Origin of the sequence: Amycolatopsis sp. FBCC-B4732 (genome assembly GCF_023008405.1) — a bacterium.
GTDB classification, from domain to species: Bacteria; Actinomycetota; Actinomycetes; order Mycobacteriales; family Pseudonocardiaceae; genus Amycolatopsis; species Amycolatopsis pretoriensis_A.
In genome coordinates, this window is the sequence record NZ_CP095376.1 from 9369376 (window position 1) to 9426547 (window position 57172).

At 71.0% G+C, this 57172-nt stretch carries 53 protein-coding genes, 1 tRNA gene and 1 pseudogene (1 of these 55 cut by a window edge); 38 read left to right on the forward strand and 17 right to left on the reverse strand.

All coding sequences use genetic code 11. The annotated features are described in order from the left end of the window. A protein-coding gene (locus MUY14_RS42700) for an LLM class flavin-dependent oxidoreductase (RefSeq protein ID WP_247018332.1) crosses the window boundary here: on the forward strand, nt 1-749 show its 3' portion. 175 nt of this gene lie to the left of the window's left edge; only the last 749 of its 924 coding nucleotides appear in the window; its start codon lies beyond the left edge, outside the window; it ends in the stop codon at nt 747-749. Nucleotides 750-801: 52 nt separating this feature from the next. Then, nucleotides 802-4356, forward strand: a complete 3555-nt coding sequence (gene mfd / locus MUY14_RS42705) for a transcription-repair coupling factor (RefSeq protein ID WP_247025507.1) — start codon at nt 802-804, stop codon at nt 4354-4356. A 533-nt stretch (nt 4357-4889) separates the two neighbouring features. Here mfd and MUY14_RS42710 read toward each other — a convergent pair. Further along, nucleotides 4890-5297, reverse strand: coding sequence for a hypothetical protein (locus tag MUY14_RS42710; RefSeq protein ID WP_247018334.1), 408 nt, complete (start codon nt 5295-5297; stop codon nt 4890-4892). A 76-nt stretch (nt 5298-5373) separates the two neighbouring features. Between MUY14_RS42710 and MUY14_RS42715 the strand changes: the two genes are divergently transcribed. The 10 genes from MUY14_RS42715 to helR all read left to right on the forward strand — a co-directional run bounded on the left by MUY14_RS42715 (nt 5374) and on the right by helR (nt 16510). Beyond that, nucleotides 5374-6420 carry a hypothetical protein gene (locus MUY14_RS42715; protein WP_247018336.1) on the forward strand — a complete coding sequence of 349 codons (1047 nt, stop codon included), beginning with the start codon at nt 5374-5376 and terminating at the stop codon, nt 6418-6420. Then, entirely contained in the window at nt 6417-7349 is a 933-nt protein-coding gene (locus tag MUY14_RS42720; protein WP_247018338.1) for a MazG family protein, read from the forward strand. The genes MUY14_RS42715 and MUY14_RS42720 overlap by 4 nt, the downstream gene beginning before the upstream one ends. 54 nt (nt 7350-7403) lie before the next feature. Next, nucleotides 7404-7961 (forward strand): RNA polymerase sigma factor, encoded by a 558-nt coding sequence (locus MUY14_RS42725; protein ID WP_247018340.1) that lies wholly within the window; start codon nt 7404-7406, stop codon nt 7959-7961. Next, nucleotides 7958-8746, forward strand: a complete 789-nt coding sequence (locus MUY14_RS42730; protein ID WP_247018342.1) for a zf-HC2 domain-containing protein — start codon at nt 7958-7960, stop codon at nt 8744-8746. The genes MUY14_RS42725 and MUY14_RS42730 overlap by 4 nt, the downstream gene beginning before the upstream one ends. A gap of 10 nt (nt 8747-8756) precedes the next feature. Next, the gene (locus MUY14_RS42735) at nt 8757-9560 is read left to right on the forward strand and encodes an ABC transporter ATP-binding protein (protein WP_247018343.1); all 804 of its coding nucleotides are present in this window, start codon (nt 8757-8759) and stop codon (nt 9558-9560) included. After that, a complete protein-coding gene (locus MUY14_RS42740) occupies nt 9560-10918 on the forward strand; it encodes a hypothetical protein (protein ID WP_247018344.1) in 1359 nt (452 codons plus the stop codon). The genes MUY14_RS42735 and MUY14_RS42740 overlap by 1 nt, the downstream gene beginning before the upstream one ends. Next, nucleotides 10915-11478, forward strand: a complete 564-nt coding sequence (locus MUY14_RS42745) for a hypothetical protein (protein WP_247018345.1) — start codon at nt 10915-10917, stop codon at nt 11476-11478. The genes MUY14_RS42740 and MUY14_RS42745 overlap by 4 nt, the downstream gene beginning before the upstream one ends. A 153-nt stretch (nt 11479-11631) precedes the next feature. After that, entirely contained in the window at nt 11632-12855 is a 1224-nt protein-coding gene (locus MUY14_RS42750) for a glycosyltransferase (RefSeq protein ID WP_247018346.1), read from the forward strand. 29 nt (nt 12856-12884) lie between these two features. Further along, nucleotides 12885-14318 carry a rifampin monooxygenase gene (gene rox, locus MUY14_RS42755; RefSeq protein WP_247018347.1) on the forward strand — a complete coding sequence of 478 codons (1434 nt, stop codon included), beginning with the start codon at nt 12885-12887 and terminating at the stop codon, nt 14316-14318. Between the two features lie 8 nt (nt 14319-14326). After that, nucleotides 14327-16510: an RNA polymerase recycling motor ATPase HelR gene (helR, locus tag MUY14_RS42760; protein WP_247018348.1), complete on the forward strand. Its 2184-nt coding sequence runs from the start codon at nt 14327-14329 to the stop codon at nt 16508-16510. Between the two features lie 3 nt (nt 16511-16513). On the opposite strand, the gene MUY14_RS42765 is transcribed toward helR, so the two are convergent. Genes MUY14_RS42765 through efeU form a run of 6 tightly spaced genes read right to left on the reverse strand, consistent with a single transcriptional unit; the run spans nt 16514 to nt 21943 of the window. Next, entirely contained in the window at nt 16514-16924 is a 411-nt protein-coding gene (locus MUY14_RS42765; RefSeq protein ID WP_247018350.1) for a PPOX class F420-dependent oxidoreductase, read from the reverse strand. A gap of 18 nt (nt 16925-16942) precedes the next feature. Beyond that, on the reverse strand, nt 16943-18085 hold the full coding sequence (locus MUY14_RS42770; RefSeq protein WP_247018352.1) for a GDSL-type esterase/lipase family protein: 1143 nt from the start codon (nt 18083-18085) through the stop codon (nt 16943-16945). Further along, nucleotides 18082-18651, reverse strand: a complete 570-nt coding sequence (locus MUY14_RS42775) for a TetR/AcrR family transcriptional regulator (protein WP_247018354.1) — start codon at nt 18649-18651, stop codon at nt 18082-18084. The genes MUY14_RS42770 and MUY14_RS42775 overlap by 4 nt, the downstream gene beginning before the upstream one ends. A 48-nt stretch (nt 18652-18699) precedes the next feature. Further along, complete coding sequence (efeB, locus tag MUY14_RS42780) at nt 18700-19959, reverse strand: iron uptake transporter deferrochelatase/peroxidase subunit (RefSeq protein WP_247018356.1); 1260 nt, start codon at nt 19957-19959, stop codon at nt 18700-18702. Then, the gene (efeO, locus tag MUY14_RS42785; RefSeq protein WP_247018358.1) at nt 19956-21101 is read right to left on the reverse strand and encodes an iron uptake system protein EfeO; all 1146 of its coding nucleotides are present in this window, start codon (nt 21099-21101) and stop codon (nt 19956-19958) included. The genes efeB and efeO overlap by 4 nt, the downstream gene beginning before the upstream one ends. Beyond that, nucleotides 21098-21943: an iron uptake transporter permease EfeU gene (efeU, locus tag MUY14_RS42790; RefSeq protein ID WP_247018360.1), complete on the reverse strand. Its 846-nt coding sequence runs from the start codon at nt 21941-21943 to the stop codon at nt 21098-21100. The genes efeO and efeU overlap by 4 nt, the downstream gene beginning before the upstream one ends. Nucleotides 21944-22313: 370 nt before the next feature. On the opposite strand from efeU, the gene MUY14_RS42795 reads away from it, so the two are divergent. Next, nucleotides 22314-23060: a murein transglycosylase gene (locus MUY14_RS42795; RefSeq protein WP_247025508.1), complete on the forward strand. Its 747-nt coding sequence runs from the start codon at nt 22314-22316 to the stop codon at nt 23058-23060. A 213-nt stretch (nt 23061-23273) separates the two neighbouring features. Here MUY14_RS42795 and MUY14_RS42800 read toward each other — a convergent pair whose 3' ends face one another. Further along, the gene (locus MUY14_RS42800; protein WP_247018362.1) at nt 23274-23678 is read right to left on the reverse strand and encodes a tetratricopeptide repeat protein; all 405 of its coding nucleotides are present in this window, start codon (nt 23676-23678) and stop codon (nt 23274-23276) included. A gap of 72 nt (nt 23679-23750) precedes the next feature. Between MUY14_RS42800 and MUY14_RS42805 the strand changes: the two genes are divergently transcribed. From MUY14_RS42805 to MUY14_RS42885, 17 genes are all read left to right on the forward strand, one after another. Continuing rightward, nucleotides 23751-24197, forward strand: coding sequence for a glyoxalase/bleomycin resistance/extradiol dioxygenase family protein (locus MUY14_RS42805; protein ID WP_247018363.1), 447 nt, complete (start codon nt 23751-23753; stop codon nt 24195-24197). Nucleotides 24198-24284: 87 nt separating this feature from the next. After that, the gene (gene eno / locus MUY14_RS42810) at nt 24285-25571 is read left to right on the forward strand and encodes a phosphopyruvate hydratase (RefSeq protein ID WP_247018364.1); all 1287 of its coding nucleotides are present in this window, start codon (nt 24285-24287) and stop codon (nt 25569-25571) included. Between the two features lie 196 nt (nt 25572-25767). Continuing rightward, on the forward strand, nt 25768-26130 hold the full coding sequence (locus MUY14_RS42815) for a septum formation initiator family protein (RefSeq protein WP_247025509.1): 363 nt from the start codon (nt 25768-25770) through the stop codon (nt 26128-26130). Nucleotides 26131-26154: 24 nt separating this feature from the next. After that, nucleotides 26155-26664 (forward strand): DUF501 domain-containing protein, encoded by a 510-nt coding sequence (locus MUY14_RS42820; protein ID WP_247018365.1) that lies wholly within the window; start codon nt 26155-26157, stop codon nt 26662-26664. A 140-nt stretch (nt 26665-26804) separates the two neighbouring features. Then, a complete protein-coding gene (locus MUY14_RS42825) occupies nt 26805-27980 on the forward strand; it encodes a lytic transglycosylase domain-containing protein (RefSeq protein ID WP_247018366.1) in 1176 nt (391 codons plus the stop codon). A gap of 9 nt (nt 27981-27989) precedes the next feature. Continuing rightward, entirely contained in the window at nt 27990-28943 is a 954-nt protein-coding gene (locus tag MUY14_RS42830) for a Ppx/GppA phosphatase family protein (RefSeq protein WP_247018367.1), read from the forward strand. Nucleotides 28944-29347: 404 nt separating this feature from the next. Then, complete coding sequence (locus tag MUY14_RS42835; RefSeq protein ID WP_247018368.1) at nt 29348-30973, forward strand: ABC transporter substrate-binding protein; 1626 nt, start codon at nt 29348-29350, stop codon at nt 30971-30973. 105 nt (nt 30974-31078) lie between these two features. After that, nucleotides 31079-32008: an ABC transporter permease gene (locus MUY14_RS42840; RefSeq protein WP_247018370.1), complete on the forward strand. Its 930-nt coding sequence runs from the start codon at nt 31079-31081 to the stop codon at nt 32006-32008. After that, nucleotides 32001-32954 carry an ABC transporter permease gene (locus MUY14_RS42845; protein ID WP_247018371.1) on the forward strand — a complete coding sequence of 318 codons (954 nt, stop codon included), beginning with the start codon at nt 32001-32003 and terminating at the stop codon, nt 32952-32954. Before MUY14_RS42840 ends, MUY14_RS42845 begins: the two co-directional genes overlap by 8 nt. 6 nt (nt 32955-32960) lie before the next feature. Beyond that, on the forward strand, nt 32961-33956 hold the full coding sequence (locus MUY14_RS42850) for an ABC transporter ATP-binding protein (protein WP_247018373.1): 996 nt from the start codon (nt 32961-32963) through the stop codon (nt 33954-33956). After that, nucleotides 33949-34947: an ABC transporter ATP-binding protein gene (locus MUY14_RS42855; RefSeq protein WP_247018375.1), complete on the forward strand. Its 999-nt coding sequence runs from the start codon at nt 33949-33951 to the stop codon at nt 34945-34947. Before MUY14_RS42850 ends, MUY14_RS42855 begins: the two co-directional genes overlap by 8 nt. A gap of 103 nt (nt 34948-35050) precedes the next feature. Then, nucleotides 35051-36742 carry a S8 family serine peptidase gene (locus tag MUY14_RS42860; protein ID WP_247025510.1) on the forward strand — a complete coding sequence of 564 codons (1692 nt, stop codon included), beginning with the start codon at nt 35051-35053 and terminating at the stop codon, nt 36740-36742. 80 nt (nt 36743-36822) lie between these two features. Beyond that, nucleotides 36823-37659, forward strand: a complete 837-nt coding sequence (locus MUY14_RS42865) for a hypothetical protein (protein WP_247018378.1) — start codon at nt 36823-36825, stop codon at nt 37657-37659. A gap of 457 nt (nt 37660-38116) precedes the next feature. Next, complete coding sequence (locus MUY14_RS42870; protein ID WP_247018380.1) at nt 38117-38446, forward strand: hypothetical protein; 330 nt, start codon at nt 38117-38119, stop codon at nt 38444-38446. Between the two features lie 166 nt (nt 38447-38612). Beyond that, nucleotides 38613-39407, forward strand: a complete 795-nt coding sequence (locus tag MUY14_RS42875) for a hypothetical protein (RefSeq protein WP_247018382.1) — start codon at nt 38613-38615, stop codon at nt 39405-39407. Continuing rightward, entirely contained in the window at nt 39404-40231 is an 828-nt protein-coding gene (locus tag MUY14_RS42880; protein WP_247018384.1) for a hypothetical protein, read from the forward strand. The genes MUY14_RS42875 and MUY14_RS42880 overlap by 4 nt, the downstream gene beginning before the upstream one ends. Then, entirely contained in the window at nt 40228-41019 is a 792-nt protein-coding gene (locus MUY14_RS42885) for a hypothetical protein (protein ID WP_247018386.1), read from the forward strand. The genes MUY14_RS42880 and MUY14_RS42885 overlap by 4 nt, the downstream gene beginning before the upstream one ends. On the opposite strand, the gene MUY14_RS42890 is transcribed toward MUY14_RS42885, so the two are convergent. Beyond that, on the reverse strand, nt 40997-42490 hold the full coding sequence (locus MUY14_RS42890) for a S10 family peptidase (protein ID WP_247018388.1): 1494 nt from the start codon (nt 42488-42490) through the stop codon (nt 40997-40999). The two genes, MUY14_RS42885 and MUY14_RS42890, sit on opposite strands and share 23 nt — an antisense overlap. A gap of 31 nt (nt 42491-42521) precedes the next feature. On the opposite strand from MUY14_RS42890, the gene MUY14_RS42895 reads away from it, so the two are divergent. From MUY14_RS42895 to MUY14_RS42905, 3 genes are all read left to right on the forward strand, one after another. Continuing rightward, entirely contained in the window at nt 42522-43181 is a 660-nt protein-coding gene (locus tag MUY14_RS42895) for an endonuclease V (RefSeq protein WP_247018389.1), read from the forward strand. Further along, entirely contained in the window at nt 43178-43861 is a 684-nt protein-coding gene (locus tag MUY14_RS42900) for a uracil-DNA glycosylase (RefSeq protein ID WP_247018391.1), read from the forward strand. Before MUY14_RS42895 ends, MUY14_RS42900 begins: the two co-directional genes overlap by 4 nt. 84 nt (nt 43862-43945) lie before the next feature. Beyond that, a complete protein-coding gene (locus MUY14_RS42905) occupies nt 43946-45280 on the forward strand; it encodes an NAD(P)/FAD-dependent oxidoreductase (protein ID WP_247018393.1) in 1335 nt (444 codons plus the stop codon). 51 nt (nt 45281-45331) lie between these two features. Here MUY14_RS42905 and MUY14_RS42910 read toward each other — a convergent pair whose 3' ends face one another. The 3 genes from MUY14_RS42910 to MUY14_RS42920 all read right to left on the reverse strand — a co-directional run bounded on the left by MUY14_RS42910 (nt 45332) and on the right by MUY14_RS42920 (nt 47091). After that, nucleotides 45332-45976 carry a hypothetical protein gene (locus MUY14_RS42910; protein WP_247018395.1) on the reverse strand — a complete coding sequence of 215 codons (645 nt, stop codon included), beginning with the start codon at nt 45974-45976 and terminating at the stop codon, nt 45332-45334. A gap of 133 nt (nt 45977-46109) precedes the next feature. Beyond that, nucleotides 46110-46301: a hypothetical protein gene (locus MUY14_RS42915; RefSeq protein WP_247018397.1), complete on the reverse strand. Its 192-nt coding sequence runs from the start codon at nt 46299-46301 to the stop codon at nt 46110-46112. Between the two features lie 79 nt (nt 46302-46380). Next, entirely contained in the window at nt 46381-47091 is a 711-nt protein-coding gene (locus tag MUY14_RS42920) for an NrtR DNA-binding winged helix domain-containing protein (protein ID WP_247018399.1), read from the reverse strand. A 169-nt stretch (nt 47092-47260) separates the two neighbouring features. On the opposite strand from MUY14_RS42920, the gene MUY14_RS42925 reads away from it, so the two are divergent. The 4 genes from MUY14_RS42925 to MUY14_RS42940 all read left to right on the forward strand — a co-directional run bounded on the left by MUY14_RS42925 (nt 47261) and on the right by MUY14_RS42940 (nt 51883). Further along, the gene (locus tag MUY14_RS42925) at nt 47261-48133 is read left to right on the forward strand and encodes a 5'-methylthioadenosine/S-adenosylhomocysteine nucleosidase (RefSeq protein ID WP_247018401.1); all 873 of its coding nucleotides are present in this window, start codon (nt 47261-47263) and stop codon (nt 48131-48133) included. Beyond that, nucleotides 48130-50268, forward strand: coding sequence for a hypothetical protein (locus MUY14_RS42930; protein WP_247018402.1), 2139 nt, complete (start codon nt 48130-48132; stop codon nt 50266-50268). Before MUY14_RS42925 ends, MUY14_RS42930 begins: the two co-directional genes overlap by 4 nt. A gap of 186 nt (nt 50269-50454) precedes the next feature. Next, nucleotides 50455-51783, forward strand: coding sequence for a ricin-type beta-trefoil lectin domain protein (locus tag MUY14_RS42935; RefSeq protein ID WP_247018403.1), 1329 nt, complete (start codon nt 50455-50457; stop codon nt 51781-51783). Between the two features lie 23 nt (nt 51784-51806). Continuing rightward, nucleotides 51807-51883: transfer RNA gene (locus MUY14_RS42940), tRNA-Leu, on the forward strand. A 590-nt stretch (nt 51884-52473) separates the two neighbouring features. Here MUY14_RS42940 and MUY14_RS47420 read toward each other — a convergent pair. Continuing rightward, nucleotides 52474-52953 (reverse strand): annotated as a pseudogene (locus MUY14_RS47420) (recombinase family protein); the annotation flags it as partial. Here MUY14_RS47420 and MUY14_RS42950 point away from each other — a divergent pair. Further along, complete coding sequence (locus tag MUY14_RS42950; protein ID WP_247018407.1) at nt 52936-53604, forward strand: hypothetical protein; 669 nt, start codon at nt 52936-52938, stop codon at nt 53602-53604. The pseudogene MUY14_RS47420 and the gene MUY14_RS42950 sit on opposite strands and share 18 nt — an antisense overlap. A 720-nt stretch (nt 53605-54324) precedes the next feature. Here the strand turns inward: MUY14_RS42950 and MUY14_RS42955 are convergent. The 4 genes from MUY14_RS42955 to MUY14_RS42970 form a co-directional block, all read right to left on the reverse strand. Next, the gene (locus tag MUY14_RS42955; RefSeq protein WP_247018409.1) at nt 54325-54666 is read right to left on the reverse strand and encodes a methyltransferase domain-containing protein; all 342 of its coding nucleotides are present in this window, start codon (nt 54664-54666) and stop codon (nt 54325-54327) included. 372 nt (nt 54667-55038) lie between these two features. After that, the gene (locus tag MUY14_RS42960) at nt 55039-55275 is read right to left on the reverse strand and encodes a hypothetical protein (protein ID WP_247018411.1); all 237 of its coding nucleotides are present in this window, start codon (nt 55273-55275) and stop codon (nt 55039-55041) included. A 154-nt stretch (nt 55276-55429) separates the two neighbouring features. Beyond that, complete coding sequence (locus MUY14_RS42965) at nt 55430-55591, reverse strand: hypothetical protein (RefSeq protein ID WP_247018413.1); 162 nt, start codon at nt 55589-55591, stop codon at nt 55430-55432. 71 nt (nt 55592-55662) lie between these two features. Further along, nucleotides 55663-56901, reverse strand: coding sequence for a hypothetical protein (locus tag MUY14_RS42970; protein WP_247018415.1), 1239 nt, complete (start codon nt 56899-56901; stop codon nt 55663-55665). Between the last annotated feature and the right edge of the window lie 271 nt (nt 56902-57172).

The window sequence follows — 57172 nt, forward strand, 5'->3', positions numbered from 1 at the left end:
TCGCCGCCCGGACTTCCCGGGTGACACTGGGGACGTCCGCGCTGCTCCCGGCGTTGCGGGACCCGGTGCTCTCGGCGAACCAGCTGCTGTCGCTCGACCTGCTCAGCGGCGGCCGGCTCACGGTGGCGGCCGGCGCGGGGTTCGCCGGGCGCAGCGAGCCGGAGTTCGCGTTCGTGGGGGTGCCGTGGGAGCGGCGGCGGGCCCGGCTGGACGACATCGTGGGCCTGTGGCGGGCGGCGTGGCGCGGCGAATCGTCGTTCCACGGCGAGGTCCTGCACTACGACTCCCTGCCCGCGTTCCCCTCGCCGGCGCGGGACGGCGGCCCGCCGGTGTGGCTGGCCGCGTACACGCCGGGGGCGCTGGAGCGGGTCGGCCGGCTCTACGACGGCTGGCTGCCGTACCCGCCCGATCCCGCGGACTACGTGTCCGGCCTGGCCCGGATCCGCGCGCGGGCGGCACGCGCGGTGACGCCCGCGTTGTTCGCGACGGTCCTGGTCGAGGACGATCCCGTGCGGGGCGGCGAGCTGCTCGAGGAGTACTGCCTGCGCAACTACGGGATGCCCGCCGACTTCGTCCAGGGCATCCAGATGCAGGTGACCGGAAGCGCCGCGGAGGTCGCTTCGCGGCTGCGGGAGTACGAAGGCGCGGAGCACGTTCTGCTGCGGATCGCGAGCACCGACCCGAAGGTGTTCGACGAACAGCTGAGCAGGGTCGCGGAGGTGGCGGAACTGCTGCGCGACCAGCGGTGACCGGAAACTTGTCGGGGGTGGCACGTAGGCTGGGATCGTGACCGAAGCTCCATTGTCCGGACTCCTCACCGCCATCCTTCCCGACCCGGCACTGCGCGGCGTGGTCGAGCGCGCCGGCGCGCCGCTGCTCGAACTGCAGGGCCCGATCGCCGCCCGGCAGCTCGTCGCGGCCGCCCTCGCGGCGGACGACGGCGCGGGCAAACCCGTGCTCGCCGTGACCGCCACCGGCCGCGAGGCCGACGAGCTGACCGCGTCCCTCGGCGCGCTGCTGGGCAAGCACCGCGTCACCGACTTCCCGAGCTGGGAGACCCTTCCGCACGAGCGGCTCTCGCCCCGCGCGGACACCGTCGGGCGCCGCCTGGAGGTGCTGCACCGGCTCAAGAAGGGGGACGACTCCCTGCGCGTGGTCGTCGCGACCGTCCGCAGCCTGATCCAGCCGATGGCGCCCGGCCTCGGCTCGCTCGAGCCGATCGACCTCGTCGTCGGCGAAGAGGAGCCGTTCGAGGAGCTCCTCGAACGGCTCGTCGAACTGGCGTACACCCGCGTCGACATGGTCGAGAAGCGCGGCGAGTTCGCCGTCCGCGGCGGCATCCTCGACCTGTTCGGCCCGACCGCGCAGCACCCCGTCCGCGTCGAGTTCTGGGGCGACGAGGTCAGCGAGATCCGCGCGTTCGCCGTCTCCGACCAGCGGTCGCTGCCCGGCGAGATCCCGCGCGTCACCGCGCCCCCGTGCCGCGAGCTGCTGCTCACCGCGCCGGTCCGGGAGAAGGCCGCGGAGCTGGCGAAGACGTACGAAGCGGACGCGCACCTGGCCGAAATGCTCACCAAGCTGGCCGACGGCATCCCGGTCGAGGGCATGGAGGCGCTGATCCCGGTCCTCTGCGAAGGCGAGCTCGAGCTGCTCACCGACGCGATGCCGGTCGGCGCGCACGTGCTGCTCACCGACCCGGAGAAGATCCGCGCCCGCGCCGCCGACCTCGTCCGCACCGGCCAGGAGTTCCTCGAAGCGTCCTGGACGACGGCCGCGGCGGGCGGCCAGGCCCCGATCGACCTCGGCGCGTCCGCCTACCGCGGGCTCGGCGAGATCGCGTCCCACGCGCAGGACACCAAACGCGCCTGGTGGACGCTGACCCAGCTGACCACCGAAGACCCGGACGTCCTGCGGGTGTCCGTCGAAGCCGCGCCGGCGTACCGCGGCGAGCTCGAGCGTGCGATGACGGACCTGCGCGCCCACACGGCGGCGGGCGGCACGGCGGTGCTCGTCGTCGCCGGCCAGGGCACCGCGGCGCGCGCGGTCGAGCAGCTCTCGGGCGCGGACGTCCCGGCGACGCTGGCCGGCGACGGCCTCACCGGGATGCCCGCGGCGGGCCTGGTCACGGTCACCTGCGGCGGCCTGACGGACGGCTTCGTCTCGCCGGAGCGCGCACTGGTCGTGCTCACCGAGGCGGACCTGACCGGCCGCGGGTCCGGCGCCGGAACGTCCACAAAGGACCTCACCAGCAAGATGCCGTCCCGGCGGCGCAACGCGGTGGACCCGCTGGCGCTCAAGAACGGCGACTACGTCGTGCACGAGCAGCACGGCATCGGCCGGTTCGTCGAGATGGTGCAGCGCACGGTCGCCGGTGCGACCCGCGAGTACCTGCTGCTGGAGTACGGGTCGTCCAAGCGCGGGCACCCGGGCGACCGGCTGTTCGTGCCGACCGACCAGCTCGACGAGGTGTCCAAGTACGTCGGCGGCGAGCTGCCCACGCTGAACAAGCTCGGCGGCTCCGACTGGAAGAACACCAAGGCCCGGGCCAAGAAGGCGGTCAAGGAGATCGCCGCCGAGCTGGTCCAGCTCTACGCCGCGCGCCAGGCCGCGCCCGGGCACGCGTTCGGCCCGGACACGCCGTGGCAGGGCGAGCTCGAGGACGCCTTCCCGTTCACCGAAACCAACGACCAGCTCGCCGCGATCGACGAGGTCAAGTCGGACATGGAACGCGGCGTCCCGATGGACCGCGTCATCTGCGGCGACGTCGGCTACGGCAAGACGGAGATCGCCGTGCGCGCGGCGTTCAAGGCGGTGCAGGACGGCAAGCAGGTCGCCGTGCTCGTGCCGACGACCCTGCTCGCGCAGCAGCACCTGAACACCTTCCACGAGCGCATGCGCTCGTTCCCGGTGACGATCAAGGGCCTGTCCCGGTTCACGAACAAGACCGAGTCGGACCTCATCCTGGAGCAGCTCGCCGCCGGCGAGGTCGACATCGTGATCGGCACGCACCGCCTGCTGCAGACGGGCATCCGGTACAAGGACCTCGGCCTCGTGATCGTCGACGAGGAGCAGCGCTTCGGTGTCGAGCACAAGGAACACATCAAGGCGCTGCGCACGCACGTCGACGTGCTGACGATGTCCGCGACCCCGATCCCGAGGACGCTGGAGATGTCGCTGGCCGGCATCCGCGAGATGTCGACGATCCTCACCCCGCCCGAGGACCGGCACCCGATCCTGACGTACGTCGGCGCGTACGACGACAAGCAGGTCGGCGCGGCCATCCGCCGCGAACTGCTGCGAGACGGCCAGGTCTTCTACGTCCACAACCGCGTCTCCTCGATCGAGAAGGCGGCGCGGCACATCCGGGAGCTGGTGCCGGAGGCGCGCGTCGTCACCGCGCACGGCCAGATGAACGAGGACAAGCTCGAAAAGATCATCCAGGGCTTCTGGGAAAACGAGTACGACGTCCTGGTGTGCACCACGATCGTCGAAACCGGGCTCGACATCTCGAACGCGAACACGCTGCTCGTCGAACGCGGCGATCTGCTCGGGCTGGCGCAGCTGCACCAGTTGCGCGGGCGCGTCGGGCGCGGGCGCGAGCGCGGGTACGCGTACTTCCTGTACCCGCCGGAGGCCCCGCTGACGGAGACCGCGCACGACCGGCTGGCGACGATCGCGCAGAACACCGAGCTGGGCGCGGGCATGGCGGTCGCGATGAAGGACCTCGAGATCCGCGGCGCGGGCAACATCCTCGGCGCGGAGCAGTCCGGGCACATCGCGGGGGTCGGGTTCGACCTGTACGTGCGGTTGGTCGGCGAAGCGGTCGACGCGTTCCGGCGCCACGCGGGCGCGGAGCCGGCGGAGGACGAGGAACTCGCGGAGGTCCGCGTCGACCTCCCGATCGACGCGCACATCCCGCACGACTACGTCCCGGGCGAGCGCCTGCGGCTGGAGGCGTACCGCAAGATCGCGGCGGCGCCGGACACCGAGGGCCTCGACGCGGTGCGCGAAGAGCTGATCGACCGCTACGGCCAGCCGCCCGCCCCGGTGAACCGGCTGCTGTCGGTGGCGCGCTTCCGCCACACGTGCCGCGAGGCGGGCGTGACGGAGGTGGCGGTCCAGGGGAACACGGTCCGGTTCGCGCCGTTGCCGCTGGCCGATTCGCAGATGGTCCGCCTGAAGCGGCTGTACCCGAAGGCGGTGTACAAGGCGGTGACGAACACGGTGTCGGTGCCGAAGCCGACCGAGGGCCCGGCGGGCGGCCGGATCGGCGCGCCGACGCTGCGGGACGAGGAACTGCTGGACTGGTGCGCGAAGCTGCTGGGACAGCTGACGAAGAAGCCGGCGACGGTCTAGGGAGGCGCGGCTTTCGGGGGATTGCGGTGCGGTGCCCGGGGTCGCTGCTTGCTCGGGTGGCCGGCGGCGCCCGGGCGCTTGCGCTCCCGGACCGCGCGCGGCGGTGTGCGGGCGCCCGCGGGTTGCGGGCGACGGCGGGACCGCGGGTTGCGGACGGCGGCGGGGCTGCGGATAGCGCACGGCGGCGGGGCTACGGGTTGCGGGCGGCGGCGGTGCCGCGGGTTGCGGACGGCGGCGGGGCTGCGGATAGCGCACGGCGGTGGTGCCGCGGGTTGCGCACGGCGGCGGCGGGGGCTGCAGGTTGCGCACGGCGGCGGTGTGCGGGCGGCCGCGGGTTGCGCACGGCGGCGGTGCCGCGGATTGCGCACGGCAGCGGGGCCGGCAGTTGCGCGCGGCGGCGATCGGGCGGTCGAGCCCACCCCTCTCCGCCCGCATGCGGTGGTGTGCCGGCGCGCGTGCGGACGGCGGCGCTCCGACTCAAGCCGTGATGGCCACCTCGAGGAAACACGAGATGGCCATCACGGCTTCAAAGCTCAGCCGACTTCGCTGAACATCGGCGGGCGTGCCTCGGCCAGTCCCATCCGCACCTGTTCCACCGGTACCGGCACCGCGCCGGCTCCCGCCATCGGCAGTGGCCTCGGTTTCCTCGGCATTCGCGAGCCCGAACCCCCACCGCGTCCCGGGTACACCAGCAGGCCCCGGGTCGGATCCGGCACCGCGTCGAGCGCCGCCGTCACCACCGGCAGGGCGCGGAACGCGTCCCGCCGTTCTTCGTTCCCGAACTCGATTTCGAGCACCACACCCCACCGGTGCTCGTGCCACACCCACTGCTCGGCGCCGTTCGTCAGCGCCGCTTCGGCGAGTGCGTCACCGTAGGCGAGCCGCCACTTCGTGGCCGTGTGCTCACCGTCGAAGACTTCGATGGTCAGCCAATGGTCCATAAGTCGACATTACGGCCGTCCTCACCCCATGGGTGTTGCGGTTCGGCACCGATGGTGTGAGAGGGTATGCGTTGTGATGCGGATCATGGGGCGCCCTCGCGCGCTGGTCGCGGTCGTTGCCGGTGCACTTCTGCTCGCCGGGTGCGGTTCGGGCCCCAGCCAGGTCGGCAGCGCCGTCATCGTCGGCGACCGGTCGGTGTCGATCGACAGCGTCCAGTCGATGATCGACCAGGCCGTCCGCGAACACCCGTACGCGAAGAAGCTCGCCGGTGAGCACAAGCTCGACGTGCTGGGCCGCGAGATCGTCCGGCAGACCGTGCTCCACGAGCTGACCCTGCGCGCCACCAAGCAGGAAAACCTCGTCGCCGACCAGGCGAAGATCGCCGGGCTGGCCGCGCAGGTGACGCCCGCGCCGGTCACCGACACCGGGCAGGGCGACCAGGTCGCCGTCACGCAGATCGTCTCGAAGCTGCGCGACGCGAACGAGGTCGCGAGCGACGTCGTCCTGGAGCAGCAGCTCGCGCAGAAGTCGCTGGCGAAGCTGTCCGTCGGCGCGGACTACGTCGGCATCAGCGCCTCCTCGGACACCGACCAGGCCGCCCGCACCCGCGCCTTCGACCTCGCGAAGGAGTTCGCCGCCGACCCGGGCAAGGTGGCGGCCACCGTGCAGCAGGCGCAGCAGGACGCCCAGCAGGCGCAGCAGGCCCAGCAGACCGGGATGCCGGCCCCGCCGAGCGTCTACTCCGCCGGCCAGACCGCCGAACTCTTCGGTGCCGCGCAGTACCTCGGTCTCGCGCAGACCGCGCTCTTCGGCTCCGAAAAGAACAGCGTCGTCGTCTTCCAGGCGCAGAAGCCGCAGAGCGCGGACTGGTTCGTCTTCGTCATCCGCGCCCGCGGCACCGACAAGGCCGTGCCCGCCGACCAGGAAGCGCAGAAGCCGACCGACGCGCAGCTGACCTCGATCGGCACCCGGCTGCTGCAGCCCTACCTCGGGCAGAGCGGCCTGCGCGTCAACCCGCGCTACGGCGTGTGGGATGTTGTGGGCATGAACCTCGTGCCGAACTCCGACGCCACCCAGGGCATCGTGCTGCCCGTGCGCGGTGCCGCACCCGCGCAGCAGTGACCACGGGTGTCGTCGTGGTCGTCCGCGGGACGACACTTCCCGGCGCGGCACTGAAGATCCTGCGTGAATCGAACGCCGTCTACGCGGCCACGGACGTCGACCCCGCGGCGTTCGGGGTCCCGCCCGTCACCGAAGCGCCTTCGCTGCGGGACGTCGTGCTGCTCGCCGGGTCCCGGGACGAGCCCGCCGCGTCGCTGCTGATCGCGACGGGCGCGACCGTCATCGAGACGCCGGTGCCGCCACTGGTCGAGGCCGCCGAAGTGATGGACCGGCTCCGTTCGCCGGGCGGCTGCCCGTGGGACGCGGTCCAGACGCACGAATCGCTGCGGCAGTACCTGGTCGAGGAGACCTACGAACTGCTCGACGCCATCGAGGACGGCGACCGCGAAGCGCTGCGCGAGGAACTCGGCGACGTCCTCCTGCAGGTGCTGTTCCACGCGCGCGTCGCGGCCGAGGACCCGGCCGACCCGTTCGGCATCGACGACGTCGCCGCCGCGCTGGTCGCGAAGCTCGTCGGGCGGCACCCGCACGTGTTCGCCGACGCGGACAAGGTGCACACGGTCGAGCACCAGAACCTCAAGTGGGAAGAGCTGAAGCAGCGCGAGAAGCAGCGCAAGTCCATTGTGGACGGCGTGGCGCTCGGCCAGCCCGCGGTCGCGCTGGCGGGCAAGCTGGGGCAGCGCTCCGGGCGGGCGGGCATCCCGCTCGACCTCTTCCCCGAAGGCTCGGCCACGGCCGCCCAGCTGTTCCGCATCGCGGCCACCGCGCGCCGCGCGGGTGTCGACCCCGAAGGCGAGTTGCGGGCGCTGGCGAAGCAGTTCGCGCTGGACGTCCGGGGCGCCGAGCAGGCCGCCCGCGACGCCGGGCTGGAGCCGACGACCCTCGAAGCCGACGGCTGGCGGAAGTTCTGGCCCGCCCGTCCGATGTGACGCAGCACACATTCGGGTGAGAACCGTTTCCGAGCACCGGGCGTCTTGCCCGGTGTGAGACACCTGCCACTGGACAGCGCGGACGAGGAGCACCTCGTCCGGCGCACGGCCAAGGGCGACCGCGCGGCGTTCGAGGAGCTCTACCGCCGCACGTCGCCCTGGCTCGCCGTGCGCCTGCGCCGCCGGTGCGCCGACGACCAGATCGTCGCCGAGGTCATGCAGGAGACGTATCTGGCGGTCTGGCGCGCGGCGGGTTCGTTCGCCGGGGCCGTCACCGGCGGGAGCGCGGTCGGCTGGGTGTGGACGATCGCGGCGCGCCGGCTGGTCGACGCCTTCCGCCGGCGCGCGCACCACGCGCAGCCACCGCCGGAGGTGGCGTTCGACTGCGCGCCGGTGGCGGCGGCCGAGGACGAGGCACTGGCGGTGGCGCTCGGCGACGAGATCGGCGACGCGCTGCGCGACCTCGCGCCCGAGCTGCGGGCGGTCCTGCAGGCGATGGTGCTCGACGGGCTGACCGTCCGCGAGACCGCCGTCCTGCTGGGACTGCCGGAAGGAACCGTCAAGACCCGGGCCCGGCGGGCGCGGATCGCGATGCGGGAGGCACTGTCATGAACCACGCGCCGGACCGGCTCATCGCCGCGTACGCGACGGGCGGCGACCTCCCGGGTGACCTGCGGTGGGGCGTCGAAGCCCACCTCGAGGACTGCCGGGTGTGCCGGGCGCGGCTCGCCGAGGTGGCGCCCGTGCGGCCGGTGGTGGACGTCGTCTGGAACCGGCTCGCGCCCCAGCTCGAGGTCCGGCCGCCGGCCGAGCCGCGGCGGTGGCGGTGGCTCGACACCTGGATCACGCCGGCGATGGCGCCGTGGCTGGCGATGATCGCGGCGGTCTGCCTGGTCGCGGTACTGCTCGACGGCGTCTGGCACGCGGTGCTCGACGTGACGGCGGTGCAGCTCTTCGCGCCGGTGCTGCCCGTGCTCGGGGTTGCGGCGTCGTGGGCGCGGGGGCTCGACCCGGCGTACGAGGTCGTCACCGCGACGCCGCGGGCGGGGCTGTACCTGATCGTCCGGCGGACGGTGGCGGTGCTCGCCGTCGTGCTGCCGGTGCTCGGCGTCGCCGGCCGGCTGACCGGCACCGGGCCGGCGTTCTGGTTGCTGCCGAGCCTGGCGTTCACCACCGGCACGCTCGCGCTCGGCGGCGTGATCGGCGTCAGCCGGGCGGCGTACGCGCTGATCGCGGTGTGGGTGGCGATCGTCGTGCTGCCCGCGTTCGTCCAGCGGGGACAGGCGTTTGCGCTCACCACCGGCGCGCTGCCGGTGTGGGCGGGGATCTTCGCGCTGACCACGGTGGCCGTCGTCCTGCACAGGGCGGCGTACACCCGGCTCGGCGCGCACCACTAGGGAGGAAGACATGCGGGCAGTGGGGGCCGCCGAGGTCGCACCGGCGACCTACGCCTGGGAAATCCGGGCGCAGGGGCTGAAGGTGCGGGTGGGGCGGCGGAAGATGGCCGTGGACGGGCTGGACCTGTCCCTCGGCAAGGGCGTGCACGGCTTGCTCGGGCCCAACGGCGCGGGCAAGACGACGTTGATCAGGGCACTGGCGACGGTGCTGCGGCCGGCGGCGGGCAGCCTGACGCTGCTCGGCACGCAAGCCGGCGGCCACACCGGCCAGCGCGACCTGCGCCGCCGGATCGGTTACCTGCCGCAGAACTTCGGCTACTACAAGCGGTTCACGGTCCGGGAGTTCGTCGAATACCTGGCCTGGCTCAAGGAGATGTCCAAAGAGGACATCCCGGGCGCGGTCCAGCGCGCGATCGAGCGCGTCGGCCTGGCCGACCGCGCCGACGACCGCATGAAAACCCTGTCCGGCGGCATGGTCCGGCGGGTGGGGATCGCGCAGGCGATCGTCAACGACCCGGACATCCTCCTGCTCGACGAGCCGACCGCGGGCCTCGACCCGGCGCAGCGCGTGCGGTTCCGGGAGCTGGTGCAGGAACTCGGCCGGGATTCGTGCGTGCTGATCTCGACGCACCTGGTGGAAGACGTCGCGACGGCGTGCACCGACGTCGTGCTGTTCGCCGAGGGGAAGCTGGTGTTCCAGGGCACCCCGGGCGAGCTGGCCGAAGCGGGGACGCCGGAGCACGTCGGCGACAGCCCGATCGAGCGCGGCTATTCGGCGCTGCTGAACCACGAACCGGGCAAGGGTGCGTGGTGATGATCCTCCGCACCGAACTCCGGCGCTCCATCGCGCCCTGGGCCGGGCTGGCGCTCGTCGTCGTCGCGCTCGGGTTCCTCTTCCTGCTCTCCGGTCCGTGGTGGAAAGCGCCCGCGTCGTGGACCGCGCACAGCACCACCGCCGCGTTGTGGCTGCGGTTCCTGCTGGTCTTCCTCTGGCCCATCGTCGTCGGGGCCGGAGCCATCCAAGGCATGCGCGACAGCCGTTCCGGCGTGGTCGAGCTGCTCGCCACGACGTCGCGTCCCGGGTGGCAGCGGGCGGCCCGGCCGGCCGGGGCCGTCGGCGGGCTGAGCGTGGCCGGTTACCTGGTCGTGTTCGCCGTGGGGGCCGTCGAAATCCTCGCGCACGGCGGGTTCTTCTCCCTCGGCTTCCTGCCGGTGCTGCTCGTCGGGTCGCTCGGGGTCCTCGCGGGCAGCTGGCTCGGGCTGGCGGTCGGGCGGCTGCTGCCGCACCCGCTGGCCGCGCCCGGGGCGGCCGTGCTGGCGTTCGTCCTGACGGTCCTCTGCTGGATGTCGCTCGAGAGCGGGCTGGAGCCGGTGCTCCCCACCCGGGTGGGACCGCTGGCGCCGTCGCTCGCGGAGCCGCGCGGGGAGATGGTGACGACCACCGTGGCGCTCGACCTCGGGCAGGGCGGGTGGTTCCTCGGGCTGGCCGTGACTTCGTTCCTGCTGCTGTCCGCGCGCTCCGTGCGGGCGCGGCTGCTCGGCCTGCTGCCGCTGGTCGCCGGGGCCGCCGTCGCGTTGCCGTTGTTCCCGGCGGTGCCCGCCGACGCGCTCACCACCGACAGCGTTGCCGGCCGGAAGGTCTGCGACGGGCCGATCTGCGTGTCCGAACTGCACCGGGATCGGCTGGCCGCGTTGCGGGGACCGGGTCGCGAAGCGCTCGCGATGCTGGCGAAACTGCCCGATCCGCCGACCCGGATCGAAGAGCAGGTCCGGCCGCCCTCGGTCACCGGGCCGGCTCCGCGCGATCCCCACGTCGTCTCCCTGGACTTCCAGCGCAACGACCTCCTGCTCACGGCGGGCGCGGACGACCTGCGGCTGGCCGTGCTGACCGGCGCCGGCGTGCCCAGCTGCGAGCCGCCGAGCCACAGCAGCGTGCCGGACCAGGCCGCCCGTGCGATCGGCGCGGCGTACTTCACCGGAAAGCTGGAACCGCTGCCCGAATTCACGCGGAACTGGTTCAAGCGGGAATTCGGGGCGATCGAACAGGTGTGGAACCAGTTCCGCGCCCTGCCACCGGACGTCCAGGCCACCCGGATCGTCGCGCTGCGGCAGGCGCTGCTGACCTGCCGGGGCGAACCGCTCGACGTGCTCGTCCCCGGTGCCCTCCGATGAGGTGGGCGGTGCTGTACGCCCGCTCGCGCCGGCTTCCGGCGGCGACGGCCGCCCTGCTGGTGGTGACGTCGGGGGTGTGGTTCCTGGGGCGGGGCTCCTGGAACCCGATCCTGGTGGTCCTGGCGCTGACGGCGGGCATCGCGGTGGCGGCGATCGGCCTGAGCGGGCAGGACGCCGACCTCGACCGGGCGGCGGCACTGCCGTGGCCGCGGCGGCGGTTCGCGCACCTCGCGCTGATCGGCGTGGCCGCCGGGGCGCTGGTGCTCGGCGTGCAGGAGCTGGGCCCGTCGGCGATCGACGCGGCGATCGTCACCCGGGACGCGGCGGGCCTGGCCGGCCTGACGGGGCTGGCCGCCACGGTCGCGGGCGGGCAGTTCGGCTGGACGCTCCCACTGCTCTGGTGCGCGATCAGCCCGTTCGTCCCGCCGGCGGACTCCACGGCGATCCGCGTCACGGCCTGGCTGCTGCAACCCGCCGGGACACCCGCGGCCACCTGGACGGCGGTAGTGCTCGCGGTCACCGGTGCGGTGGCATACACGGGCTGGGGAGGGCGTCACTGAAGGACCCCGGAAGAGTGAATGAGGGAAAACCAACTCCCTCCATGTTAAACGTATATCGCATTGGGGGGCTTGCCGCAAGACCCCCGTCGTGCCGCAAAATCGTCGCCCTGAGCCGGAAAATCCCGGCTCAGGGATCCAACGGGGGTTTTGCGAGTGCGTGTTTTGCTGTCGACGTACGGGTCGCGCGGGGACGTCGAGCCGATGGCGGGGTTCGGGGCGGAGCTGCGGGCCCAGGGCGCCGAAGTGCGGGTGTGCGCCCCGCCTGACGAGGACTTCGCCCGGCGGCTGGCCGACGCCGGGGTCGAGTTCGTGCCGTACGGGCCGTCGGCCAAGGCGCTGACCAAGGCGGCGCCCGCGCCGTCGTCCCTGCCCGAGCGGGCCGCCCAGCTGATCGCGGCCCAGTTCGACGTCGTGGCCGCGGCGGCCGAGGGCTGCGACGTCGTGGTGGCGACCGGCATGCTGCCGACCATGGCCGGCGCGCTGTCGATCGCGGAAAAACTGGGCATCCGGCCGGTGGTCGTGACCTTCCAGAAGGTCGTGCTGCCGTCCCCGCACCACGCGCCGCTGGCGTACCCGGGCAAGCCGTTCCCGGCGGGGGTGACCGACAACCGGGTGCTGTGGGAGCACGACGCCGAGAACGTGAACGCGCTGTTCCGCGAAGCACTCAACACCCACCGGGTCGCGAACGGGCTGGCGCCGGTCGGCGACGTCCGCGGGTACGTCTTCGGAGACCGGACGTGGCTGGCCACGGACCCGGTGCTGGACCCGTGGGAGCCGGTGCCGGGCCTGGACGTCGTGCAGACCGGCGCGTGGATCGTGCCGGACGTACGGCCGCTGCCGGCCGCGCTGGAGGAGTTCCTGGCCGCGGGTGAGCCGCCGGTGTACGCGGGCTTCGGCAGCATGCCGATGGCCGCGGCGGCGAACGTCGCCCAGGTCGTCGTCGAGGCGGTGCGGGCGCGGGGGCGCCGCGTGGTCGTCTCGCGCGGCTGGGCCGACCTGGACCTGCTCGACGACCGCGACGACTGCTTCGCCGTCGGGGAGGTCAACCACCAGGAGCTCTTCGGCCGGGTCGCGGCCGTCGTGCACCACGGGGGCGCGGGCACCACGATGACCGCGACGCGGGCGGGCGCGGCCCAGGTCGTGGTGCCGCAGGCGACGGACCAGCCGTACTGGGCGGGCCGGGTGGCCGAGCTGGGCATCGGCGTCGCCCACGACGGCCCGGTGCCGACCGTCGCCTCGTTGTCCGCGGCGCTCGAGACGGCCTTGGCGACCTCGACCCGGGCCCGGGCGGCCGCGGTGGCCGCCACGATCCGCGCCGACGGCGCCGAAGTGGCCGCGAAGCTGCTGCTCGGCAGCCGTGAGACCCAGCCCGCCTGAACCAGCATCGAACGAACAAGGGGAGATTCATGATCGACGTGATCGTGGCCGGTGGCGGCCCGACGGGGACGATGCTGGCCGCCGAACTGCGGCTGCACGGCGTGCGGGTGCTCGTGCTGGAGCGGGAAGCCGAGCCGGTCAAGGAGGTCCGGTCGCTCGGCCTGCACGTGCGCAGCATCGAGGTGATGGCCCAGCGCGGCCTGCTGGACCGCTTCCTCGAAGAGGGCAAGCAGTTCAAGATGGCCGGGTACTTCGCCGGCATCGACAAGCCGTGGCCGGAACGGCTGGACAGCGCGCACGCCTACGTCCTCGGTATCCCGCAGCCGGTCACCCAGCGGCTGCTGACCGAACACGCCGTCAAGGCGGGCGTCGAGATCCGGCCCGGCGCCGAGGTGACCGGGCTGAGCCAGGACGACGAGGGCGTCACCGTCGAGCTGGCCGGCGGTGAGCGGCTGCGGGCGCGCTACCTCGTCGGCTGCGACGGCGGGCGCAGCACGGTCCGGAAGCTGCTCGGGATCGGCTTCCCCGGGGAGCCGGCCCGGCACGAGACGCTGCTCGGCGAGATGGAGGTGACCGCGCCGGCCGAAGAGGTGGCCGCCATCGTGACCGAGATCCGCAAGACGGAGAAGTTCTTCGGGCTCGGGCCGCTCGGGAAAACCGGGCGGTACCGGGTGCTCGTGCCCGCCGAGCAGGTGCGCGAAGACCGGTCGGTCCCGCCGACGCTGGAGGAGTTCAAGGAGCGGCTGCGCGTGTACGCGGGCACCGACTTCGGCGTGCACTCGCCGCTGTGGCTGTCCCGCTTCGGCGACGCGACGAGGCTCGCCGAGCGCTACCGGGACGGCCGGGTCTTCCTCGCGGGCGACGCGGCGCACATCCACCCGCCGCTGGGCGGGCAGGGCCTCAACCTCGGCCTCCAGGACGCGGTGAACCTCGGCTGGAAACTGGCCGCCGAACTCGGCGGGTGGGCGCCGGCGGGCCTGCTGGACACCTACCAGGCCGAACGGCACCCGGTGGCCGCCGACGTGCTGGACAACACCCGGGCCCAGGGCGAGCTGATGCGCCCCGACGCCGGACCGCAGGCCCTGCGCCGGCTGCTGGCGAAGCTGATGGACTTCGAAGAGGTGAACCGGTACCTGATCGGGCGCATCGTCGGCATCGAGATCCGCTACGACTTCGGCGACGACCACGACCTCGTCGGACGGCGGCTGCGGGACGTCGAGCTGAAGGGCGGCCGGCTGTACGACCTGATGCACGGCGGCCGCGGGGTGCTGCTCGACCAGACCGGGCGCCTCTCGGTGGCCGGCTGGGCGGACCGGGTCGACCACGTCGTGGACGTCAGCGAAGAGCTGGACGTGCCCGCCGTGCTGGTGCGGCCGGACGGCCACGTGGCCTGGGCCGGCGAAGACCAGGGACAACTGCAGGACCGGCTGGCGCGGTGGTTCGGCGCGCCGGCCGAGGCGTGAGGGGACGCATGACGGAACACGAAACAGAACTGAAGGCCGAACGCGCCCACGTCGCCGGGCTCTACGACCGGCTCGACGCCGAACGCGAGCGCGTGCGCGACGCCTACCGGGCGGCGCTCGGCGGCAACGACCTCGGCGCCATGGAACGGGACGTCCGGGTGCGGGCGCTCGGCCGGGAGGTGCGGCGGCTGGACGTCGTCGACAACGGGCTGTGCTTCGGGCGGCTCGACGCCGTTTCGGGGGAGCGCTCCTACATCGGCCGGATCGGGCTCTTCGACGAGGAAAACGACCACGAACCGGTGCTGCTCGACTGGCGGGCGCCGGCCGCGCGGCCGTTCTACACCGCCACCGGCGCGCACCCGGAGGACATGCGCCGCCGCCGTCAGTTCCACACCCATCGGCGGGACGTGGTCGACTTCACCGACGAGGACCTCGGCCGCCCGGGCGGGGACGCGTCGGGGGACGCGGCGCTGCTCGCCGCCGTCAACGCCCCACGCGGCGAGGGCATGCGGGACATCGTCGCGACGATCCAGGCCGAGCAGGACGAGATCATCCGGCTCGACCACCCGGGCGTGCTGGTGATCGAAGGCGGGCCGGGCACCGGGAAGACGGTGGTGGCGCTGCACCGCGTCGCCTACCTGCTCTACACCCAGCGGGAACGGATGGAACGCCACGGCGCGCTCGTGGTCGGGCCCAACCCGGCGTTCCTGAACCACATCGGGCGCGTGCTGCCGTCGCTCGGGGAAACCGACGTCGTCTTCACGACCACCGGCGACCTCGTGCCCGGCCTGCACGTCACGGCCGAGGACGCGCCGGAAGCCGCGCGGGTCAAGGGTTCCCGGAAGATCCTGGACGTGCTCGCGGCCGCCATCGCCGACCGGCAGCGGCTTCCCGCGGAGCCGGTGGAGATCCAGCTGCGGGACGCGACCGTGCGGATCGACGCCGCGACCGCGGAGTGGGCCCGGCAGGAGGCGCGCGACAGCGGGCAGCCGCACAACGAAGCCCGCGCGGTGTTCGCCGACATCGTCACCTACGTGCTCACCGAACGGGCGATGAAGCGGATCGGCCAGGGCTGGCTGAGCCGCGACGACCGCGAGGACTGGGAACGGTTCCGGGCCGAACTGGTCAAGGATCTCAACGCCGACGAGGTGTTCACCCGCACGCTCGACGAGCTGTGGCCGATCCTGACCCCGGAAACCCTGCTGGCGCAGCTGTATTCGTCGCCGGAACGGCTGCGCGCGGCGGGCGGTGACCCCGTGCTGGCGCGGGCCGAGGGCGACGCCTGGACGGTGTCGGACGTGCCGCTGCTCGACGAGCTCGTCGACCTGCTGGGCCGGGACCTCGCGGCCGAGAAGGCGGTGGAGCGGGCAGCCGAGCGGGAGCGGAAGGCGAAGGCCGCCTACGCCGCCGACGTCCTGGACAACCTCATCGAGCGCGAGGACGTCGACGAGGACGTCGGCCTGGTCGCCAAGGACCTGCTCTACGGTGAGGACCTGGCGGACCGGTTCGTCGAAACCGACACGCGGACGCTCGTCGAGCGCGCCTCGGCGGACCGGGATTGGACCTACCGGCACGTCGTGGTCGACGAGGCCCAGGAACTGTCCGAAATGGACTGGCGGGTGCTGATGCGGCGGTGTCCCGGGCGGTCGTTCACGGTGGTGGGCGACCTCGCCCAGCGCCGGTCGGCGGCCGGGGCGCGGTCGTGGGGCGCGATGCTCGACCCGTACGTGCCCGGCCGCTGGGTCTACCGCTCGCTGACGGTGAACTACCGCACGCCGGCGGAGATCATGAGCGTTGCCGCCGCCGTGCTGGCCGGGTTCGCGCCCGACGTGCGGCCGCCGGAGTCGGTGCGCGCGTGCGGGGTCGCGCCGTGGGCGCGGCGGGTCGGCGACGGCGAACTCGCCGCGGCCGTCGAGGAGTTCACCGGCGCGGAAGCCGGGCGCGAAGGCACCAGCGTCGTGATCGGGCCGCCCGGGGTGCCGGGCGCGGTACCTCCGTCCGAGACGAAGGGCCTGGAGTTCGACGCCGTGCTGGTCGTGGACCCGGACCGGATCCTCGACGGCGGGCCCCGCGGCGCGGCCGAGCTCTACGTGGCGCTCACCCGCGCCACGCAGCGCCTCGGCGTCCTGCACCGGGGTCCGCTGCCGCGGGAGCTGGCCGGGCTCGCCGAGGCCCCGGTGCCGGTGCCGTGACGCTCAGACGTCGCGGATGTTCGTCTCCAGCTCGAGCGGCTCGCGGTCCCAGTCCTCGACGCCGAAGGCGAGGATGCGCTCGGGGTGGATGCGGATCACGGCGTCGTCGAAGTGGTTGTCCGGGAGGTTGACGCCGGTCAGCGCTTCGGCGCGGCCGCGGATCTCCAGGCAGCGCACGCGCCACGGGTTCGTCGAGGGGAGGTCGTCGACGACGAAGGCGACCTGGTCGTCGGTCGCGATGTTGCGGAACTTCTTGCTGTTCCGCAGGTTGTGCCCGGTGACGTCGACGGTCTTCTCGTCCGGGTTGTAGCGGAAGCCGACCGGGTTGGCCTGCAGGGTCCCGTTCGGCTGCCGGGTGGCGAGGCGGCCCAGCGGCTGGGCGGCGAGGTATTCGAGCTCTGCTTCGGTGAACATGCCGCCCAGCCTCCGACTTCAAGCTCCCTTGAAGTCAAGCACCAGCTCGGCGAACCGCGTGGCGATCCGGCGGTGGGCCGCGGGGTCCGGGTGGAGGGCGTCCGGCAGCGGGAACTCGGCGAAGTCGGCTTCGCCGTAGAGGGCGAGACCGTCGAGGTAGCGCAGGTTCGGGTCCTCGGCCTGCCGCTGCGCGACGATCCGGGCCAGCTCGTCCCGGACGACTTCCAGGGTCAGCTTGCCCGCGGCCCGCTCGGCGGGGTCCCCGGTCGCCCGGAACCGGACCTCGCCGGCGGCCAGCGCTTCGTGGTCGAAGTCGCCCGGCCCCGGCGTCTGCTCGTGGATCGGGCAGTACAGCGGGGAGACGACGACCAGCGGCGTGTCCGGGTGTCCTTCGCGGATGGTGTCGAGGAAGCCGTGCACGGCCGGGCCGAACGCGCGCAGGCGCATCAGGTCGGCGTTGACGACGTTGATGCCGAGCTTGACGCTGACCAGGTCGGCGGGGGTGTCGCGCAGCGCGCGGGCGGTGAACGGGTCGAGCAGCGCGTTGCCGCCGAACCCGAGGTTCACCAGGTCGACGCCGGCCGCGGTGGCGGCGAGCGCGGCCCAGGTGGTGGCCGGGCTGGCGGCGTTCGAGCCGTGGCTGATCGAGCTCCCGTGGTGAAGCCACACCCTTCGCCGGGGCAGCGGCTCGACGGGCGCGTCGGTGCGCAGAGCGAGCAGTTCGGTGATCTCGTGGTGCGGCAGCCAGATCTCGACGTCCTTGGGGTGCGTGCCCAGGTCGCCGAACCGCACGGTGCCGGGCGGGCCGTCGCGGTGCTCGCCGGCGCCGGTGCGCGGGTCGACGGTCAGGGTGTTGCCGCCGTCGACGTTCGCTTGGGCGACGAGCTCGCCGTCGACCAGCAGGTCGTACAAGCCGTCCGGACGCGGCGGCGCGCCGGCGTAGACCACCTTGGTGCGCCGGGTTTCCAGCTCGACGACGGCGGCGCTGGTCCGGAACCGCAGCCGCACGCCGGCGGGCTGCGCTTCGGCCATGGCCAGGCGCGGGTCGGTGTTCTGCGCGCGGGCCCGGGCGGGCAGGCGGTGCGGGGCGAGGCCGTGCCCGGTGCGCTCGAGTTCGAGGGCGCCGAGCACCAGGCCGTCGGTCAGGGGGGTGATGATCATGAGGTGGGCCAATCGCGGAGAACGGTGTCGAGCACGGTCAGGATCCGGTGCCAGGACTCCTGGGAGGGCGGCGAGCTGTGGTCGAAGCCGCCTTGGGCCTCGAGGTCGACGTACCCGTGGAAGACGCTGCCGAGCAGCCGCACGGCGTGCGTCTCGTCCGGGCCGGTCACGGCGTAGCCGCGCAGGATCGCGCGCATCATCTCGGCGTGCCGGGGCCCGGCGCTCGCGGCGGCGGTTTCCGGGTCGAGCCGGAACCGCGTGGCGGCGTACCGGCCGGGGTGTTCCCGGGCGTAGTCGCGGTAGACGTCGGCGAAGGCGATGAGCGCGTCCTTGCCCGCCCGGCCCGCCAGCGCGGCGGCCGCGCGGTCGGCGAGCTCGTCCAGCGCGAGCAGCGCGATCTTCGCCCGCAGGTCGTGCGCGTTCTTGACGTGCGAATACAGGCTCGCGACCTTGACGTCGAAGCGCCGCGCCAGCTCCGACGGCGTCACGTTGGCGAAGCCGGCCTCGTCGGCCAGCTCGGCGCCGGCGCGCACGACGCGTTCCGTGGTCAACCCGGCTCGAACCATGAACTCACTCCCTTTTGCCTAATGAGAGTGTAGCTCAGCCTAAAGGCTTTAGGAAAACAGGGCGTCCGCCCAGCTCGACTCGCGGGTCACGCCCGGCGGGATCGCGAAGTGCGCCGAGCCCGTGTGCTGGACGTACTCCATCATCGCGTCCTTCGACGACAGCGCCTGCTGCATCGGGACGTACTGCTTGCGCGTGTCCCTGTTGAACGCCAGGAAGAACAGCCCCGCCTCCAGGTGCCCGACGCCGTCGGAACCGTCGACGAAGTTGTAGCCGCGGCGCAGGATGCGGACGCCGTTCAGGGCCTGGTGCGAGGCCAGCCGGACGTGGGCGTCCTCCGCGATCACCTTCTCGCCGCCCGCGCCGCCGACGTCGAGGTCCAGCTCGTCGAACTCCGCGGCCTGGCCCAGCGGGGCGCCGGTGCCCTTCGCGCGGCCGATGATCTTCTGCTGGCCGTCCAGGGACTCGCGGTCCCAGGTCTCGATGTGCATCCGGATCCGGCGCGCCACCAGGTACGAGCCGCCGGCCATCCAGGCCGGGCCGTCCGCGGCTTCGGCCCACACCTGGTCGCGCAGGATGTCGGTGTCCTCGGACTTGATGTTGTTCGTGCCGTCCTTGAAGCCGAACAGGTTCCGCGGGGTCGCCTGCGCCCGGGACGTCGACGAGCTGCGGCCGAAGCCGAGCTGCGACCAGCGGACCTCGGTGACGCCGAAGCCGAGGCGCACCAGGTTGCGGACCGCGTGCACCGCGACCTGCGGGTCGTCCGCGCAGGCCTGGATGCACAGGTCGCCGCCGCTGCGGGCCGGGTCGAGCTTGTCCTTCGGGAACAGCGGCAGGTCGATCAGCTGCGGCGGCCGCTTGCCCGCCAGCCCGAACCGGCCGTCGAACAGCGACGGCCCGAAGCCGATGGTCAGCGTCAGGTTTGCGGCCGGCAGGTCGAGCGCCTCGCCGGTGTCGCCCGGCGGGGCGTACTGGCCGCCGTCGATCGCGCCGCCCGCCACGACCTCCTGGCCGGCGGTCATCCGGCGGGCGGCGTCGGTCCACGTCTTCAGCAGCTGACGCAGCTTTTCGCGGTCGGGGGCTGTCACATCCAAAGCCACGAAGTGCAGGTTCGCCTGCGCCGGCGTGACGATCCCCGCCTGGTGCTCGCCGTGGAAGTCGACGGTGTTCACCGACGCCTCGGCGTTGCCGCTCGTCGCCTTGTCGATCCCGATGCCGGCGGCGGCGCCCGCCCCGGCGAGCGCGACACCCGCGCCCGCCAGGCCGAACAGCTTCCGCCGCGAAACCCGCGTGCCCTCTGCCGACGTCACTTCGAGACGACCTCCGCAACCTTGCTCAGCGGCTCGCTCAGCGCGTCGACGGCCGAAGCGAACTCCTTGACCTGGTCCTGGGAAAGGTCGGTGTAGAGCTTGAAGCCGTCACCGACGCGCTGCTTGTCCAGCAGGCCCTGGACGTTCGCGAACTCCTTGTCCAAAGTGGACGTCAGCGCGGCGTCCTTCGCCTGCAGGATCGGCCGCAGCGACGTGATCGCGCCCTTCGAACCGTCCAGGTTGGCCTGGAAGTCCCAGAGGTCGGTGTGCGAGAAGGTCTCCTCCTCGCCGGTGATCTTGCCGGTCGCGACCTCGTCGAGCAGGCCCTTGGCGCCGTTCGCCAGGTCGAGCGCGGTCAGCTCGAGGGTCTTGGACTTGGCGACCAGGTCCTTGACGTCGGTCAGCAGCTTGTCCGCGATCTGCGGGGTGTCGGCCTGCGGGCCGGAGACGAAGAGGTCCTTCTCGAGCCGGTGGAAGCCGGTGAACTTCTGGCCCGGTTCGAGGTCGGCCTCGCGGACGTCGATGGCCGGGTCGAGGTCGCCGAACTTCTCGGCGACCGGCTCGATGCGCTCGTAGTAGACGCGCGTGCGGGCGTACGCGGCCTTGGCCTCGTCGACCTTGCCCGTCTTGACGAGGCCGGCGAACTTGGCCGTCTCCTCCTCGAGCGCGGCGGTGTTGTTCGCGATGTAGTCGGCGTAGCTCTTGGTGGCCTGCGCCTTCTGCGCGTTGGCGTCGTTCTGCTTCGCGACGCCGCCGGTGACGGTGAAGTCGCCGCGGATGCCGGCGCCGGCCATGCCCGGCTTGCACGCGGTCTGGTACTTGCCGGCGTCGGCGACCTCGACGATCAGCCGCCGGTTCAGCCCGGGCGCGATGTTCTCGACCTCGCCCATGATCCGGTCGCCCTCGGCGTAGAGGTAGAACTCGGTGACCTTGGTGCCCTTGTTGGTGATCTCGAAGGTCACGTTGCCCGCGCCGGCCGTGGTGGCGGAAACCTCGCACGCGGTGTCGGACGCCGACACCTTGATCGGGCCGCCGTCCGCGGTGGCGCCCGCGGTGTCGCTCTTGCCGTCGCACGCGGCGAGCGTCACCAGCACGGCGGCGCCGGCCAGTACGGCCAGCGAGGGGGTCTTGCGCACGGTCACTCCTTCGAGGCGGCCGCGGCGGCGGGGACCGGCGCGGTCTTCTTGCTGGGCTTGAGGAAAAGGGGCAGCACGATGACGACGTAGGCGACCCACGCGATGGCCTGCAGCACGGTCGTCTGCTGCGAATAGTTGAAGATGCCCTTGAGCAGGGCGCCGTACCAGGACGTCTCGGGCAGCGTCGCCGAAGCGTCGAACGCCAGGGTGCCGATGCCCGGCAGGAACGCGGCCTCCTGCAGGTCGTGCAGGCCGTAGCCGAGCACGCCCGCGGCGACGAACACGAGCAGGACGCCGGTGATCGTGAAGAACTTGCCCAGGTTGAACCGGACGGCGCCCTTGTAGAGCAGCCAGGCGAGGACCACCGAGGCGAGGATGCCGACGGCGAAGCCGATCAGCGGCTGCACGGTGTCCGACTGCGCGGTCTGGACGGCGGAGTAGAAGAACACCGCGGTCTCCAGGCCTTCGCGCCCGACCGCGAGGAACGACAGCAGCAGCACGGCCGCCGGGCCGACGTCCAGCGCGTCGTCCATCTTCCCGCGCAGCTCGGCGGCGATGCTCTTCGACGCCTTGCGCATCCAGAAGATCATCGCGGTGACGAACACGACGGCGACGATCGAGAGGCTCCCGCCGAGCAGCTCCTGGTGCTCGAACGACAGCTGCGCGGTCGTGTAGGTGAGGATCGCGCCGACGGCGACCGACAGCAGCACCGCGGCCCCGACACCGGGCCACACCCAGCGCAGCGCGTGCCGCCGGTCGGTCTTCACGAGGAAGGCCACGAGGATGCTGACGACCAGCGCGGCCTCCAGGCCTTCGCGCAGCCCGATCAGCGCACTCGAGAACAACACGGTTCCGCCTCCCTGAGTTTCTGCTCGCTCCAGGAAGTTTTTAGGTAAGGCTCACCTGTAAGTCCAGCCAGCGTACGTCGGCTCGAAACGATACAACCGGGCAAAAGGGACGCGACCGTGAAGTTAGGTTAGGGTAACCGCAGGTCAGGGCCCTGCGCGTCGACTCGATAACGAATTCTGTGACATCGCTGGCAGTCGACCTGTTTTAACCCTCCGCTTGCCTGGTCAGGCGGCCGGGGGTCCCTCTTGAGTGGCTCCGTAACCTGATCGGGTGGCCGAAACCGCTCAGCCGACCGTCACGCCCCCGTCGTCGCCCCCGGGCGGCCCGCCGAGGCGGTACGTCGGCCGGATCGCCCTTTCACTCGGGCTCGTGGTCACCGGCGTGGTCCTGGTCGTCACCATCGGCGTCCAGAACCCGGACGCGCCGGCCGAGCCGCCGGCCGTCCAGCCTGCGCTTGCCATCCCGCAGCAGCGCCCGCAGCCCGGCGCCGAAGCGCCGCGAGCCGGGCTCGCCGCCCCCGTCGACCGGCCGCAGGTGTCGGACCAGGCCGAGCTGGACGCGTGGGCGACCCGCGTCGCGGGCAAGACGCACATCCCGGCGCGCGTGGTCGCCGCGTACGGGCGGGCGGAAATGTGGATGCAGCGCCAGAAGGCGACGTGCCACCTCTCGTGGGCGACGCTCGCGGGCATCGGCCGGGTCGAGACCGAGCGCGGGGACTTCGACCTCTCGGCGATCAGCGCGAGCGGCCGGCTGGTGAAACCGGTGGTCGGCCCGCCCCTCGACGGCTCGCCCGGCGTCCCGGCGGTGCACGACTCCGACGGCGGCAAGCTCGACGGCGACAAGGCCTGGGACCACGCGATCGGCCCGCTGCAGTTCTTGCCGTCGACGTGGAAGAAGTACCAGGAGCGGGCGAACGGCGACGGTGGCGCGCCGGACCCGCAGAACGTCGACGACGCGGCCTTCACGGCGGCCCGTTTCCTCTGCTCGGGCGGCGACGACCTCGGCACGCCGGCCGGCTGGTGGCGGGCGATCCTGTTCTACAACCAGGCGGTCGCCTACGGGCAGGACGTCTTCAGCGCGGCGGACGCCTACGCCGAAGCGAGCGTCGCGCCTTAAAGCTCCCGGTCGGCCAAGAACGGCGTGACGGCCATCAGCACGAGCAGCAGGACCCCGGCGTAAGCACCCAGTGTGGTGAAGATCGACATTTCGGTTCCTCCCTGTTCCGGTCTGGAACCAGCATCGCCGCCCGGAGGGGGTTCGCGGATCGGCCGACGGGCCCGGCCCGATCGGTCGAAAGTCTGATCCGCGACGGGCCGAACGGCCCTGGCGTCAGGAGTCGCGCAGCGCGATCCGCGCCTTGACCTCGTTGGCCGCTTCGAGGTACTCCGGCACCGGGTTCATCGCCGACGCCATCCGGATCTGGGCCAGCGCCTCGACGAACCGGCCGAGGCGCTGCAGGGTCCGGCCCAGGATGAACCGCGCGTAGTGGTCGGTCGGGTCCAGTTCCAGCACCCGGGTGAACGCCCGCTCGGCGCGCCGCAACTGCGCGGAGTGGAAGTACGCGCGCCCGGCCAGGAGGTGGACCGACGGCTTGTCGTCCTCGGACTCCAGCACGGGCTGCAGCACCTTCAGCGCGTCCAGCGGACGGCGGCGCGCGACCAGGTCTTCGGCCTGGCGGAAGGCATGGAACCGCGACTCCTCGGGAGGCTGCGAAGCAGCTGCGGCGTCCGTCATGGTCACTCCCACGTTACCCCGGAGGAGGGGGATGCACACGCCTCCGAACGGGACGTGATGGACTGTGCCGCCATGAGCAGCGGCTACCGGGGCCTGGCGCCCTACCTCTACTACGCCGACGCCACCGCGGCGCTCGCGTGGCTGACCAGGGTCTTCGGGTTCGCCGAGGAAGTCCGGTTCAGCGACGCGTCCGGCGAGGTCTTCCAGGCGACCCTCCGCGCGGGCGACGCGCGGATCCAGATCGCCGGCGTCGGGGCGGACTACTGGCAGGCCAAGGGCGTCGACGGGCCGGTCGGCCAGCTCAACATCCTCTACGTCGACGACGTCGACGCGCACTTCGGGCGGATCGAGGCCGCGCTCGGGGACGAGGGCGAGCTGGACCCGCCGCAGGACCAGCCCTACGGCGCCCGGGTGTTCACCGTCGCCGATCTCGGCGGCAACAGCTGGACCTTCTGGCAGCAGACTTCGGAGACCGTGGAGCTGCCGCCGGGCTGGCAGGCGATCCGCACCGACGGGTGAGTGACCGGCCGTGCCTCCAACGGGTGAACTGCGGCGACGGCTAGGCTGGGCGCGAACCCGCAGGCACGACGCACCGAGGAGCATGGCGTGGCTCTCATCGAGCAGGTAGGCGCGCGCGAGATTCTGGACTCGCGCGGCAACCCGACGGTCGAGGTGGAGGTGGCTCTCGACGACGGCACCCTGGCGCGGGCCGCGGTCCCGTCGGGTGCGTCGACCGGTGAGCACGAAGCGGTCGAGCTGCGGGACGGTGACACCGGCCGCTACAACGGCAAGGGCGTCGAGCGCGCGGTCGCCGCGGTGCTCGACGAGATCGGCCCGGAGATGGTCGGCATCGAAGCCGTCGACCAGCGGATCGTCGACCAGAAGCTGGTCGACCTCGACGGCACGCCGGCGAAGTCCCGCCTCGGCGCGAACGCCATCCTCGGCGTCTCGCTGGCCGTCGCGAAGGCCGCCGCCGAGTCGGCCGAGCTGGAGCTGTTCCGCTACCTGGGCGGGCCGAACGCGCACGTGCTGCCGGTCCCGATGCTGAACATCCTCAACGGCGGTTCGCACGCGGACAGCAACGTCGACGTGCAGGAGTTCATGATCGCGCCGATCGGCGCGGAGACCTTCCGCGAGGCCCTGCGCTGGGGCGCCGAGGTCTACCACTCGCTGAAGTCGGTGCTGAAGGGCCGCGGCCTTTCGACCGGTCTGGGCGACGAAGGCGGCTTCGCGCCGAACCTGGCGAACAACCGCGAGGCGCTCGACCTGATCCTGCAGGCCATCGAGAAGGCCGGCTACGCCCCGGGCCGCGACGTCGCGCTCGCGCTGGACGTCGCCGCGACGGAGTTCTTCGCCGACGGCGCGTACACCTTCGAAGGCAGCAAGAAGAGCGCCGAGCAGATGTCGGCGTACTACGCCGAGCTGATCCGCGACTACCCGATGGTCTCCATCGAGGACCCGCTGAGCGAGGACGACTGGGACGGCTGGGTCACCCTGACCGCCGAGATCGGCGAGAAGGTCCAGATCGTCGGCGACGACCTGTTCGTCACCAACCCGGACCGCCTCGAAGAGGGCATCACCCGCCGCGCCGCGAACGCGCTGCTGGTGAAGGTCAACCAGATCGGCACCCTGTCCGAGACGCTCGACGCGATCTCGCTGGCCACGTCGTTCGGCTACAAGTCGATGATGAGCCACCGCTCCGGCGAGACCGAAGACACGTTCATCGCCGACCTCGCGGTCGCCACCGGCGTCGGGCAGATCAAGACCGGTGCCCCGGCCCGCGGCGAGCGGATCGCCAAGTACAACCAGCTGCTGCGCATCGAGGAGACCCTCGGCGACGCCGCCCGGTACGCCGGCGAGCTGGCCTTCCCGCGGTTCAGCGCCGAGGGCTGAGCCGGGCATGGCCGACCGGGGGAGGACGACGCGCAACCGCCGAGGCGGCGGCGGAGCCACGCGGGCCAACCGGCCCGCGCCGGCCCGCCGCCCCGAGGCGGTGCGCCGCCGCACCGGCGACGCGGACACCACCCGGGCCCGGCTGCGCCGGAGCCTGGCGGCGAAGCGCGCGTCCGGTGCGGCGAAGGTGCTCGGCATGTCCACCACCCGCCGCGCGGCGGTGGTGGCGATCGTGGTGTGCGCGCTGGCGTTCACCATCGCCGTGCCCCTGCGCACGTACCTCGCCCAGCGGACCGAGGTCCGCGAACAGCAGTCGCAGCAAGCGCAGCTGCAGCAGGAGGTCGCTCAGCTCCAGGGCCGCAAGGCGGAGCTGAGCGACCCCGCGCAGATCGAGGCCGAGGCCCGGCGGCGGCTGCGGTACGTCAAGCCGGGCGAGACGCCCTACATCGTCCAGCTGCCGGAGGACAAGGCGCCGGACGCGGCTCCGCCGGCCGGGCAGCAGCAGGTCGCGGGCGGCTCCTGGTACGAGAACCTCTGGAACCAGGTCTCGGGCGGCTGAGGGCCACGCTCTAACCTGTTCGACGTGGACAACGCGCAGCAGCACCGGTTCGAGCCCGTCACCGAAGCCGACCGCGAGATCATCGCGGAGCAGCTCGGGCGGCCGCCGCGGGCGTTGCGCGCCGTCGCCGCGCGGTGCCCGGGCGGGCACCCGTCGGTGGTGCAGACCAGTCCGCGGCTGGAGAACGGCACCCCGTTCCCGACGCTCTACTACCTGACGTGCCCGAAGCTGAACTCGATGATCGGCACCATCGAGGCGTCCGGGATCATGAAGGAGATGACCGACCGGCTCACCACCGACCCCGAGCTGGCCGCGCAGTACCAGCGCACGCACGAGACGTACCTCGCCGAGCGCGACGCCATCGAGCCGCTCGGGCACCAGGTCACCGCCGGCGGCATGCCCGGGCGCGTCAAGTGCCTGCACGTGCACGTGGCCCACACGCTGGCGGTCGGTCCCGGTGTGAACCCGTTCGGTGACGAGACCCTCGCCCTGCTTAAGGCGAACGGGTGGCCCTCGGGGGACTGTGCCGCGTAACGCTCGCGGCTGGTGAAGAGATAACTGGGCTGGGTGAGCGAAAACCTCCTTCGGGACTCTCGAAGGGGTGAAACCTTGACTCGGGTAGGGCAGGCTGTCACCCGAGAGCGGGATCGATCCGGCCAGGAGGGCTCTGAGTCATGCGTGTGCGGCGACTGCCAGACGCAGTCGGGAGCTACACCCGAAGATTCGGGTTCCGGCACCGCACGGCGTACCCCCTGATCACCGGCATCTTCGCGGTGATCCCGGCGTTGCTCGCCGGCGGCGGCACGCTCGGCTGGCTCGGCGGCAGCGGTGACCACACCCGCGACGCCGCGCTCGGCCAGGGCTACGACCCCGGCCACGCCGCCATCCAGCAGATCGCCGTCGACGGCACCCTCCCCGGCGCGCCCATCCCGCTGCCGCTCCCGGCGTACGAACTCCCCGACGGCCCCCTCGGCATCCCCGCCACCGCGCTCGCCGCGTACCAGAACGCCGCCGGCATCCTCGGCCGCGAGCAGGCCGCGTGCCACATCGACTGGGCCCTGATCGCCAGCATCGGCCGCATCGAGTCCAACCACGCCCGCGGCGGCTACGTCGACGCGAGCGGCACCACCCGCGAACCGATCCTCGGTCCGCAGCTCAACGGCCAAGGCGGGTTCGCCGCGATCCCGGACACCGACCAGGGCCTGCTCGACACCGACCCGGTGTGGGACCGCGCGGTCGGCCCGACCCAGTTCATCCCGGGCACGTGGAAGGGCTACGCGTCGGACGGCAACGGCGACGGCAGGTCCGACCCGAACAACATCTACGACGCGGCGCTGGCCACCGGCCGCTACCTGTGCTCCGGCGGGTTCGACCTGGCCAAGCCGGACCAGCTGCGCGGCGCGATCCACCGCTACAACAACTCCGACACGTACGTGAACACGGTGGTCCTGTGGGCCGACGCCTACCGCAACGGGATCATGCAGGTGCCGGACAGCACGGTCCCGATCGGCGCCCCGAACGCCGCGCTGGCCCCGGCACCGCCGTCGGTCCCGCCGCCCCCGGTGCCGACCACGACGGTTTCCCCGCCGCCGCCGCCGACCACGGGTACTTCCTCGACCCCGCCGACTTCGAAGCCGTCGTTGCCGTGCGCCTCGCCGACGACGACGATGACCACGACCACGGTCATCAGCACGACGACCACGCCGCCGCCGGACACCACCCCGCCACCGCCGGAATCCACGACGGGACCGCCGGCCACGACCCCGGCCCCGACGTGCGGGCAGGTGGTCACGTCGGTCTCGACGACCACCACGACCACGACCGTGGGGACGACGACGCCCGCCGGTTAGGGTGATCGCATGCCTCGTGTTGCCGCGATCGACTGTGGGACCAACTCCATCCGCCTGCTCGTCGCCGAGCTGACGCCGCGCCACGACGGCACGGTCGACCTGCGCGACCTGCACCGTGAGATGCGGATCGTCCGGCTCGGCCAGGGTGTCGACGCCAGCGGGCAGCTCGCGCCCGAAGCGCTCGAACGCACGCGGGCCGCGCTCGCCGACTACACGGTCGCGGCGCGGCGCAAGGGGGCGGAGAAGGTGCGGATGGTGGCCACCTCCGCCACCCGGGACGCCAGGAACCGCGACGACTTCTTCCGGATGACCCGCGAGACCCTCGGCGTCGAGGCCGAAGTGATCAGCGGCGACGAGGAGGCCCGGCTCAGCTTCACCGGCGCCGTCGGGGAGCAGGACCCGGACGACGGCCCGTTCGTCGTGGTCGACGTCGGCGGCGGCTCGACCGAGCTGGTCCTCGGCACCTGGGACGGCAGGCAAGCCGAGGTGCTCGCGGCGAAGTCCGTCGACATCGGCTGCGTCCGCATCACCGAGCGCGCGCTGAAGAGCGACCCGCCGACCGCCGACGAGATCGCCACCGCGCGCGACCTCGCGGGCAAGGTCCTGACCGACGCGTTCGACGTCGTCGACGTCGCTCGCGCGCGCACGTGGATGGGCGTGGCCGGCACGGTGACCACGCTGTCCGCGATCGCGCTGGGGCTGTCGGAGTACGACAGCGACCGCGTCCACCTGTCCAAGCTGAGCCCGGCGGACATCGACCGGCTGGCCTCGGAACTGCTGCAGAGCGACCACGCCACCCGCGCGGCGAACCCGGTGATCCACCCGGGCCGGGTCGACGTCATCGGCGGCGGCGCGGTGGTGGTCCAGACCCTGGCCGAGCAACTCGCGGCCCGCGGCGGCCCGACGGAGCTGGTGGTCAGCGAGCACGACATCCTCGACGGCATCGCCCTGTCCCTGGCCTGACCCCCCGGCCGCCGCATGTCATGAAAGAGTCGTTCACCGCGTCCGACGCGGTGAACGACTCTTTCATGACCTTTGGCGAGGCCGTCCGGGAAGGATGAGAGGGCCGCTTCCGGGCCCCGCGCCGCAGGCCGGGACGCCGCGGCCGGTGCGTGCCCGCCGCCGATCCGAGTGACCGTCCGGACGTTCGAAAGGGCTTGTGCCGCAAGGGAAACCCTGGGTGAGCGCCCGATGACCAGCAGTCCGCGCTGGGCCGTCCGGAGCATCCGCTTTCCTACCTTGGTTGTGCTCCAACCAGGTGGTCCTGACGGTCGTCACTGATTTGCAACACCGCGATCCTGTGATCGGCTTCACCGCCCCCGATAGCGTGCGTCTCACCTTTCGGGCAGACGGAGATGGAGGGGATCATGCGGCGTTCGCGCAGGCTCTGGGGACCCACGGTGGTGATGACTTCGCTGGCACTCGTGCTCGCCGCGTGCGGTGGCGGGTCGGGTAGTTCCACGGGGTCCGGCGGGGCGGACCCGGACGGCGCCGTCAGCATCTACGGCACCGAGCCGCAGAACTCGCTGGTCCCCACCAACACCAACGAGCTGGGTGGCACCAAGGCCGTCCAGCCGATGTTCGCCACGCTCGTCGGCTTCAAGGGGGCGGACGCACAGCCGTTCAACCTGATGGCCGACTCGATCACCACGACCGATTCCAAGGTCTACGACATCAAGATCAAGCAGGGCTGGAAGTTCCACGACGGCACCGAAGTGAAGGCGCACAACTTCGTCGATGCCTGGAACTACGGTGCCTACGCGCCGAACGGCCAGCTCAACACCGACTTCTACTCGAACATCCAGGGCTACAAGGACGTCCACCCGGCGGACGAGAACGCCAAGCCCGCCACGGACAAGATGTCCGGCCTGGTCACCAAGGGCGACTACGAGTTCCAGGTGACGCTGGACGCGCCGTTCTCCGTCTTCTCCATCAAGATCGGCTACACCGCGTTCGCGCCGCTGCCGGACTCCTTCTTCAAGGACCCCAAGGGCTTCGAGCAGCACCCGATCGGCAACGGCCCGCTGAAGTTCGTCTCGCGGACGCCGAACCAGGACATCAAGCTCACCCGCTTCGACGACTACAAGGGTGACGACAAGGTCCACTTCAAGGACCTCGACATCAAGATCTACACCAGCCAGGAGACGGCCTACCAGGACCTGCTGAGCGGGCGCGTCGACTTCATGGAGGCGCTGCCGCCGTCGGCGGTCGCGGGCGGAAAGTACAAGGCCGACCTCGGCGACCGGCTCGTCACCGGGCACCTGCTCGGCATCAGCACCATCGCCGTGCCGTACTACGTGCCCGGGTACGACAACCTCGAGCTGCGCAAGGCGATCTCGATGGCGATCGACCGCGCGCAGATCACCAAGACCGTCATGAACGACACCTACGTGCCGGCCGACGGCTACATCTCGCAGGGCATCCCGGGCGCGCGGCCCGGCGTCTGCCAGTTCTGCAAGTTCGACCCCGCCGGCGCCAAGGAAGCCTTCGCGAAGTCCGGCTTCAAGGGCAAGCTGACCATCGCGTCCAACGCGGACGGCGGCCGCAAGGAACCGCTGGTCGCGGCGTGCAACAGCATCAAGAACACGCTCGGCGTCGAGTGCGACTTCGTGCCCGCGACCGACTTCGGCCAGTGGCGCAGCATCGTCACCGGCAAGAAGCTGACCGGCATGGGCCGGTCGGACTGGTCCGCGGACTACCCGTCCATCGAGGACTTCCTCAACCCGATCTACAAGACCGGCGGCTCCTCGAACGACTCCAGCTACTCGAACGCGGCGGTCGACGCGGCCCTCGCGAAGGCCGACGGCACCGCGGACAAGGACGCCGCCGTCAAGCTGTACCAGCAGGCCGAGGACCTGATCGCCAAGGACCTGCCCTCGATCCCGGTGTGGGACGAGAAGGGTGTCGCGGCGAAGTCGAAGAACCTCAAGTCGGCGGCGCTGGACTTCCGCCGCATGCCGGACTACCCGTCCATCGAGGTCCTGAAGAAGTAGTGGCGCGCTGACCTGCCGCAACCACCACCACGCCGTCGTGAGTGTTCGAGGCGGTTCCCACCGCCCTGAACACTCACGACGGCCGGCGCGCACTAGGAACTCGTCATGATCCGCTATGTCCTGCGACGGCTGCTCCAGCTGATCCCGGTCTTCTTCGGCACCACGTTCCTGATCTACGTCCTCGTCTGGGCCGTGCCCGGCGACCCGTTCTCCGGCAAGTGCGGTCAGACGGCCTGCCCGCAGGCCTACATCGCGCAGATGACGGAGAAGTTCCACCTGGGCGACAACGTGTTCGTCCAGTACTTCAAGTACCTCGGGAGCCTGTTCACCGGCGACTGGGGCGAAACTTTCAACGGCACCTCGGTCGGCGAGCTGATCGCGACGTCGTACCCGATCACGTTGCGCCTGGCCGTGGTCGCGGTCGTCATCGAGGCGGTCATCGGGCTCACCGCCGGCGTGCTGACCGGCCTGCGCGGCAAGGGTTTCCTCGACAACCTGGTGCTGGTCTCGACCACGTTCCTGATCTCGCTGCCGGTGTTCGTCACCGCGATCGTGCTGCAGCTGGCCCTGGGCAGCAACGGCCTCGGCCTGATCGAAGCCAGCGTGTCGGACAACCCGAGCGTCGGCGAGCTGATCGTGCCGGGCATCGCGCTCGGCAGCCTCTCGATGGCTTACGTCGCCAGGCTGTCGAGAACGAGCATCGCCGAGAACCGCCGCGCCGACTACGTGCGCACGGCGATCGCGAAGGGCCAGCCGAACAGCCGCGTCGTCGGCGTCCACCTGCTGCGCAACTCGGTGATCCCGGTGCTCACGTTCCTCGGCACCGACCTCGGCGCGCTGATGGGCGGCGCGATCGTCACCGAAGGCGTGTTCAACATCAACGGACTGGGCGGGCTCATCTTCCGCGGCATCCAGAACCGGGAGAGCGCGACCGTCGTCGGGGTGGTCGTCCTGCTGGTCGTGGTGTACCTGCTGATGAGCCTGATCGTCGACCTGCTGTACGCCGTTCTCGACCCGAGGATCCGCTATGACTGACCCGAACCTGGTGGGCGGCGGCGGGGCCGACGCGGCCGAGCTGTCCCGCCTCGACGACTCCGCCAAGGGCCCGCAGAAACCCCGCAGCCTGTGGGGCGACGCCTGGCGCCAGCTGCGGCGCAAGCCCGCGTTCGTCGTCTCGGCCGTGATCATCGCCCTGATCGTGCTGATCGCGATCGCGCCCGGCCTGTTCAGCTCGCGCGATGCCGGCTTCAGCGATCTCACGCACGCCAACGAAGGCCCGTCCGGGGACGCCTGGTTCGGCTACGACAACCAGGGTTACGACGTATACGCGCGCACCATCTACGGCGCCCGCGCGTCCCTGCTGGTCGGGGTCTTCTCGACGCTGCTGACCGTCCTCTTCGGATCGCTCGTCGGCATCCTGGCCGGCTACTACGGGCGGTTCGTCGACAGTCTCCTGTCCCGCTTCGGCGACATCTTCGCCGGCCTGCCGTTCGTGCTCGGCGCGATCGTCATCCTGACGACGTTCAACGCGCCCGGCGCGAACCCCGGCGCGGTCACCATCATCGTGCAGGTGGTCTGCTCGATCGCGGTGCTGAGCTGGCCGGTGGCCATGCGCATCATGCGCTCGGCGACGCTGGTGGCCAAGCAGCTCGACTACGTCAAGGCCGCGCGCGGCCTCGGCGCCAGCACCCCGCGGATCATCTTCCGGCACCTGCTGCCGAACACGATCGCGCCGGTGCTGGTGTACGCGACCATCGCGCTCGGCGCGTTCATCGGTGCCGAAGCGACGCTGGCCTACCTCGGCATCGGGGTGCGCCCGCCGGTGATCTCGTGGGGCGTGATGATCAGCGACTCGCGGGACTACTTCCGCGTCGACCCGCACATGCTGCTGTTCCCCGGCGCCTTCGTCACCCTGACCGTGCTGGCCTTCGTGATGCTCGGCGACGGCATCCGCGACGCGCTCGATCCGAAGTCGAGGTAGATCCCCTTGTCCGACAACGAACTCCTGCTCGAAGTAGAGGATCTGCACGTCGAGTTCCGCACCGCCGACGGCGTGGCGAACGTCCTCAACGGCGTCGGCTACTCGGTGCACGCCGGGGAAACCCTGGCCGTGCTCGGGGAATCCGGGTCCGGGAAGAGCGTCACGGCGCAGACCGTGATGGGCATCCTGGACATGCCGCCCGGCGTGATCACCGCCGGGGCCGTGCGCTGGCGCGGCGAAGACCTGCTGACGGCGTCGGAGGAACGGCGCCGCGAAGTCCGCGGCAGCGAAGTCGCGATGATCTTCCAGGACGCGCTTTCCGCGCTGAACCCGGTGTTCACCGTGGGCTTCCAGATCGAGGAACAGCTGCGCGTCCGGCTCGGGATGTCCAAGAAGGACGCCCGGAAGCGCGCGATCGAACTCCTCGACACCGTCCGCATCCCGGCCGCCGAGCGCCGGATCAAGGACTACCCGCACCAGTTCTCCGGCGGCATGCGCCAGCGCGCGATGATCGCGATGTCGCTCGCGCTCGACCCCGACCTGCTCATCGCCGACGAGCCGACCACCGCGCTCGACGTCACCGTGCAGGCCCAGATCATGGACCTGCTGGCCGAGATCCAGGCCGAGCGCAAGATGGGGCTGGTGCTCATCACCCACGACCTCGGGGTCGTCGCCGAGGTCGCCGACCGGATCGCGGTGATGTACGCGGGCCGGATCGTCGAGCAGGCCGACGTCGTCGAGCTGTTCCGCGCCCCGGCCCACCCCTACACCGCCGCGCTGATGGACTCGCTGCCGCGGCTGGACCTCAAAGGACAGACACTGGAGACCATCAAGGGCCTGCCGCCGAGCCTGCTCGACATCCCGCCCGGCTGCGCGTTCCACCCGCGGTGCAAGCGCGCCGAGGCCCGCTGTTCCGAGGAAGTCCCGCCACCGCTGGGGATCGGCTTCGGCCGGACCAGCGCGTGCCACTTCGCCGAAGAGGTGGTGAACTCCCGTGCCTGACCCCATCCTCTCGGTCACCGACCTGAAGAAGTACTTCCCGGTGCGCACCGGCATCCTGTTCAAGCGCACGATCGGGCAGGTCAAGGCGGTCGACGGCGTTTCGTTCGACCTGCAGCCCGGCGAAACCCTCGGCGTCGTCGGCGAATCCGGCTGCGGCAAGTCGACGTTGGCCCAGGTGCTGATGCGCCTGGAGGAGCCGACCGCCGGCACCGCGAAGTTCGAAGGCCGCGACATCTTTTCGATGCGCGGCGCCGAACTGCGCAAGCTGCGGCGCGAGATCCAGATCGTGCTGCAGGACCCGTACACCTCGCTCAACCCGCGGATGACGGTCGGCGACATCGTCGGCGAGCCCTTCGAAATCCACCCCGACGTCGCGCCGAAGGGGTCGCGCGCGGCCAAGGTGCGTGAGCTGCTGGACGTGGTCGGGCTCAACCCCGAGCACCTCAACCGCTACCCGCACCAGTTCTCCGGCGGGCAGCGCCAGCGCATCGGCATCGCGCGGGCGCTGGCCCTGCGGCCCAAGGTGATCATCTGCGACGAGCCGGTGTCCGCGTTGGACGTCTCCATCCAGGCGCAGGTGATGAACCTGCTCGGCGACCTGCAGAGCGAGTTCGGGCTGTCGTACGTGTTCATCGCGCACGACCTGTCGGTGGTGCGCCACCTGTCCACCCGGGTCGCGGTGATGTACCTCGGCAAGATCGTCGAAGTCGGCACCGACGAGGAGATCTACGAACGACCGTCCCACCCGTACACCCAGGCGCTGCTGTCCGCGGTGCCGGTGGCGGACCCGGCCGTGCGCGGCCGCCGCCAGGTGATCCGGCTGACCGGTGACGTGCCGAGTCCCCTGGATCCCCCGTCCGGGTGCCGGTTCCGCACGCGGTGCTGGAAAGCGCAGGAGAAGTGCGCGGAGGAGGTGCCCGAGCTGGTGCCGCGGACGGACGGTCACTTGTCAGCTTGTCACTTCGCGGAGCAGAAGTCGGTTGTTCCATAACGTCCGTTAGGCCGTTGTGGCTGCATTGTCCGGTCTATACGGTGCAGGAACCGCTTTCCCGAGGAGGAGAATCGTGAAGAGACCCAGGCTTTTCGCCGCGGCCATGGCCGTCCCGCTGTTCGGGGCGATCACGGCCGTCGCGGTGCCGGTGGCTTCGGCCCAGCCCGCGCTGGCCGGCCCGGCGACCGAGTTCACCGTGCTCGCCAAGGACGTCCAGAGCATCGCGACCGCGCAGCAGGCGATCCGGGCCGCGGGCGGCACGGTGCTGGAGACCAACTCGGCGGTCGGCCTGATCAAGGCCAGTGCCCCGGCCACCGGCTTCACCGAGCGCGTGTCCTCGAACCGCGCGGTCTTCGGCGCCGCCAAGGCGCAGGTCATCGGCTCGGTGCCGAAGGACGGCAAGAAGACCAAGAACAACAACGTCGAGAAGGAAGGCCGCGGCGCCGCGTCGAAGAAGGCCGCCGCGAACAAGGCCGTCGGGATGGACCCGCTGGACGACCAGCTCTGGGGCCTCAAGTCCGTCCGCTCGGACCTCTCGCGCACCAAGCAGCCCGGCAGCAAACAGGTCAAGGTCGGCGTCATCGACACCGGCATCGACGGCACGCACCCGGACATCGCGCCGAACTTCGACGCGGCCGACTCGCGCAACTTCGTCAAGGACATCCCGTTCGACGTCAACGGCGTCGAGGTCGACGGCCCGTGCGAGTTCCGCGGCTGCGTCGACCCGGTCAACCACGACGACGGCGCGCACGGCACGCACGTCGCCGGCACGATCGCCGCGGCGGCGAACGGCTTCGGCATCTCGGGCGTCGCGCCGAACGTGTCGCTGGTGAACATCCGCGCCGGGCAGGACTCGGGCTACTTCTTCCTGCAGCCGACCGTCGACGCGCTGACCTACGCCGGCGACGCCGGCATCGACGTGGTCAACATGTCGTTCTACACCGACCCGTGGCTGTACAACTGCACGGCGAACCCGGCCGACTCGGCCGCGGAGCAGGCCGAGCAGCGCACGATCATCGAAGCCACGCAGCGCGCTCTGAACTACGCGCACAAGAAGGGCGTCACGATGGTCGTCGCGCTGGGCAACCAGCACACCGACCTGGGCGCGCCGCAGCCGGACACCACCAGCCCGGACTACCCGGCGAACACGACGCACCCGCGGCAGGTCGACAACAGCTCCTGCCTCAGCCTGCCGGTCGAGGGCAACCACACGATCGGCGTGAGCGCGTTCGGGCCGTCGCAGGCGAAGGCGGACTACTCGAACTACGGCACCGAGCAGATCTCGGTTTCCGCGCCGGGCGGCTACTTCCGCGACGGCTTCGGCACGCCGTGGTTCCGCACGGTCGAGAACGAGATCCTCTCGGCGTACCCGAAGAACGTCGGCGTCGTCGAGGGCAACATCGACGCGGACGGCAACATCACCGAGGCCGGCCTGGCCGCGGGCATCAAGAAGGCGACGGCGCCGGACGGCCGGGTCGGCTACTACCAGTGGCTGCAGGGCACGTCGATGGCGACCCCGCACGCGACCGGCGTCGCGGCGCTGATCGTTTCGCAGTACGGCAAGAAGTCGCACGGCGACTTCGGCCTGGACCCGGACAAGGTCCAGCGGGTCCTCGAGGGCACGGCGTCGGACATCGCCTGCCCGGTGCCGCGGACGGTCGACTACACCGACGAAGGCCGCGGGCCGGAGTTCACGGCCACCTGCGAAGGTGACGCGTCGTTCAACGGCTTCTACGGCAACGGCGCGGTCGACGCCTACGCGGCGGTGACCCGCGGGTCGCAGTACCTGAAGTAGAAGAATTTCGAACGAACCGCCCCGGACAGGCAACCTGTCCGGGGCGGTTCGCGTTTACCGCGGGACTGGGGGGAGTTCCGTTGAACGTGCGTGAACCGGCGCTACCGGTCGATCCGCGGTGGCCGGGCGAGCCGACGGTGCTGGAAGTGGGCCGGGCACGGCGGTGGCTCGCGCGGCGCGGGGTCGCGGTCTGGTTGCCGACCCGGGTGCTCGCCCTGCGCCTCGGCGGCCGGGGCATCGGAACTCGGGGGACTCCCGGTTTCGCGATCGTCCTCGCGGTGTTGTGGACGCTCACCGGGGTCGCGTTCAAGCGGAACGACCTGCCGGGGGAAGCGGCGGTCCTCGCCGTCCTCTACGCCTCGTTCCACGTGGCCCGCTGGCGCCGGGCGCAGCGGCGCGACCGGCTCGCCGAGAGCTTGACCGGGGCCACCGCACCACCGCCGCTGCGGGTGGCGGTCAGGCAGGTCGGCTGGTGGTACCTGGTGTCGACGGGCCTCACGTTCCTCGGCGGGGCGGCCTTGTGCGCGGCGGCGTTCCTGACCGGGCCGCGGTTCACCTGGAAGCACTGGTACCCGCCGGAGGTCGCGATCGGGGTGAACACGGTGGCGCTGGCCTTCGCCGCCGGCGCGACGGCGCTCGTGCTCGGCCGGGTGGTGCGCGGGCCGGTGATCGCCGAGGACGCGGCGTCGCACGCGGTCGACGGGGCGTTGCGCACCCTGGACCCCTACCTGTTCGCCCCGACCGCCCCGTACGTCGTGCTGGCGATGCCGGTGTACGTGGTCGATTGGGCGTGGCCGGGCCCGCTGGGCTGGATTTCGCTCGCGTACCTGGTGACGGTCTTCGCGCTCCAGCTGATCGGCTGGTTGCTGGCTCGCCGCCGGTCCGGCGCGCTCCCACCCGGCTGCTACGGGGGGTAAACCGGGCCGGCTCGTCGGGCGTTACCACGGGACAGGGGAGGTCCGATGGTGGAAGTGGCGTCGACGACGCTCGCCGGGAGGCAGGCCGCGCTGACGTGGCTGGCTCGCCACGGCGCGGAGGTGGACGAGCCGACGCCGCTGCTCGCGGTGCGCGTCGGGGCCCGGGTGCCGGCCACGCGGTCTTACCGGTTCTCCAGCGCGCTTTCCTCCGTGTGCTGGATCGTCGCCGTGCTCCCGCCGATCCCGGTGCCGGCCCGGTTCCCGGGGTTCACCGCGCTCGTCGTGGCTTACCCGCTGCTGCAGTGGCGCCGGGTCCGCGCGGCCGATCGCGTGGTCGCCCCGGGTACCCGGCCATCGTTCCGGGTGGCGGCGGGGCAGGTCGGCTGGTGGTACCTGGCGACGGTGGCGACGACCTTCGGCGGCGGCGCGGTGCTGCGCGCCGCTCGCCGCCGACCCGGTGGGCTGGGCCGCCGCGCTGGTGCTCGGCGCCGCGAGCCTGGCACTGGTCCTCGGCCAGGCCTTGCGCGCCCCGGTGATCGCCGAGGACGAGGCTTCACGCGCCGTCGACGCGGCCTTGCGGACCTACGACACCCGGGCGTTCGCGATGCCATTCGCGTTCACCTTCCTCGCGTGGATCGACCTGTCCGCCGACTGGCCGTGGCCGCCGGCGCGGTTCGTACCGGTGGTCGCGTACTTCGTCCTGGGGGTGGTGCTCCACCTTCGCGCCGTGTTCGAGGTCCGGGACCGCCGCCTGCCGCCCGGCCACTACGGAACCGGGCCCCGGTGAGCGCCTTGACGGAGGCGGCGGTGGTTCGCCGTCGGGTCGGCGTCGCTGGTTTCCGGCGGTGCCGCTGATCACCTTCGGCGGCGGCGGCCTCAGGCCGCGTTCGGCGGAGTCACGGGAGAAGTTCGGACACGGTGAACCGGCGCGGCCGGGGCAGGGGGAGGTTTTCGTGGGTGGCGGGGTACCGAGACCGATCGACGCGGCGATGGCCGTGCAGTGGCTGGCCCGGCACGGGGTGGTGGTGGGGACGCCGACCCCGTTGCTGTCCCTGCGCCTCGGCGTGCGGGAACGGCTGCGCACCAGGCGCCCCGAGCTGGGCTTGGTGGTGGGGCTCGTCATCGGCTTCGTCGCCCCGTTCGGCATGGAGCTGGCGCGGGAAGCGTTCGGGGACCTGCCGATCGGCAGCGGCTTCCTCCTGGGTGCGCTGGCCGTCCTGGCGCAGGTCTGGCGCTGGGTGACGGTCCGCGAGTCCGACCGGCCGGCGGCCGCGCTGGTGCGCCCGGCCGCGCGGCCGGCCCTGAGCTGGACCCTCGGTCTTCTCGGCGCCTGGTACCTGACATCGGCGGTGGTCGCCTACGCCGGCGGGCTGGTGCTCTTCCTCGTGCTGGCCCCGGTGGCGCCGGCGGCCGCGTCGCTCTGGCTCGGGCTGCTGGTGCTCGGCGCCGTCCAGTCCGGGTTCGTCTGGTGGTCCGTGCTGCGCGAGCCGGTCGTCGCGGTCGATCCCGCGTCGTTCATGGTCGACGCGGTGCTGCGGGTGGAGGACGCGCACTCCTACGCGGCGCCGGCCGTCCTGCCGTACCTGGCCTGTGGTGACCTCCTCTTCGCGGTGCCGGTACCGCCGTCGTCCCGGCCCGCGGTCGTCGCCTACGCGGTGCTCGCGGTCGGGACGCAGGTGGTCGGCTGGGTCCTGCACCGCCGGCGGTCCCGTGTCCTCCGGCCCACCCTGGCGGTGGTTCCCCGATGAGGTCCGAACCGAGCCGCGGCGAGTTCGTGCAGGCCGCGGTGTGGCTGGGCAAGCACGGCGTCCGCGTGGGGATCCCGACACCCCTGCTGGCGGCGCGCCTCGGCGTCCGCGCGGGCGGGGACCTGCGGACGCAGCTGATCCGGCTGGCGGTGTTCCTCGCGCCGGCGGTCACCGGCGCGGTCGGCTACCAGTGCCTGCAGTACCTGCCCGGCGTCCGCGGCGTGGAGATGACCGAGAGCAAGATCCTCTACTTCGTGGTGGCCGGCTTCCAGCTGGCCTTCTGGTTCGCGATCCGGCGGCAGGACCGCCAGGCCGCGCACCGGCTGGGCGGCCGACGGCTCGACCGGCCGCGGCCGTCGTGGCGGGAGCTGCCGGTCGGCTGGTTCCTCGCGTCGGCGGCGGTGACGTTCGCCGGGGGAGCCGCACTCGGGATCACGATGTTCTTAACGACTCCGTACAAGACCTACGCCTGGAGCTGGCTCGGCGTGCTCGCGCTGGGCGGAGTCGTCTCCGGCGTGATCGTGACCGGGATCGTGCGGCGGCCGGTGCTCGCGGAGGACGAGCCGTCCGCCGCCGTCGACGCGGTGGTGCGGATCGAGGACCTCTACCTGGCGATGCCGTCGTACTACGCGTGGCCGGTGCTCTTCGACCTGCTCACCGGCAACCGGCAACCGCCCGGCTCCGGGCCCTGGCTCATCGGGTACGCGGGACTCGCGCTGGCCCTGCAGATCGTCGGCGGCCTGCGCTACCGGCGGTACCGCCCGGCGCTCCCGCCGGGCGACTACGGCGTCCCGCTGCCGGCCCAGCCCGGGGTGGCCCGGTGATCGCGGTGACTCCCGCCGAGCGGGCGGCGGTCAAGTGGCCGGCGCTGCGCGGTGTCCGCGTTTCCGAGGCGACCGAGCTGCTGACCTACCGGCTGGGCGTCCGCCGCGGGAAGAGCGACGCCGGCGCCTTCACACCGGTGTTCGTCGCCGACGCGCTGCTCTGCGCCGGCCTGCTGGCCTATCAGCTGCTGCCCCCGAGCCACGCCGACCGGCCCGACGCCGGGATCCCGTGGTTCATCTGGACGTCGCTGGTCCTGACGAACTGGCTGCAGATCCGCGCCGGCGACCGGCGGGCGGTCGCCTGGCTGGGCGATCGGCGGCTGATCCGGCCCCGCCCGCGGTGGCGGGAGGTGGTGAACGGCTGGTACGCGGCCTCGCCGGCGGTCACGTTCGGCGGCGGCGCCGTCCTCGCGCTCACGATGGTGGCCGGCGGCTCGGTCTGGGCACGCTTCTGGCTCGGCCTCCTCGTCCTCGGCGCGGCGGTCGACGCCGTCGTCCTGACCGGCATCCTCCGCCGCCCGGTCATCGCGGAGGACGAGGGCTCGCTCGCGGTCGACACCGTGACGCGGCTCCAGGACGTCCACTTCGCCCTGCCGTCGTTGTTCGCCGTCCCGGTGGTCGCGGACCTCGGGTACACCGACCTGCCGGGCAAGCCGTGGCTCGCCGGCTACGTCGCGCCGGCGGTGACCACGCACGTCACCGGGTGGTTCGCCCAGCGGCGGCGGGTTCCCCCGCTGCCGCCGGGCGCCCGCTACGGGCCGGAACTCAGCGGTTCGAAGCCTTCTTGACGAACTTCGCCAGGTCCTTCGACTGCTGCACCCGGGTCGGCTCGTGGACGTACATCATGTGCCCCGCCGGGTAGTACGCCGTGTCGATGTTCTCCCGCAGTTCCTCCGGGATCTGCAGCCGCGCCAGCACGTGCTCGGCCGCGAAGTAGGCCGTCGCGCCGTCGTAGTGGCCGAACGCCACGTGGACCTGCAGGTGCGGGTTCGTGCGCATCGCCGAGGCGAGCGAGTCGACCACCGACACCGAGCGGCCCTCGAACTCCTTGTACGACCAGGCCTTGAACGTGTCCTCGTGGATGATCTCGTACGGCAGGTCGTTCTCGTACCCGAGCTCCGCCCGCACGTAGTGGTTGAACGCCGCCGCGTAGGCGCCGATCACGCGGGAGATCGACGGGTCGTCGCTCATGTGCTCGCGGCCGCCGTCCGGCTCCCACGTCGTGAAGCGGCCGTCCATCCGGCCGACCGTCAGGCCCCGGTCGCGCAGCAGCTCGGTGAAGAACCGGACGTGCTCGATCCGCAGGTTCACCCGGTCCACATAGGACTCGGTGAGCCCGGTCAGCGACGCCAGCGTGGCCACCGCGTCGGTCCGGTCCTGCGTGGACAGCCGCGCACCGCGCGAAAGCGCCCACGGCAGGTCCTTCGCCGCGAAGTCCTCGGCGTCGGCCAGGACGTCGTCGAGCGGGCGGTCGCCGTGCAGGCCGTGGTAGTGCGCGATCGCCGCGTACGTCGGCACGTACAGCGAGTACGGCAGGTCGTTGCCCTCGGTGAACTGCAGCGTGCCCAGGTCGAGCACGGAGGAGATGAGCAGCAGGCCGTTCAGGTAGAGCCCGTGCCGGTCCTGCAGGTGCGCGGCCAGCCCGGCGGCGCGCAGCGTGCCGTAGGACTCACCGGCCAGGAACTTCGGCGACAGCCAGCGCTGGTGCCGCGACACCCACAGCCGGATGATCTCGCCGACCGACTCGATGTCGCCCTGGTAGCCGTGGAAGTCCTTGGTCTCCTCGCCGCCCGCGACCCGCGAGTAGCCGGTCGACACCGGGTCGATGAAGACCAGGTCGCTGTGCACCAGCAGCGTCTCGGGGTTGTCGGCCAGCCCGTACGGCGGCGGCACGAGGTCGTCGACGTCGCCGGAGAGCACCCGGCGCGGGCCCAGCAGGCCCAGGTGCAGCCAGATGCTCGACGAGCCGGGGCCACCGTTGAAGGCGAACGTCACCGGCCGCGTGCCCGGGTCGGCGTCGTCGAGGGTGTAGGAGGTGACGAACACCTCCGCCTTCGCCTTGAAGCCCTCCGACTTGCCGTCCTTGACGACCTCCTTGCGGAGGACGACCCGGCCCGCCTTCGCCGTGTACGCGAGTTTCTTCCGCTTCACGGTCAGCGTGTGCTGGGTCGTGACGATGTCGTCGGTCGGCTCGGCCGGGATCTCCGCGGTGTCCGGCGTCTTCTTCTCGGGAGCCTCTTCGGGGGTCGTGTCCGCCATGGCCCCAACTTAGTTGTGGCAGGGTGACTTGGTGCACACCGGGGACTGGCCGTCGACGGCCGAGGAGGCCCTCGCCGTCCAGGAAGCGCTGCGCGGCCGGGTCGAACTCCACGGCGACCTGCCGGAGCTGCCGCCGACGGTGACCGGCCTCGACGTCGCCTACGACGAGGCCGACGGCATCGCCGCGGCGGTCGTCACCCTCGAAACCGCGGGGCTGACCGTGGTCGAGGAGCGGGCGCACCGCGCGAAGGCCGTCTTCCCGTACGAGCCGGGCCTGTTCGCCTTCCGCGAGCTGCCGCCGCTGCTGGCCGCCCTCGGCGAGCTGGAACACCGGCCCGACGTCCTGGTCTGCGACGGCCACGGCCTCGCCCACCCGCGGCGCTTCGGCCTGGCCTGCCACCTCGGCGTGCTGACCGGGCTGCCCGCCTTCGGCGTCGGCAAGACGCGGTTCGTCGGCTCCCACGACGTGCCGGGGCCCGAGCGCGGGTCGTCGGTGCCGCTGGTCGACGCCGGGGAGGAGGTCGGCGCGGTGCTGCGGACCCAGGACGGCGTCAAACCGGTGTACGTCTCGGCCGGCCATCGGATCGACCTCGCGCACGCCTGCCGGCTGACCCTCGCGCTGACCCCGCGCTACCGGCTGCCGGAGACGACGCGGCTGGCCGACCGGCTGTCCCGGGTGGCGCTGAAATGAGGTCGCTGGCCGAGCTGGACGTCGCCGTCGCGGGGTGCCGCGCCTGCCCGCGGCTGGTGACCTGGCGCGAAGGCGTCGCGGGCACGAAGGCGGCCTTCCGCGGCGAGGAGTACTGGGCGCGCCCGGTGCCGGGTTTCGGGCCGCCGGACGCGTCGCTCGCGGTCGTCGGGCTGGCGCCGTCGGCGCACGGCGCGAACCGCACCGGCCGCATGTTCACCGGCGACCCGTCGGGTGACTTCCTCTTCCGGGTGCTGCACGAGGTCGGGCTCGCGTCGCAGCCGACGTCCGAGCGCGTCGGCGACGGCCTGGAGCTTTACGGCACGCGGCTCGTCTCGCCGGTGCGCTGCGCCCCGCCGGAGAACAAGCCGACGCCCGCCGAGCGCGACACGTGCCGCCCGTGGCTCGCGGAGGAGCTGACGTTGTTACGTCCGACACTGCGCTCGATCGTGGTGCTCGGGGCGTTCGGCTGGCAGGCGTTACTGCCCGTGCTCGCGGCGGCGGGCTGGCCGGTCCCGCAGCCGCGTCCGGCGTTCGCCCACGGAGCCGTCCTGGAACTGGACGACCTGCGTGTTTTCGGCTGTTACCACGTGTCGCCGCGCAATGTCCAGACACACCGCGTGACCCACGACATGGTGGCGGCCGTCTTCCGCGCCGCGACCTCGGTGACAGGTCACGACTGAATCGTTACGGAAACCGCAGCGACGCTGGTCACAGCCGGATGGGGTCCCCGAGCGGGGTGCCCGCGAAGGTGTCACCATGAGGACATGGCTGCTGCGAAGTCGAAGTCGGAACCGACTCGGATCCTCGTCCTCGGTGGTGGGTACGTCGGGCTCTACACGGCGTACGGCCTCCAGAAGATGCTCCGGGCCAACGAGGCCTCCGTGACCGTCGTTGACCCGCAGCCCCACATGACCTACGCGCCGTTCCTCCCGGAGGCCGCGGCCGGCGCGATCGAGCCCCGGCACGTGGTCGTGCCGCTGCGGCGGGTGCTGAAGCGCTGCCACGTGCTGACCGCGCGCGTCACCAAGATCGAGAACGACAAGAAGTCCGTCACGGTCGAGGCCGCCGACGGCCACATCGAGCAGCTCGGCTACGACGTCCTGGTCGTCGCGCTCGGCGCCGTCGCGCGCATCCTGCCGATCCCCGGCCTGGTCGAAGAGGGCATCGCCTTCAAGACCATCGGCGAGGCGATCTACCTGCGCAACCACATCATGACCAAGCTCGACGAGGCCGCCAGCACGCTGGACCCCGAGCTCCGCAAGCGCCTGCTGACCTTCACGGTCGTCGGCGGCGGGTTCGCTGGCATCGAGGCACTGGCCGAGCTCGAGGACATGACCCGGTTCGCGGTGGAGAACTACTACCCGAACATCCAGCCGTCCGACGTCCGCTGGGTGCTGGTCGAGGCCGCCGGGCGCATCCTGCCCGAGGTCCGCGAGACCCTGGGCGTGTACACGGTCGAGCAGCTGGAGAAGCGCGGCATCGAGGTCTACCTGTCGACCGCGGCGAAGTCGTTCGAAAACGGCCACGTCGTGCTTTCGGACGGCACGGAGTTCGACACCGACACGATCATCTGGACCGCGGGTGTGAAGGCCAACCCGGTGGTGGGCCAGTCGGACCTGCCGGTCGACAAGCGCGGCCGCCTCGAGGCGACGGCCGCCATGCAGGTCGTCGGCCACCCGGACGTCTGGACCGCGGGCGACAACGCGGCGATCCCGGACCTCTCCCGCACGGAGGAGGACCCGACGGCGACGTGCCCGCCGAACGCGCAGCACGCGGTCCGCCAGGCGACGCTGCTGGCGAAGAACATCATCAAGGTGCTCCGCGGCGGCAAGCCGAAGGACTACTACCACAAGAACCTCGGCGCGGTCGCGAGCCTCGGCCTGCACAAGGGCGTGGCCGACGCGCTGAACCTGAAGATCAAGGGCTTCCCGGCGTGGCTCTTCCACCGCGCGTACCACCTCAAGGCGATGCCGACGTGGAACCGCAAGATCCGCATCCTGTTCGACTGGATCCTGGGTGGGCTGTTCCGGCGTGAGGTCATCTCGCTGGGGCAGATCAACAACCCGAAGGACGAGTTCGCGCGCGTTTCGAAGTCCTGACGTTTCGCTTCCCGAAGGCCTCCCGCGGTTGTGTGGGAGGCCTTCGGCGTTTCAACCGCCGGTGGAAAAGCGGACTCGCTCGTTTTCGGCGAATTTCGAGAAAGCCTGCCACTTCTCGGCGGTCAGTGCCGCGACGCTGGACGGCAACTGCGTCCGTTCAAGTTCGTCGAAGTTTCCGAGGGAGAGCATCAGGACCAGCGAGACCAGGCGCTCCCGTTCGGCCGGTGAAAGCTCGATCGCTCCGTCGACGACCAGGAAGACGGCAGTCATCCGTTCCCACTCCCGAAGCTCCACCTCGGGGTGCAGATCGCGGTAGAGGTCGGAGAGGAACGTCGTCAAGTCGCCCACGATTCTCGGGTGGGCTCGCCCGAGCGTGCTGACGACGTTGGCCGCTCGGATGACGACGTGCCCTTCAGCTTCGAAGACCTTCGGTAGTGGAGCCATCGCCAACTCGTCCGGCGAAACACGCAGGATCTCGTCCTCCGGGCCGGGACGACGCATGAGCATCCGGAACAGTGACATCTTCGCTTCGAGATCCGGCCGGATCGCGCGCAGGACCTCGGTCGCGATGTCTTCGGGGCCGCGATCCTTGCTCACCACCGCGAACTTGTCGGCCAGCGGTGGTGAGAACGCCAGAATGTCCTGGGCCTCGACGTTGTGCCAAACGGGGACGATGATCTTCTCGTCGATCGCCATCTCCCGGGCCGTGAGCCCCCGGAGTTCGTACTCGGTCCAGCGTCTCGCCAGGAACGCCGGGCTGAGCACGACCAAGCGTGGCGGGCGGTCGCGAGCCCCTTGTCGATCGACCGCGACAGGCTGTCGCCCGCTTTCAGCGAGATGCCAGTTCCGTGACACCAGTCTTCACGATGGCGTGCGCGGGCGCCGTGGTGCCCCGCAAGTCGCTCTGGCCACTCGGCTCCCCGGCCGCGTACCCGACGACCCCGCCGCCCAGCACCGCGCCGATGGTGAACGCCAGTGCCACCGTCCGGAACGCGCGCCCGGCCCCGCAGTGGATCTCCATCCCGACCACTTCCCGTCACTCTGACGATTACTGACCCGACGACGGTAACCCGCCCCGCCAGTTAACGTCAAGGTGACGATTAAGGACGGCTCCGCAGCATCGCCGGGTGCAACACGGTCGCCGGCCCGCGGCGGTACAGCGCCGCCGGGCGGCCGGGCTGCCGGGAGACGCGTTCGCCGGTCGGGATCAGGAACCCCTCCACCCCCATGATCTTGCGGTGGAAGTTGCGTGGGTCGAGCTGCTCGCCCCAGACGATTTCGTACACCTCGCGCAGGTCCGTCATCGTGAACTCCGGCGCGCAGAACGCCGCCGCGAGCGTCGTGTACTCCAGTTTGGCGCGGGCGCGCTCCACCGCGTCGGCGATGATCTTCTTGTGGTCGAACGCGATCCGCGTCCGGGGCCGCAGGACCTTCTCGACCGGCACCAGTACCGCGTCCCGCGCGTCGCCGCCCGCGATGGGTGCCGGAAGCTGGGGCGAGAACGCGACGTAGCAAACGGTGATCACCCGCTGCCGGGGATCGCGGCCGGGCGCGCCGTACGTGCGCAGCTGCTCCAGGTGTAACGCTTCCGCGTCCAGACCCGTTTCTTCGGACAGCTCGCGGGTGGCGGCGTGGTCGAGGTCCTCGGACGCGGAGGCGAGGAAGCCGCCGGGGAGCGCGAGCATTCCCTCGAACGGGGGAATTCCCCGCTTGATCAGCATGATCTGCAGGGAACCGTCGTGGATGGTCAACACGGCCAGGTCGACGGCGAGCGCGACCTCGGGGATCGTCCACTCCTCGGCTTCAGGCATGTTCGACAGCCGGGGGAGCGACCGTGACGGAACTGTCCATAGTGCACAGTGTACCGCCCGGTCAATATTCGTCTCGTTGACGAGAACGGTCCGTCAGGACTACCTTGCACCCTGCAAATCGCAACGAGGGAGGAAACGCCATGGTGGAACGCGGGGAAGCGGTGGTCACGTGATCGTGGTCCTGACCGCACTGGAGATCGAGCGGGCCGCCGTGCTCGACCGGATGACCGGCGCCGCGGTCCGCGCGCACCGGGCCGGCACGCTGTTCCACGTCGGGCAGCTCGGCCGGCGCCGGGTCTCCCTCGGGCTGGTCGGGGCGGGCAACGCCGCGGCCGCCGCCGTCGCCGAGCGCGCCGTGGCGGAGTTCTCGCCGGCCGCGATGGTGTTCGTCGGCGTCGCGGGCGGGCTCCGCGACTGGACCCGGCTCGGCGACGTCGTCGTCGCGACCAAGGTCTACGCCTACCACGGCGGCCGCAGCACGGACGCCGGGATGCGGAGCAGCCCGCAGGCGTGGACCCCCTCCTACCGGCTGCTGGAGCTCGCCCGGTCGGTCGGGCGCGCGGGCGAATGGTGCGCCGCGGTGCCGGCGGGCGGCCGTCCCGGCGTCCACTTCGAGCCGGTCGCCTCCGGCGAGGTCGTGCTCGACTCGCGGACGTCCGAGGTCGCGCGGTGGCTGCACGAGAACTACACCGACGCCGTCGCCGTCGAAATGGAAAGCGCCGGCTTCGCGCTGGCCGGCCACCTCAACGACGACCTCCCGGTGGTGAGCGTCCGCGGCGTCAGCGACCGCGCGGGCGGCGCCAAGGACGTCACCGACGAGGCCGGTTGGCAGCCGGTCGCGGCCGGCAACGCGGCCGCCTTCGCCGAGGCGCTCATCGCCGAGATCGAGGACGAGGACGAGGAAGCACCCGGCGGTCCGGCGGAGGAGCCGCGCGGGTTCAGCAACCAGAACGTCGCCAACGACCACGCGCGGGTGGGCCAGCAGATCGGTGCCGTGTACGGGGACTTGACCGTCGGGTCGCGACGAGGAGACCGGAAATGACGTTCCCCCAAGGGTTCCCCGGCGTGCGCAACACCAACGAGGCGAGCGGCCAGGCGCACGTCGAGCAGCAGGTGGGTGCGATCTTCGGGGGCACCTTCCACCGCAACGAGACGACCTACCACATCCACGAGTCCGACCCGCCGGAGCGGAAGTTCGAGGTGGCCCTCAACCACCTGCAGGGCGGCACGTCCCGGATGGCGGAGTCGATCTTCCAGGACCTGCTGCACCACGGCGACGCGTCGACCCGGCTCGCGTACTACTACGCGCTGTCGGTGTTCAGCGAACGCTCCCTCAACGAGATCGACGACGAAGTCTACCTGCGGTTCCGCGCGGCGGACCTGACCGCGCGCCGGTTCCCGCACGACAGCTGGCGCGCCGCGTTCATCGTCGTGGCGGAGCTGGTTTCCTGCGTGTGGCGGCAGGAGATCGGGGAGACGCTCGATTCCGCCGACCTCGCGAAAGCGAGCTCGAACTTCGGCGACCTGCCCAGGGAGCGGCAGGGCGAGATCACCCGGCACCTCCGCGGGGTCCTCGGCGGCGCGCTGCAGGACAGCCTGAACGCCGAGGACGCGCAGCGCGTCCGCGAGGAACGGCTGCAGCCGGACCGCGCGGGAAGGGCGTGGAAGTTCTTCGAGCCGGACCCCGCGGCGCCGCGGTACTTCACCACCCCGGCGACGTCGCTGACGCGGCCGGGGTGGGCGAAGCCGGTGCTCGGCGGCCTCGGCCTGCTGCTCGGCCTGATCACGTTCCTCGGCAGCTTCGGCACCGGTCGTCCCGGGATCGCGATCCCGGCGCTGCTGATCTTCGCGGCCGGTGTCGCGGCCGCGTTCTGGGGTGGCGCGGAACGGGAAGTGGCGCTGCGCCGGCTCGTCCAGCGCGATCGCGAACACGGGATCCCGTTGCAGTACCAAGCCGCGGCCTCGCCGGGCCACTGGGTGCGGACGGACTTCGTCCAGCAGATCCACAAGCTGGTGGAGGCACGCTTCTGGGACGCGCGCCCGCACGTCGAAGGCAGCTGGCTGAACGACACCAGGGGTCTCTGCGAGTACTACAAATGGCGGTTCGTGGCCCTGTACGGCAACGCGCAGGTCGAGGCCAACGCCGTCGACTGGCTCATCCGCTGGCACGCCAAGCGGGTGGCGGCGCAGTGGCGCGCGGGGACGTTGTTCGCCTACCGGCAGGAGCTGCGGCCGTCGGGCACGGCGGTCGCCGTCCACCGGGCCGGGATCGGCGCGTCGATCGTCGGCGCGCTCACGATGGTGGGCGGGCAGAACGGTTTCGCCGTGGCCGCGCTCTTCCTGGCGGCGGGCGGGTTCTTCGCGCTGAAGGGCGTTACGGAGATCGTCGCGGACCGGCGGCACCGGGCCGAAGAGGAACTGCGCGGACAGCAGCTGCTCGCGGAAGAAGAGCAGGGTTACGCGGACTGGCTCGCGGTCCTGCGCGACCGGCCGGACGACACGGAGATGGCGGACTGGCTCGACCTGGACAAGACGTTCCTGACGACCGAGGCGCTGCGCCGGTCCGGCCTGAGCAACCGGGATCTGGTCACCTACGTGGTGCTGACCGAAGGGGCGGCGAACGCGCTGCGGGCGCGGTTCATCCACGGTCCGATGCGGTACTCGCGCTACGTCGTGCTGATCTTCCTGCTGTCCGGGAGCGGCGTGCGCGAAATCGAGGTCGAACTCGATTTCCTCACCGGGAACGTGCACAACGAGCAGCGGACGTCGTTCCAGTACAGCTCGCTCGCCGCCGCGCGGGTGGCCGAAGTGGGCGTCCGGTACGCCGACGGCTGGCGCTACCAGATCCTCAACGGGGACCAGGCGACGCTCCTGCAGTCGGAATCCCTGCGGCGCCGCGCGTTGCGGCTCAGCCTGATCAGCGGTGAGCAGATTTCGGTGGTGGCGGAGAGCTTCGACGGCCTGACCGACGCCAGCCTCGAGAGCGGGACGGCGCTCCAGCGGATCGCGCTCGAGGTGTCCGGGATCTCCGGCGCCCTGCACGTCCTGGAAGCGGTTTCCGCGGAGGGGCGCGACTGGATCAGCCGCGAGCGGGAGCGACGCCGACGTCGCTCGGAAAACCGGCCCCGCGACGACCGCGGTCCCGGGTTGCTCGAGGCCGGTGCCGCCGAGGAATAGCGGTGTCCGCTGTTCCGGCCTTCTTCGCCGGAACAGCGGATTTCGCCGGATTGTCGGGAAAAACCGGTTGTGTGCCGGTGAGTGACATGGTCTGGACAACTGGGCCGGTGAGCGGGTAAACCCTTTCTTCACAACGCGGAATAAGTCCGCTCCGGCTCCCTCCCCTCACGGTCCCCTGGAGCTCCCATGCCCTTTTCCCGTACCAAAGCCGCTCTCGGCGCGGCGGCGCTGAGCGCCGCGGTCGTCGCGATCCCGTCCACCGCGGCCGCGGCCGGGCCGGCGTTCCCGGCCCACTACGCGGCGCCGTACCTGCAGATCAGCGACGCCGACGCCGGCCAGCTGGCCGCCGACATGAACGCCACCGGCACGAAGTTCTTCACGCTGGCGTTCCTGACCCCGCAGTCCGGCTGCACGCCGGTCTGGGAGGCGAACGGCACCGGCGTCGGCTCGTTCAAGTCCCAGATCAGCTCCCTGCAGGCGGCGGGCGGCAACGTCATCCCGTCCTTCGGCGGCGCGGAGGGCGGTGAACTGGCCCAGACCTGCACGAACACGGCGAGCCTGACGGCGGCGTACGCGAACGTGGTCACCACCTACGGAACGCCCCGCCTCGACTTCGACATCGAGGGTGGCGTCCTGAACGACACGGCGTCCAACCAGCGCCGCAATTCGGCGCTGGCGGCGTTGCAGCAGCAGAACCCGGCGGTCCAGGTCGACTACACCCTCGCGGTCGACCCGACGGGCATCCCGTCGAACGAGCTCGACCTGCTGCGCGACGCGAAGAGCAAGGGCGTCAAGGTCAGCGTGGTCAACCTGATGGTGATGGACTTCTACGACGGCCAGCCGGTCCTGGGCGACGCCCTCTCGGCAGCACGCGCATCGGCCTCCCAGCTGGCGAGCCTGTACGGCATTTCGACGTCGGCGGCGTACGCGATGATGGGCCTGACCCCGATCGCCGGCCGCAACGACGACGGCGCCCAGTTCAGCCAGTCCGACGCCCAGCAACTGGAGAGCTTCGCCGCGGCGAACGGCGTCGCGGAACTGTCGTTCTGGGAGCTCCAGGACTACGACCGCGCAACGGGCTACGCGTACTCACGCATCTTCAACGCGATCACCGGCGGCACGACCACCCCGCCCCCGTCCACGGGCGGAACGATCACGGGCTACGGCGGCAAGTGCGTCGACGTGGCGGGCGCGTCGCCGGCGAACGGGACGGCGGTGGACCTGTACACGTGCAACGGCACGAACGCACAGCAGTGGACATCGTCGGCGGGCACCCTCCGCGCGTTGGGCAAGTGCTTGGACGTCGCCTCGGCAGGCACGGCGAACGGCACCCGGGTCCAGCTGTACGACTGCAACGGAACGGGCGCCCAGCAGTGGACCCGTTCGGGTGCGCAGCTGGTGAACCCGGCGTCGGGCAAGTGCCTGGACGCGACGGGCCCCAGCTCAGCGGACGGAACCCCGCTGCAGATCTGGACCTGCACGGCGGCGGCGAACCAGTCGTGGACGCTGAACTGAGCGCGTGACCTAGAGTGTGTGGTGCCCCCGTAGCCCAATCGGCAGAGGCAGTCGACTTAAAATCGATTCAGTGCGGGTTCGAGTCCCGTCGGGGGCACCAACGCAATCCGCACGTTCGTCGTCTGTCCTGGCCAGCCCGCTGGCCGCGTCCGCGACGTCGGTCAGCCGGTCGGCAGGCAGGTGGATGCTGATCGTTGCGCGGCGCCCCGCACCGTGCAGCCGGACCTGCAACCGGGTGACCTCGAAGAGTGGTCGTAGGAGGTCCTCCGGGGCCTCTAGCAGGTGGGCGGCCAAGTAAGGCAGTGCGTCGAGCAGTTCCAGATTCTCCAGCGCGGGTCGGTTGGTCGCAGTGGTCTTCGCGTTGGCGACCAGCGCCGCCTGGGTGGCCGCTTTCTCTGCGTCGAGCTCGTTGTATGTGGCCCGCAGGGCTTTGGTGAAGGGGTCGTCCGGGTCGCCGTCCATGGCTTGGCGCAAGACGGCAGCTTGGCGACGTTCGATGTTCGCCACGGTCCGCTTCAGGCGGTCTTCGTCGGCTTGCCGCTGACGATCGGCAGTGTCGTCGATGCTGCTGAGCTCGGTCGCCAGGGCTGTGCGACGGTCTTCGCCGAAGATCCGCTCGGCGAAGAAGCTGGTCACGGCGTCCAGGATGCCGTCTTCGCGGACGTAGACGCTGTGGCTGGTCTGCGTCTTGTTGTTCTTGTCGGGTTTACACTGGTAGTACGAGGTGGTGCCGCGGCGTCGGCAGCCGAACATGCGGCGGCCGCAGTCGCAGAGCACCATTCCGCGGAGCAGGTACTTCCTGCGGGCTTGGGGGTGCTTGCTCAGCCGGTGGCCGACCTCAATGGCACGTCGCTGCGGCCGGCGGCCCGCAGCGATCTCGTCGTACATCCACTTCGGGATCAGCGGCTCGTGGACCGGCTCGGGTGACCAGACCCAGAGCATGGGGTCGTTGACCTTGCCGTGCCGTGAGCGGCTGGCCCGGCGGTTGAACACCTGGTACCCGGTGTACTTCGGGTTGCAGAGGATCTCGTAGACGCTGGTCTTGCCCCAGTGCCCCCGGGCGCGGTCCGGGTTCGGCGGTGTTGGCGGCGGGTATTTCTCGAGATCTTCGTTCAGCCGGTCCGCGATTGCGTCGTAGCCGAGGCTCTCGTGGTGGCGCCAGCCGGCGATGTGGGTGACGGTTTCACCGCATCGCCCGTCGGGCTCGAGACGCGTTTTCGTCTGTCCTTTGGCGGCCTTGGTCGGGTTGGGGTGCCGGTAGGTCTTGGCGCGGTACCCGTAGGGCGGTTTGCCGATGTTCCAGCCGTCGCGGACGTGGGTGCACAACCCGCCCCAGGACTGCTCCAAGGTGTTGAGGACCTCGTACTCGGCGACGGACTGGTTGATGCGCCGCTGCAGGATTCGCTGGGCGCGGCTGCCGGAGAGCGTGATCGGCTCGTTGGAGGCGAAGAGCGGAGCGTCTGCCTGCTCGAGAGCCCGTTCGATCGACAGGCCTTCGAAGGCGCGCCGTGCTACGCGAGAGATGCTCTCGCAGATGACCACATCGAATCGGCGGTCCGGCCTCCTGCTTTCGATCAGAAGGTCAGCGATGCCGCCGTCACGGGCAATCGGGACGTCGAAGCGTTCGTAGCCGGAACCTTGACCGCGGCGGTCCAGTTCCATCCGGCCCGACTCGACGTCGTAGAAGTGAGTGACAATGACCCAGGAGGCCGGAATAGTGGCTTTGCAGTTGCCGAGCTGGCGTATCAAAGACTGACGTGGGTCCTGCTGGTCCTCGGTGGAAGTTCGCCCAAGAAAGGCAACTCGCACTTCGCCGCGTAGGAGGGCTGTCGGCATCCCGAGTGGTGATACTGCGTAATCCGAGAGCCCGGATGGACCTGAAGCGAAAGAAAGACCGTCGTCCACCACTATGCCGCCTCCCTGCTGTTTGCTGTGCTGCCGCCGGTTTCTATTGAGGCCCAACGTAGTAGACTTCGAACAGTCGAGAATAATTTTCTCTGCAGTTCTTCTCCAGTGTTCCCTTCGATAAATTGTACATCGACGCGAAATTCTGGGAAATCCGTGCTGGGTGGCTGTGTGGTGCGAGTGCTCGGCATGGCGGCGCTCCTGGCAGGCGAGGCATGGTGCCTCTGACTCCGCGTTCGAGACCCTGTGGAGACACGGTTGGTCAGATTGATACATGCCAGGGAGCCACACCAAGTGCAGCCCTACCTGAAGCGGTGCGGCACATTGTCGACAACCTGAGCGGTGACGGCCTCGACACTTCAACGCGATTCTTCCACCGCCGAGCCATGTGCCTCAGTCGCCGTCCCCTCGGCGAGACGCGAGTTCGAGTTCGGGCCTCAGCAGGAAGAAATACGCGTATCGCTCGTTGAGCTCGTTCTTCGGTACGAGGTGGACGGCCTGGGGGTGTCAGTCCGCAGCGAACGGCCAGCTTCCAGAAGGCGTCGATGGGGTAGGTGGTCATCTCGGCGAGCCCGGACCGGTAGGCACGACGCCTCGGCTTGGTCCACCAGCGTCCGGCGTCGTACTTGATCTGGATCAGCGCCAGGCCGCCCGGGGCGAGCACCTCGGCCGCGATCCGGAGCAGCCGCTCGCCGTACTCCGGTGGGGGATCAGCTCGAAGACGTAGAACGACAGGAACATGTCGCACCAGCCTTCTACCTGGGCCACGGCCGTCTCGGGCTGGGCGACGTCGATCGCGATCGGCCGGAACGGTGTTCCGCACACGGCCGCGACCTGCTTCTCGCACTCCTGCAGCGTCTCAACCGAGATGTCGACGCCGACGAACTCCTCGGTACGCGGGGCGAAGTGCACGACGTTGGCTCCGCCGCCGCAGCCCCACTCGAGGACTCGCTTCCAGGGCCGGGTGAAGCCGGCCATGCGGGCGCCCGGATTCGAACAGGGCCAGGTGCTCGCCGCCGATCCGCGTCCACAAGTCACTGCCGTGGAAGACCGAGGCGTCCTGCCAGCGGGAGTTCCCTTCCCATTTTTCGCCGGAAGGGTGGCGCCATTAAGCCTGGGCGTCCGCGGAAATCTCTGGTTTCAGCCTGCTTGACGCCGATGGTGGCGAGGGCACGCTGGGCGAACTCCTCGGCGTCTCGTGCGAACCGCTTCGTGGCGGCAGGGAGTTTCGGGCGAGGCGCGAGGGGCTGTTTTCGGGCATGAGCAAACCTTTTCGCTGTTATCGGAAGACATACGCGGCCGAGAACCGCGTGCGAGATGTCCCGGCGGCCAGCCGGGCGGCAAGGGTCTTCAGGCAGTGAGCGGAGGTCCGCGGCGGGCGCGGGTGCGGCGCAGGAGAACGTCGGTCGCGGTGTTCGCCGAGCGGTTGCTGACCACCGAGACCCACCTCGGAGCCTTTGCCGGTAGAGACGTCAGCACCCTGCGCAGGGCGGTGACGACGACTTCGAAGACGGCCAAAACTGCCGCATCGGCGCGGGCCAAGAGCAGGCCCACGATCAGCACGACTCCCACGTGACCGGCGATCATCAAGCCGAGGGTTCGTGCCGGCCAAACCGTCGGTCCTGCCGCCGAGCAAGCTCGGAGGCAGGACGAGGACGATGTGCAGGAGCAGCTGGCCCACCGCGAGCACGGCGATCGTCGCAACGGGGACTCGGCGACGGTCGGCGTAGGCCGTGCCGGCTCAGCTCGCGAGGCCGGCGACCACGAACGTCAGCGCGGTGTCCGGCAGCTCGCCGCCGCCCAGCACGTGCGCCGACACGCCCAGCCCGGCAATCACGCCACCGAGGACCACCCCGCGCAGCGCGCGGACCGTGGTCGGCAGGCGCTGGGCTGGAGGCGTCACGAAATCAGCGCATCCGGAGTGCAGGTCTGTCCAGTGCCAAACGACCTGCTCGACGGTCACCAGGTGCAGGGCTAGCTGTTGTGTTTCCGGCTTTCGTCCGACCTCGTCCGGAGGGCGAACGGGATCAAGGCCAGATGGATCTCGCGATCGGGATCGTCCTGAGCGTGCATCGTGAAGTCGATCTGCTCGTCGCCGCGCTGCGGGCCGGTCCGTTTGTGGTTCGGGTGTTCCTCGATCTTCTGGACGGCTTTCTCGATGACGGCCGTGACGTCCTTGTTCCGGATGAACAGGAGGATCGCCGCCTTGGTGTCCCGCCAGACGAGGTAGCCGAAGAGCTGACCGAGCGCGTCGTCCATCGTCTTCGGGCCGGACCACACCTTGCATTCACCGATGAAGATGTTCCGGTCGTCGACGCGGATGAGGATGTCCGTCTTGCCTTCGCCGTTGAACAGCTCTCCGCCCACGGCGCCTTCGAACTGTGCGTTGAGGCCGACCAGGAGAAGGTCGCGGATTTCCTCTTCCTTGAGCTTGGCGGCGACCGACGGCGTTCGCTCCAGCGCGTTCCGCTGGTTCCGGAGGACACGCAGTGCGGCCTGGTAGTCGTCGTCCGTCATCGCGGGTTCGGGTCTGAAGGGTGCCCGGCCGCCTCGCGGTGCTGGTTCCGGGCGGACCGCTCGGCGCCGCATCGGAACGCCGTAGGTGTCCGCGTCGGGCCGGCGCCGGATCGGGAATCCGATCTCCGCCTGCAGGTTGCGGACGGCCAGCTGCTCTTCGCGCCGCTTAGTCACCAATGTCGGTACTTCGGCCTCGATCCGCTGGTTGTGCTGGTCGATTTGTGTGCGCGACCAGGTCAGGTGCTCCTCGAGTTTGGCAATCTGCTGGTCGAGCGCTGACTTGACCTGGGCGGCGTCGCCAGGTGATCCATCGAGGGCGAGACGGACCTCGCCGTCGCGCAATTGCAGCACCCGTGGCGGGTTGGCCGTGTAACGGTTGGCGCGCAGAGTAAAGATGATCTTCTCGCCGTCATAGGGAACGACGAGGGTCAATCGAGTCATCCGTCGGGTGTAGCGCCGGCCGAATTGCTCGAAGTTCTCGTGCACTTCGGCAGGCTCGGGCATCCAGGCTTGATCGATGAGCAGCGTGGGGCAGCGCACCGACCCCATGTCGATCAGTCGGGCGATGACGTCGTCGACGGGGGTCTTCAGCAGGTCGTCCGCGTTCCAGTTCTGCAAGTGCTCTGCCATGGCCTGGGCGGTCTGCCGGAGCGCGTCATCGAGGTCGCCCTGCCAGAACAGGAGTACGTCGTCCATGTCGTCATGGTGAACCCGCGCGGTTGTGCTTGGGCGCGACACGCCCGAGCGGGGGGTAGTTCGAGCCCTGCCGGGTGATGGCAGTGTTGGCCGGCTTTGTGACCGATAGGACTTATATACCCCCTAGGGGTAGTTGCCTCGATCGCGGGCATAGTGAACCTTGGTGCCGTCGCGGCCGCTGAACTGGGCGTCGATCTCGGTCGGCTCGCGCTGGTCCCCGACCCTGGTGCTGAGGTCGTCGCGGTCGTCTTGGCGCTGATCGACGGGTTCG

Excerpts from the sequence above, each read along its gene's own strand:
- MUY14_RS42900 (WP_247018391.1), top strand. The coding sequence starts at position 43,178 with ATGAGGTCGCTGGCCGAGCTGGACGTCGCCGTCGCGGGGTGCCGCGCC.
- MUY14_RS42955 (WP_247018409.1), bottom strand. The coding sequence starts at position 54,666 with ATGGCCGGCTTCACCCGGCCCTGGAAGCGAGTCCTCGAGTGGGGCTGC.
- MUY14_RS42745 (WP_247018345.1), top strand. The coding sequence starts at position 10,915 with ATGAGGTGGGCGGTGCTGTACGCCCGCTCGCGCCGGCTTCCGGCGGCG.
- MUY14_RS42905 (WP_247018393.1), top strand. The coding sequence starts at position 43,946 with ATGGCTGCTGCGAAGTCGAAGTCGGAACCGACTCGGATCCTCGTCCTC.
- MUY14_RS42890 (WP_247018388.1), bottom strand. The coding sequence starts at position 42,490 with ATGGCGGACACGACCCCCGAAGAGGCTCCCGAGAAGAAGACGCCGGAC.
- MUY14_RS42920 (WP_247018399.1), bottom strand. The coding sequence starts at position 47,091 with ATGCCTGAAGCCGAGGAGTGGACGATCCCCGAGGTCGCGCTCGCCGTC.
- helR (WP_247018348.1), top strand. The coding sequence starts at position 14,327 with ATGACGGAACACGAAACAGAACTGAAGGCCGAACGCGCCCACGTCGCC.
- MUY14_RS42845 (WP_247018371.1), top strand. The coding sequence starts at position 32,001 with ATGACTGACCCGAACCTGGTGGGCGGCGGCGGGGCCGACGCGGCCGAG.
- MUY14_RS42960 (WP_247018411.1), bottom strand. The coding sequence starts at position 55,275 with ATGATCGCCGGTCACGTGGGAGTCGTGCTGATCGTGGGCCTGCTCTTG.
- MUY14_RS42740 (WP_247018344.1), top strand. The coding sequence starts at position 9,560 with ATGATCCTCCGCACCGAACTCCGGCGCTCCATCGCGCCCTGGGCCGGG.
- MUY14_RS42715 (WP_247018336.1), top strand. The coding sequence starts at position 5,374 with ATGCGGATCATGGGGCGCCCTCGCGCGCTGGTCGCGGTCGTTGCCGGT.
- MUY14_RS42800 (WP_247018362.1), bottom strand. The coding sequence starts at position 23,678 with ATGACGGACGCCGCAGCTGCTTCGCAGCCTCCCGAGGAGTCGCGGTTC.
- MUY14_RS42970 (WP_247018415.1), bottom strand. The coding sequence starts at position 56,901 with ATGGACGACGTACTCCTGTTCTGGCAGGGCGACCTCGATGACGCGCTC.
- MUY14_RS42915 (WP_247018397.1), bottom strand. The coding sequence starts at position 46,301 with ATGGAGATCCACTGCGGGGCCGGGCGCGCGTTCCGGACGGTGGCACTG.
- MUY14_RS42735 (WP_247018343.1), top strand. The coding sequence starts at position 8,757 with ATGCGGGCAGTGGGGGCCGCCGAGGTCGCACCGGCGACCTACGCCTGG.
- MUY14_RS42880 (WP_247018384.1), top strand. The coding sequence starts at position 39,404 with ATGAGGTCCGAACCGAGCCGCGGCGAGTTCGTGCAGGCCGCGGTGTGG.
- MUY14_RS42825 (WP_247018366.1), top strand. The coding sequence starts at position 26,805 with ATGCGTGTGCGGCGACTGCCAGACGCAGTCGGGAGCTACACCCGAAGA.
- MUY14_RS42930 (WP_247018402.1), top strand. The coding sequence starts at position 48,130 with ATGACGTTCCCCCAAGGGTTCCCCGGCGTGCGCAACACCAACGAGGCG.
- rox (WP_247018347.1), top strand. The coding sequence starts at position 12,885 with ATGATCGACGTGATCGTGGCCGGTGGCGGCCCGACGGGGACGATGCTG.
- MUY14_RS42710 (WP_247018334.1), bottom strand. The coding sequence starts at position 5,297 with ATGGACCATTGGCTGACCATCGAAGTCTTCGACGGTGAGCACACGGCC.
- MUY14_RS42910 (WP_247018395.1), bottom strand. The coding sequence starts at position 45,976 with ATGGCGATCGACGAGAAGATCATCGTCCCCGTTTGGCACAACGTCGAG.
- MUY14_RS42730 (WP_247018342.1), top strand. The coding sequence starts at position 7,958 with ATGAACCACGCGCCGGACCGGCTCATCGCCGCGTACGCGACGGGCGGC.
- MUY14_RS42860 (WP_247025510.1), top strand. The coding sequence starts at position 35,051 with ATGGCCGTCCCGCTGTTCGGGGCGATCACGGCCGTCGCGGTGCCGGTG.
- MUY14_RS42830 (WP_247018367.1), top strand. The coding sequence starts at position 27,990 with ATGCCTCGTGTTGCCGCGATCGACTGTGGGACCAACTCCATCCGCCTG.
- MUY14_RS42935 (WP_247018403.1), top strand. The coding sequence starts at position 50,455 with ATGCCCTTTTCCCGTACCAAAGCCGCTCTCGGCGCGGCGGCGCTGAGC.
- MUY14_RS42775 (WP_247018354.1), bottom strand. The coding sequence starts at position 18,651 with ATGGTTCGAGCCGGGTTGACCACGGAACGCGTCGTGCGCGCCGGCGCC.
- MUY14_RS42840 (WP_247018370.1), top strand. The coding sequence starts at position 31,079 with ATGATCCGCTATGTCCTGCGACGGCTGCTCCAGCTGATCCCGGTCTTC.
- MUY14_RS42805 (WP_247018363.1), top strand. The coding sequence starts at position 23,751 with ATGAGCAGCGGCTACCGGGGCCTGGCGCCCTACCTCTACTACGCCGAC.
- MUY14_RS42770 (WP_247018352.1), bottom strand. The coding sequence starts at position 18,085 with ATGATCATCACCCCCCTGACCGACGGCCTGGTGCTCGGCGCCCTCGAA.
- MUY14_RS42835 (WP_247018368.1), top strand. The coding sequence starts at position 29,348 with ATGCGGCGTTCGCGCAGGCTCTGGGGACCCACGGTGGTGATGACTTCG.
- MUY14_RS42765 (WP_247018350.1), bottom strand. The coding sequence starts at position 16,924 with ATGTTCACCGAAGCAGAGCTCGAATACCTCGCCGCCCAGCCGCTGGGC.
- MUY14_RS42815 (WP_247025509.1), top strand. The coding sequence starts at position 25,768 with ATGTCCACCACCCGCCGCGCGGCGGTGGTGGCGATCGTGGTGTGCGCG.